The following is a 57,440-nucleotide window of genomic DNA, read 5'->3' as shown; positions in this document are numbered from 1 at the left end:
ACGACTATCTGGATAGCGATGATCTGATCGGCTGGACGCGTGAAGGCGTGGCATCCAAGCCAGGCTCCGGCTTAGCGACGGTAATGACTGATCGTACGGGCGGCTCCAAGACGATGAATGTCGGCACAAGCCATGCCGGCGAGCAATGGAAGGATATAACGGGCAACTTCACGGATAAAGTAACGATCGGCTCCAATGGCAGCGGCACATTCAAGGTTAAGGACGGCTCAGTATCGATCTGGGTTCCTGATGTCCAGACGCCTGTCGATCAGCCGCCGACTGCGCCGACGAATGTACAAGGAACCGCATCTGGAACAACTGCTGTTAACCTCACTTGGAATGCATCCTCAGATGACAAAGGTGTCGTGAAATACGAGATTTACCGTGACGGCACACTTAAAGGCGAGTCAACTACCACCTCCTACACAGACAACTCGATATCAGCCAACCAGACTTACTCCTACACCATTAAAGCAGTAGACACCATCGGACAGAGATCGGGCGCAAGCACGCCGGTCAACGTGCCTGTTGGGGGAACCGGAACGGATCAGCCTCCTACAGCGCCAACGAATCTACAAGGAACCGCTGTGGGCACAACAACTGTCAACCTGACATGGAATGCTTCTACAGATGACAAAGGCGTTGTGAAATATGAGGTGTACCGCGACGGCGCTCTCAAAGGCCAGCCGACAGGAACCTCCTACTCGGATACGACTATAGCGAATAACAATACCTATACCTATACGGTCAGAGCTGTCGATACAATCGGCCAGAAGTCAGGCCCAAGCGCTCCGGCGACGGTCAAGATCGGCAACGGCGGACAGCAGCAAGCAGGAATCCCCTTCAGCTGGGATAATGCAAACGTGTATTTCGTTATGACCGACCGTTTCTTAAACGGCAATACGAGCAATGACGGCGCCTATGGCAGACCGAAGGTCGATGCAGGCGGCAAGAGTATCGCTACCTTCCATGGCGGCGATATTAAAGGATTGACACAGAAGCTCCAGGAAGGCTACTTCACCGACCTTGGAACCAATGCCATCTGGATTACAGCTCCATGGGAGCAAATGCACGGCTGGGTAGGCGGTAAAGAAGGCGACTTCGCCCACTACGGCTACCATGGCTACTATGCGCTTGATTTCACTGCGATGGACAAGAGCATCGGAACCATCGATGAAATGCGCGAGTTCGTTGATCTCGCACATACCAAAGGCATCCGCGTTGTCCTTGACGTTGTTATGAACCATGTGGCGTATCCGACGCTCGTCGACATGGCGGAATACAACTACGGCGACCGCGGCGGACTTGCCGGCAACTGGACGCCTAATCTGAGCGGCGGCCAGAACTGGCACTCGCACAACAACATTATGAATACGCAAAATGCAACCGCTTGGGCAACCTGGTGGGGCAAAGACTGGATTCGCCCGAACGGCATCGCTGGCTATGATCAGTGCAGCGGCGGCGACCTCCCTAATTGCGTCGGGTTCTTGCCTGACATCAAGACCGAGTCGACGACTCCTACAGCATTGCCGCCAATTCTGAAAACGAAATTCGGCAAAGAAACAAGCGGCTTTGACAACTGGATCGTTCCAGCTGCCAAGCAATACCGTAAAGACATGAATGTAGCGCCTAAAGACTACATGATCAAATGGCTGTCCTCATGGGTTGAAGAATTCGGTATCGACGGATTCCGTGCGGATACTGCGAAGCATGTCGAAGCTACGAACTGGGCTGCACTGAAACAGGCAAGTAACAGCGCACTTGCGAAATGGAGACAGAACAACCCTACGAAGCCAGGAGCAGATTGGGACGACAACTTCTGGATGACGGGTGAAGTATTCGGTAAAGGTCTCGGCAGAGACGGCAATTATTTCGATAATGGGTTTGATTCTCTAATCAACTTCGAGTTTCAAGGAAAAGATTACAATAACCTGGAATCGCTGTTCTCGGGTTATGCCACCGAGTTTAACGGCAGCGCAGCGAACTACAACATGCTGAGCTACATCTCTTCACATGATAAGAGACTATACCCGCGTAGTAATCTGATCCAAGCAGGAACAGCGATGCTGCTTCTCCCTGGCGCGGTGCAAACGTTCTACGGTGATGAAACGGCTAGACCAGAGGGCGAGAACGGTTCTGACCCGGATATGGGTTCACGTTCAGACATGAACTGGGGCAGCGTGAATACAGCGGTTCAGAGCCACTGGCAGAAGATTGGCCAATTCAGAAACAATCACATCGCGATTGGCGCAGGTCAACACGCCAAAATCGCAGACACTCCTTATACGTTCTCCCGTACGTATGAGCAAGGCGATATTCTGGATAAGGTTGTTGTGGCCGTAGGCGCTTCGGGCTCTGTCGATGTGAACGTGGGCAACATTTTCCCAGACGGCACGACAGTACGCGATGCTTACACGAAGAATGAAGTCGTAGTCAGCGGCGGCAAAGCGAAATTTACGGCTGGCGCGAATGGCGTTATTCTGATCGAGAATGTGGGCGCGAACAAGAAATTCCCGGTTCTGACGGCATCTCCGGCAGGCGGCAAGTTCAAGACAGAAACAACAACCGTTACCCTTTCGGTGAAAAATGCGGATAGCGGCAAATACACGCTGGATGGCAGCGATCCAGTGAACGGCATTGCATTCACGAACGGCACAACGATCACGATTGGCGCAGGCATGGCTATCGATGAGACGAAAACGTTGAAGATGTATGCGGTCAATGAGAACGGCGAAGGCACAGGGTCGTACACCTTTACGAAGGGCGATCCGAACGCCAAGCTCGATATTTACTTCAAGAAGCCAGCAGGCTGGGGAGCACCGGCGCTGTACTTCTATGAAACAGCGCCTAAGCAAACGAATGAGCCTACATGGGCGACAGCTCCTGCTATGACAGACGCTGGCGACGGCTGGTATGTGTACAGCTTCGACACCGCTGAGAAAGCAACGATGATTTTCAAAGACAACACGGGCAAACAGCTTCCTGGCCAAGGTCAGCCTGGCTTCGCAAGAATAGCAACAGGCTGGTATGACGGAACAACTTGGTATGATACAGATCCACGCAAGCTGGAACCACCAACGAATCTGGCTTCATCGGCTAAAACAGATAAAACGGTAACGCTGACTTGGACAGCATCCGTGAGCACGGGTATTGCGGGATACGATGTGTACCGCAACAATGCGAAGGTTGGAACGACAGCGGCAACGACGTATACCGATATGGGTCTGACGGCAGCAACGGCGTATTCGTACAAAGTGATCGCCAAGAGCCAATCGGGCGCCAGCTCCGATCCGAGCAACGTCATTAGCGTAACGACGAACCCGGCTGGTACGACGAAGCCGACGAAGCCGACGAATCTGGCTTCATCGGCGAAGACAGACAAGACCGTATCCTTGACTTGGGGCGCATCCACAGATGCTTCCGGCATTGCAGGCTACGATGTCTATCGCAATGGCAGCAAGGTTGGCACGGCAACGACAACATCCTTCACGGATACAGGCTTGACAGGTGCAACCGCATACACATACATGGTTATCGCACGCAGTCAGGTTGGAGGGGAATCCGATCCAAGCGATGCAGTGAGCGTAACAACTGATCCTGGAAACACAAGCAACTCGGTTACGGTTTACTACAAAAAAGGCTTTGCAACACCATATATCCACTATCGTCCAGAGGGTGGTACGTGGACCGCTGTACCAGGCGTGAAGATGGTTGAGTCCGAGATTCCGGGCTATGCCAAGTACACGATCGATCTTGGAACGAGCACAGCTACTCGCGTTGAAGCTGCATTCAACAACGGCAGCGGACAATGGGACAGCAATGGCCAGAAGAACTACTTCTTCAACAAAGGCGATAATACGTATAAGGATGGCGTGGTCATCCCGGGTAAACCGGATGCTCCACAGCCAGGCAACAAAGTAACGGTCTATTACAAAGAGGGCTGGACGAATGTCAATATCCACTATCGCGCAGAGGGTGGCACTTGGACAGCTGTTCCAGGCGTGAAGATGGAGAATGATCCGCTCAACCCTGGCTACAAAAAAATGACAATCGACATCGGCACGGCTACCCGTCTGGAAGCTTGCTTCAACAACGGCAGCAACGTATGGGATAGCAATGGCCAGAAGAACTACTTCTTCCCAGTAGGCGACAGCACGTACATTCCTAGCACCAATGGGGGGGCAGGTCAAGTGAAGCCTGGGGAGAAACCGACAGGAGTCGATACAATTGCTCCTTCCACCCCCGCTAATCTGGCTGGCAACCTCAGCACAGGCACTCCGAAGACCGTTACACTGTCTTGGAGCGCTTCGACGGACAACATTGGCGTAACCGGCTATGAAATTACACGTAAGGCAGGCACAAGCACGGAGACATTTACGGTGAATGCAACCACCTACATCGATAGCACAGTAGCGGCTGGTACGACGTACAAATACCAGGTTCGCGCGAAAGATGCAGCGAATAACTTCTCCGGCTACAGCAATGAAGTTACGATTGCAGTACCAAGCGATGTGGATACGCTCAAGCCATCCGCGCCAACGAACGTAACGGGTACAGCGGCAACGACCTCCGTTGCCCTGTCCTGGACCGCTTCGACGGATAACGTAGGTGTAACGGGCTACGACATCTACAATGGCAGCGTACTGGCTGGCAGCGCAGCTGGAACAGCTACCAGCTACAACGTGACGGGCTTGACGCCAAACACGGCGTACAGCTTTACAGTAAAAGCGAAGGATGCAGCGGGCAATGTGTCCGATCCAAGCGCAGCATTCAGCGCAACGACACAGAACGTTGCAAGCAGCAACCTGCTTGTCAATCCAGGCTTTGAAACCTACACGGGAACGACAGGCATAGCGAACAGCTGGGCTAAATCTGTAACTGCAGGCGTTACGTCCACCTTCGACGTGGTAACCACGCCAGTTGCTTCTGGAAGCAAGGCACAGAAGCTGACGGGCTCCGGCATGGCAAGCGGAAGTACATCGAAGCTGTCCCAGTACGTTCCGGTTGAAGGCAACAAGCCGTATACCGCAAGCGGCCAGTTCAATGTTCTCAGCCTGACCAATGCACGCGTTCAGCTGTACGTTGACTTCTACAATGCAAGCAACACAATTGTCGGATATGCGAAGGTTGATCAAAGTACAGTAACGAATGGTTATGTTGCGCTGAACTTGAGTGGCCAAACTCCAGCAGCAGCAACGAGAGCAAGAGTATATGCGATCATTCGCAGCACTGGGGCGAGTGGCGCAGGAGTCTTGATTGTCGATGATATGAAATTCTCGGTTCAAGGGGACGATGATACTCAAGCGCCTACAGCACCGGCGAGCCTTGCATCGACCGGCAAAACCGACAAGACGGTTGCCCTGTCTTGGACAGCCTCAACCGATAATGTAGGCGTAGATGGGTATGAAATTTATCGCAATGGAACCAAAGTCGGCACGTCCGCAACAACGAGCTTCACAGATACAGGACTTACAGCAGCAACTTCATATAAGTACACCGTTAAAGCTTACGACGCTGCTGGCAACCTTTCAGGTGCCAGCAACGAAGTAACGGTGGTCACGAATAATGGTGTCGACACGCAAGCGCCAAGTGTGCCTGCAGGTCTTGCATCCACGGGCAAAACCGATACAACGGTAAGCCTGTCGTGGACAGCTTCCACAGACAATGTGGGCGTAACAGGCTATGACATCCTGCGCAATGGCGTTAAAGTCGGCACGTCCGCAACGACGAGCTTCACAGATACCGGCTTGACGGAAGAAACATCGTACGACTACAGCGTGAAAGCATTCGATGCGGCGAATAACTTCTCCGCAGCAAGCGCAGCTGTTGCCGTTGTGACGTTGAAGGGAACGATCATTATCCCAGGTGGCGACAAGCCGTATTCCACCAACCCATCGTTCGGCAAGCGTGTAGCGACGCCCATTACAATCGATGGCGTGAACGGTGGTCAATGGACCGACGATATGCTGATCGCCATCGATATGGCTGGCGACGATCCGCGTACACTCGGCAGCAACTGGACGCTGCACGAATCACCAATGGATCTGTCCCATCTGTGGGCAGCATGGGACAATGAATACCTGTACCTTGCTTGGCAGTATGTAGATGTAACGGACATTGTGGACCCGGCGAATGCCGGTTCTGCAGGCGGTACGCCAATCCGTTCCATGGATATGCCGCAAACGATCGCCATCGATACGATTGCTGGCGCAGGCGCACCACTGGACATGTGGAAGAAGAACGGTCTCCAGCCAATCTGGGGCGGTGCGAATCTGCCTGATTACCAGTTCAACATCGCATCGAACATGTTCCATTCCGGTTACATCTCCAAAGCAGTCAACGGCGTATTCCCCGTTGACGATGCTGGAGTGAATTACAAAACAGGCACTGCTGCAGGCATTACGGTGAAGTTTGCCAAAGGTGCAGGCTATACGAAGCTCTGGGGAGTGAAGGATGTAGACGATGCAGCGGATGCCAGCAAACTGGTGGACTTCAAGGCACTCGGTCATGATGTGAATCGTGACACGTTCTACGAGGCGAAGATTCCACTGAGCGCAATCGGCAATCCGAACATTGAAGGTTCAGGTATTGGAGTGAAGCTTCACCAAGGCGAGTTCTCGCCGGTAGATACGATTCCGAATGATCCTGCTACAACCGATACACCGGGCGTAAGCGAGTCCAACTCACCTAAAGAGTGGGGCGATGTTGACTTGTTGACAACAGCCTTCGCTCGCATCGGCAAATAAGCAATAAGGGAACAAAGGTGCTGCCCCTGAAGGGCAGCACCGAATGAGTAAGACCATGTACAAACAAAGAATCCTCCAGAACCACTGCGAAGTGGAACTGGAGGATTCTTTCGTACAGAGCTTGCGCACAACCCCCGACATGACGACGTATGTCAGTTGAAGCTGCTCCCGCAGCAATCAGCCTGTGCAGCAAGTCTGCGGGGCACTTCCCCACAGGATGCACTGCTCCAAACTTGCCGCCGTCCCAACAACCCGAAAATCACCTCTCATGCAAAGGAATTTTCGGCAGCGGCAGGTAGACTATGCCGTCTCAAACGGCAGACTTTGCAGTTTCTACGCCCCGCTGCATCTGCAAGACGCTTTTTCACGCTTACGGCGCACCTGGCTTCGTTTTTCCGCGCTGTAAGACGGAATTTCCGCTTCTCAAACGGCAGACTTTGCAGTTTCTACGCCCCGTTGCATCTGTAAGATGCTTTTTCACGCTTACGGCGCATCTGGCTTCGTTTTTCCGCGCTGTAAGACGGGTTTTGAGCCTTACAGCGGCAGATTTGTGTTTGACTCTGTTGTGTTAATTTTGATTCAACAAGCGGCTCATTGCCAAACTCACGATACTTCGATTAATATGCGCACACCTGCCGGGATGTTTAACTCTTCACTAATTTGAGGTATTGGTTTCGATTTGAGGTATTGGTTTCGTTTGCTTCTGAATGTCCCCTACTGTCTGCTCCTTAAATGCTTCACTGTAACGCCGCCTCTTTTCACCCCTAGCGGATACCTCTTCAACCAAACCTTCAGCATTTGCTTTTACTTATCCAGCCCGCTTGCTTGTTCCAACTCGCCGCCTGCCCTTGTAAACCGCGTTTCTATTCGCTTGCTGATCCACAGCGATATGCCGACGAAGAGCAGAACATAGACAAGCTCGATTGGACGATGGATGAATCGGGCAAGATCATGTCCTATGAAGGATACAGACAGAACCATTATCGCCTTGCCGAACAGGATCGCAATCAGAAAGGAACGAATCTGCATCCGTGCGAGTGCGGCAGCCATATTAATGACGACAAATGGACCTACCGGAAATATACTGAGCAGAAACACATAGCTGAACGCATTGCGGCGAACCCATACCATGCTCTTCTGCACCTTGGGCTTCTGTGCCCATCGCTCCAGGAAGGGATGTCCGGATACACGGCGCACAATCAGGAAAGTGACCATGCAGCCGCACACCATGCCGATCCAGGAGTAGAGAAATCCGAGCCATAATCCGTATACAGCTGCATTCACACCTACAATGACAATCGTAGGCAGTGGTGGAACAAACGACTTCATAAAGGTCAGAAGAACACCCGGCAGAGGACCAAAAGAACGATACTGCTCCAACAACTGCTTCAGATTGTCTTCTGTCATATAAGATAATAGATCCGAAATACTCATAGCTGGCATACACCTGTTTCCCGTGTTCTTTACCCTCTATCATATACCATCTCGGCGGCGCTCACCACTTAGCTCTCTCATCCAGCTGACAAGGCCAATCCCGTACTCCGATTGGATATCTTCAACCGCCTCATAGCCACGCACCTCGCCCTCATGAATCAGCATCACTTTATCCAGCAGCGGCTCGATCTCTCCTACCTCATGCGTGCTCATAACCAACGTTTGGCGCTCCATATCCACATTCGCAATCAGGCTCTTGATAATCGACTCACGCACCAGCGGATCAAGACCGGACAGCGGCTCATCCATCACAACCAAGGGTGTCTGTCGAGATAATGCGAGCACGATTTTTAGACGCGCGCGATTTCCCTTGGACAGCTTGGCGATCCTCTGGTCCAGATCCAGCTCGAAGGATTCCGCGATGCTGAGCGCTTTTGCAATGTTGAAGTCCTGGAACATAACCCTGTAGAAATCAAGCGTCCTTCTCACCGTATGCGCCGAATAGAACACATCCTGCTCCGGTAGAAAGGCTACATCTCTGCAGCTTAGGCGATTAGCCGTCTGTCCATTGACGAGCACCCGCCCCCCAGACGGCTTCTGCAGGCCTGCCATCAGCTTCAGAACGGTTGACTTTCCGCTCCCGTTAATTCCAATTACACCGATAATCTGCCCCTTCGGAATTGTGAAGCTCATATTGCTGACCGCTGTACGGCCGATAAATTTCTTTCCCACTCCTTCGAATACAACAACTGCATCCGCGCTATTGGGTTGACCTGTCATTCTATACAGCCTCCTCTGAGCGATCTATTGATCGGGACTCTTCTCCAGATGGGATCGAACACTGGCGACAATCTCCTCATCTGTGAAACCCACATCCCGCATTTCGTCGGCAAATCTTGTGACCAGCTCCTCCTTGAGCTGCTCCCGCATCATAATAAGTCTAGGCTGATCCTCTGTGACGAACATTCCTTGCCCTCTGCGGCTCTCAATAATGCCCATCCGCTCCAGCTCCATATTGACCCGCTGCACCGTATTAGGATTGACCCCGAATTGAACCGCCAAATCCCGGACAGAGGGCAGCTTCTCACCAGGCTGTACTTCATTGCGCACAATCTGCCGACAAACCCGCTGCACTAATTGCATATAAATCGGCTGCGTGCTGGAGAATTGTTCAACCATATGCTACACCTCCACTTTACGATCCAGCAGCCAAGCCGGAATATAGACCAGCACGGCCAGATTCAGCGCACTCCAGAGCAGTTCGCCCGCGTAGATAGGATCCTCACCCGCACCTCCAAGGCTGACCCATTCAACCAGCACGCTATAAACCTCCGTCATCTCAAAGCTAATATGAAGTGCCACATAGGCGCTCACTATTAGAAGCGACAGGAGCCACCCCATCCAACGTCCAACCCTGCTTGACATCACCATCGCGATAAAATAAATATTCACAACCAGAAGAGCAAGCATGGCAGCTATAATTCCGGTTGCTACAATCCACAACCAGCCCTCGCCCTGTAGCAAGCCGTAGAAATATGCTGCTTCTTCAAACGGAAAACCGCTTCCCTTGAGCCAGTCCTCCTGTGATGTCTCAAGCTTATAGACGACCAGAAACATGGAGAGTGCTGCAGCGAATCCAACTATCAGCTCCAGCACAGCAGCTGCATACTTGGCAGACAGCAGCTTCCACCCTGACATCGGCAATTGATACCACAATGGCGAGCGCTCCCGTTCTTTATTCAAGCTTCTCACCATATAGAGCACAGGAGCCAGCACTTGAAAATAAATAATGAACAGCCAAATCTTACTCACCGCGCCCGACTTGAAATAGTAGCCCAGATAGGCGGACAATATCATCAGAATAAATCCTAAGACGACCAATGCCTGCTGAGATCGTACCATCTCCGTTCCGAAGCTGATCTCCCTCTTGAACAAACTCCACCACATCTTCACGTACATTCCCCCTCTTATTTGCACATGCATAGCACTTGTATTTGTGTACTAGTTGAATAGTACACTGTAACAATAATTCTGTCAACTAAAAATTGGCAATAAAAAACCACCCGCAATGATCATATGCGGATGGCAGAATTCTATGGGCAGTGAGTTTCGCGCGGAGGAACCGCGCTTGACCGCTGCTCTTATATTGGAGGCATCGCGCATGAGGAAGCACAACGTCGATGGGGCTGTTCAGCGATCAATAACCGCAGAACAGCCCCATCTCCTATTATTTGAACAGCTTCACGCGGTCTTCAAGCGGCTGGAACGTTTTCTCGCCTGCAGGAGCAGTCGGCTTGCCGAATGGAAGCTGGGCTACGAGCTGCCAGCTTGCTGGCAAGCTCCATTCCGCCCTAACCTTCTCATCGATAAGCGGGTTATAGTGCTGGAGGCTTGCTCCCAAGCCTTCTTGCTCAAGAGCAGTCCAGAGAACGAATTGATGAATGGCGCTCGTATGCTCCGACCATACCGGGAAACGATCCTGATACGTTGGGAAGCCAGCTTGCAACTGCTCCACTACAGATTGGTCTTCGAAGAACAGTACAGTTCCATACCCGTTGCGGAACCCATCCATTCTTTGCTTCGTCGCTTCGAACTGATCGGCTGGCACGATGGCTTTCAGAATATCGGTAGTCAGATCCCACAGCTTATCATGCTGCTCACCTAGAAGAACAACCAATCTTGAGCTCTGCGAGTTGAATGCGGAAGGCGAGTGCTTCACTGTTTCCTGTACGATTTCCAGAATACGCTCGTCTGATATCGTCGATTCTTTGCTGATCGTATAAATGCTGCGTCTTTCGCTAATAGCAGTCAAAAAGTCGTTAGCCATAGGTTTAATCTCCTCCGAATTGTAGAATTAGTGATTCCTTTTCACGTTGTTATTTTAATTCCTATACTTTATACTGTAAAGTACGCAATATTTTTATATGTTGTAAAAAATAATTAACTTGCTTACTATTTGTAACAGGGGTGATTGCAATGGAGGATTTTAAAGAAGGCATTTGTTCCTTGCATGTCATGAAGGTGCTGAATATATTTGGCGGCAAATGGTCTTTTCTCGTTATCACGCAATTATTCACAGGTACGAAACGATATAATGAGCTTCAGCGTCAATTGAATCATGTAAGCTCCAAGGCGTTGTCCGATACACTCAGACATCTGCTGAAGAACGAAATAATCAGCCGCCAGGTGTATCCCACTATTCCTGTAACTGTTGAATATGCCTTGACGCAGAGGGGCATTGATTTCCGCAATGTGATGATCGAGATGAGCACGTGGGGGCAAAAGTGGCTGGACGACCCGCTCGTCCCTTCGAACGATGACCACGTCGATAAACAGCAATAAAGAGGCCTTCTCATCAGTTGAAGGCCTCTTCTCTATGACGGACGGTATCTTTAACCATATCGCTGGTAGCCGATACGGCTGTTCAATATCAATAACCTTATCGCTGACATCAGCTGCGGCTGCTCAGTATCTCTAACCTTATCGCTGGCAGCCGATAAGGCTGTTCAATATCTTACCCGTGCTGGCTGCGGCCGCTTAACCGTCTGTGAATTTATTGCCGTACTTCGATACAGGCGGCATTCTGTCGGATCGCTGCAGCTTAGCCCTTGTTCTCGACTCCGGCTTGGAGGCATCCTCGTTCATTTGCCTCCAGCGGTGCATCGGGATAACACTGACAATGGCATCAGGATCAATCGATTGAATGAGATCCTTGACCGTCCGCTCCTCAAGCCTGTAGATCAGCATCTGCATCGTGTGCTGCATCTCCCCGTCCCCTATGCTTCTGCTCGCTACACGCACCACCTCACGGTTGATCGTCTGTCTTATAGCTTCGTCGATTTCATCAGCATACATGCTGCTGATCTGCATCATTCGTGTCGAGGACGACCGTTTCGCCAGATGGTACGCGGCGACAAAGGCTAATCCGAGCACTATGACATATGTGGCCGCTGACTGCATAATTCCTGCCGCTGCAGTCCCTTTGGGACCGGCAAGCCCTTCTAGACCTGCCGACATCCCAAGCGTGATCAGCAATGCCAATCCGACAGCAGCCGAGCCGCTTCCACTTCGCTGTATCACCATTCCTTTGCTCCATATTGATTCCTGTACATGTCTCATTGTGAATTCCTCCTCACCAGTGGTTTAGAAGCTCCTTCCTATGAATGCAGTAAGGTTCAATGTTTCTGCGCGTTGACTCGCTTATCCTTAAAGCGAAAGATCCAATTCAGCAGCTTATAGATCGATTTGGTTTCCTTCGTTAGCAGCGGCCCCAGAACCGCCAGAATGAGCACATACAAAGCGGCAAAAGGCTGAACGATCGGCAGCAGGCCTCCTGCTTTGGCCAAATTAGCCATAATAATCGAGAATTCACCGCGCGCCACAATGGTAAAGCCGATATTCACGGATGCTTTTGCCGACAAGCCCGCACTATGTCCCGCCCACATGCCTGCAGCGAAGTTTCCGATCAGCGTTAATACCACTGCCCCAATCGATAGCCATACTGCCCCGCCGAGCGTTGTCGGATCAATCGTCAGACCAAAGCTGAAGAAGAAGATCGCTCCGAAGAAGTCGCGAAATGGCAGGATCAAATGCTCAATTCGTTTCATATGCTCGGTTTCGGCAAGCACAAGACCAACAAGCAGCGCTCCTATCGCTTCCGCAACATGAATCGTCTCAGAGAAGCCCGCGATAATAAACAGAATCGCGAAGATAACGAGCAGGAACAGCTCATTGGAACGAATATTCAGCATTCGGTTGAGCAGTGGAACCGCCTTGCGTCCGATAATAAGGACCAGCAGCATGAAGCCAAGCGCAAGCAGCGCGGACATGGCAATGCCGCCAAGCGAGGTGGAGCCGCTGAGGATAAGACCGGATAAAATCGAAATATAGATGGCGAGGAACACATCCTCAAACATAATAATGCCCAGAATCATCTCTGTCTCCGGGTTGGCGGTCCGCTTCAGATCGACAAGGACCTTAGCTGCAATCGCACTGGAGGATATCGTTGTAATACCCGCAATAATTAGCAGCTCCAGCAGCGGGAATCCGGCCACCCAGCCGAAAACCAGACCAAGCGTAAAGTTGATGAGGATGTAGATCGTGCCGCCAACTGCAATGGATTTGCCAGATTTGATCAAGCGGCCTACAGAGAATTCAAGTCCCAGATAGAACAACAGGAACAGAACTCCGATACGGCCGAGAAATTCGATAAACGGCTGACTCTCGATAAATCGCAGATCGATATGCCAGAATTCGAAGGAATGCGGTCCCACCGCCATGCCGACCAATATATAGAAGGGAATAACTGAAAAACGCAGCTTGGCTGACAATAAGCCCGCAAGCGCTATGAGCCCGATTGCAATTCCGATTTCAAATACGATATAGTTCATGCGCTCATTCACATCCGTTCATCATAATGTTTTTGAAAAGCTTCTGCTGCCCCCTCTCGCCTGCAACAATTAGCGTTGCTTCTGCTTTAATGACCACATCCGGCCCCGGATTAATTTGCTTGGATTGCTGCTTCCCGACAATAGCGATAATGGTCGCTCCAGAGATTTGGCGCACGTTCAGCTCGCCGATTGTTTTGCCCACGCATTTGTACTCCGGCTCGACCCGATACCATTCAATAATAAGATCGTCAAGCGCCACCTCGATCGTCTCCAGCGCCCGCGGCTTGTAGGTCATCCCGCCAATAATAGCGGCAACCATCCGCGCTTCATCATCATCCAGTGTAACGATAGAGACCGTATCATCCGGATTCTCAGGATCAAAGTGGTAACATTCCCGTCTGCCATCATCATGGACGACGATGACCAGCTTGTCGCCACCTCTTGTTGTAACTTGAAATTTCTTCCCAATTCCAGGGAGATCAGTTTCACGGATTGTCATCTATATAAACCTCCTGCTTTGTATTCAAATTTGGTTTAGAGACTCAACAGAACGAGTCCCTTCTTATGATTTCCTATTTTGGGCATGAGCAAACAGAACTTCGACTGTCGTTTTTTTCACAAAACGAAACAGAGAACGCTCATTGCTTAGATTGGACTGGACTAGATAGGTAGCACAAAGAAACCGGTGATCGTTAGCCGAAAAAATTGCGATCTATCGAAAAATACCGAAAACAGCCAAGCTTAATGGATCAATGAATGAAGGGACCTCGAACAGCTACACAAATACGGAAGTTTTCTTAATAGGGGAGAGAAGCAGCCGCGTTAATCGGCGGGCAATCTGAGGGTAGAACGTGAGATGAGTCTCCAATAACGAGCCCCACGTAGCTCTGATCATGGCGACCAAGAGGAAAGATAACGCAGAGAAAAGCGCAGCTAATCGAAGCCCTTCCGGCACGATGTGCTTACGTAAGACGACCTTGTTTACTTTATTCTCAATGCCTTGTGTCAGTATTACGCGTGTCGTTTCACTGACATAAGACTCGACTATCGGAGTCGGCATAGCAAAAACCATAAACACAACAATTAAAACAAGAGAAAACGAACGATTAGACGAGATATCACGAGATAACATGCAACTTCACCTCCTTTTCTCACGAATATAACGAAATTATACCATAAATCGACGCTTAACTCAAACATTTGGGGTTGCAAATATTAGGGATATCAATATAAAAACAGGCATACAAGGCGTGTTATTTAGTGGGTAAATACGATATCCGGCGCTTGAATGAGCAGCTATGGGGCGCAGCCTTCCAGTGTCCCCATGCAACGCACACATACAAAAAAGGGAGGGATGCCGAATGTCACCCTCCTTGGTAGTGCTTCCCAATTATTTAAGCCCAGCCTGGAATTTGACGCAGATCGCCGTCCCAGATTTGGAACTTGCTCTCCACCTTCATATTGTCAGGAGAAGAGGCGGTGTGGAGATAGCAGGCGTCGATCCCGATCCTTCTCGCGCCTTCCAAATCTGTTCTCGGATCGTTCCCGATCATAATCGCCGAGGATAGATCTGCCCCGTATGTGCGGGAGAGATATTGATAGAAGAGCGGGTCCGGCTTGCTCAGCTTAGCCTCGGATGAGATCGCAATACCGTGAAACAGCTTGTAGATGCCCAGTCTCTTCAATTCCGCTTCAATGAAGGTTTTCTGTCCGTTGGACAGCAGGTATACCTTCTTGCCCTTCGCTCTCAGGCTCTCCAATATTTCTACAACGCCATCATATAGGGCAATATGGCGCATGGACACAGTACGGAACCATCTGACCGTTTCTTCCAGCCAAGCCTTCGACGGCTTGCCATTCAGCTTGGAGGCAACCTCTGCCAGCACTTCCTCCATTACGAAATCGGGAACCTCGCATTTCTTCCGTTCCTCGGACAATTGACGCTCCACTTCCTCGTCAACAAGCCGCTTCAGCTCGTCTGCGGTAGTCTCCATCCCTTTATAACGGAAATGATGCATCATTGCATCCCATAGGCGCGGACAATTCTCATCCGTCTCAATATCTATTAAAGTTCCGTATAGGTCAAAAATATAAGTTTGGTACACGTCCTTCATCCTCTCAGTCTATTCATGCTCTGCAGTATCGATCACAACCTTCCAACGGCTGCTTCTCTCTGCATAGATAATCTTTCTCTGAATAATATTATCTGCTATCAGCTCCGACATATCAATATCTATCTCTTTCACGACCGGCTTGCCCCTGTACATGTCATAATCTCCGCCCCCGGAAGCCCGATAGCTGTTCATAACGACATCATAGTGCCCATCGGGCTCAATCGGCTGTCCCTTGCTGCCCATCAGCTTAACAACCCGCTCCCCAATTGGTCTGGAAACATCCAGCTCGTACTCGATGCCCGCCCACATATCATAGTTGTAATGCAATAACTTGGGCTCAATATACGAGGGATTCACGCCAAGAGCTCCGCCCGCTTCCACTCTGAAGTAGGCGGCAGTCTGCTCCAGCGCCTCCCGAATGTCGCTGCCGGTCAGCCGCAATACAGTAAGCGTATTGGGGTACATAAAGTTTGTCAGAATATCCCGCATCGTAATAATCGATCCAAACCCTTCCGATTCATGATTGAGCAGAGCTGTATGCGACAGCTCGACTCCGGCTATTTCCATCTGCACCTTGTTAATAAAGGCGATGAACGGATGATCCGCTCTCCGGCATTCCAGCGGACTAGTTATCGTCATATCCCCGACAACTTGGCCAATCTGCTGATCCAGCCACGCTTGCGTCTCTGACTCCATGTCCCGCGTCAGCTCCAGCACCGCTTCATCCGGCGCAATCGTATGATCGACACGAAGAAGCTCCGCCTTCTTCGCGGCAATCGTCCATTGCCCTTCCACATCTGCGAATTCGACACTGACCTTCCCTACTGCTCCTCCATTGCAGCCCGGCTGAATAATCGTTACGCCATTCACTTCAGCCGCAAGCGAGCGATGCTGATGACCGGTAATCAACACATCAATGCCCTCAACCTCCGTACACATCGCATAGGCCTGATTCTCACTTGTCCCCCTGCCCTCCGGCAGCCCCGTAGCGAGATTGCGCTCGAACCCGCCATGATAGGACACAACGAGCAGTTGCGGATTCTCTTCCTCCCGGATGCGAGCCACCCAGGTGCGCGTCGTCTCCAGCGCATCGGCAAAGCTCAGGTCCTCGATATGCAGCGGGTTCTCCCAATTCGGTATAAAATGTGTCGTTATACCAAGAATCGCGACCTTGATTCCATCGCCCACCACCTTCGTTATATATGGCATGCCGAATGCAGGTTCATTGCTCTTGTCATCCGTAATGCCGGCTGACAGCCATGGGAAGCGCGAATCGCGCACAATTGTGCGCAGCGCATCAAGGCCATAATTGAATTCATGATTGCCTAGCACGGCAGCATCATATTGAAGCTCATTCAGCACGACAACCGCAGGATGCGGCCTGTCTCCCTGCTTGCGAGCGTAATAATAAGCTTGCGGCGAGCCTTGAATCAGGTCGCCATTGTCCACGAGCAGCAATTGAGGCGAGACAAGCCGCTCGCGCCGGATAATCGTCGCCGCTTTGGCAAGGCCCATATCCCGAACCTCGCGAGTGCGGTAATCCGTCGGATATATGTGCCCGTGTATATCGCTCGTAACCAGAATATCCACCACATGCGCCGCAGCGCTCCGCTTTTCCATCCTATTGCTCCTTCTCTCCAGCTTCTAGTATCTCTACATTCTAGCAGGTACAGACTTGCATGACAGATCTATATCGGGATTTACAAAACATTATCGGGCATCTTACGGACAGTTAATATTCCATCCTTATAGTTAGAGTAGTAATCCTGCAAGCTCAGCGCTTCGGTGTTGAAGACACGACTGGCGCTCCGACAGACCAACTCGTCGATTTCTACAAATCGATGATTATCGTAAAGAAAGATTCTCCGATTCAAGCTGTAGCCGACCTGAAGGGCAAAAAAAATCGCCTACCAGAATGTCACCTCATCCGCTGGCTTCGTATGGCCTGCTGCGATCATGATGGACAATGCAGTTGATAGCGTGGTCCGCGAAAATTCAGCAGGCATTCATTGATATCGGACTCGACCTGCAGGTCGCGCGATTATTAAAGAAATCTATTCCCATGAAGGCTATGTGAAGTCCGAGGACAGCATCTTCGAGGTTGTTCGCTAATACGGGCAAAAAGTTAAAACCGAGTAGCACCCCTTAGTGCCAACGTTTGCAATTCCCCCGAACAATGGCCTTCCTGCAGCCAGTCGAGTGTTCCCACACTTGTGCTGGCTGTACTTGTTCTATGAAACTCTTACAAAAGGAATGATATACGGCTATGATCGAAATTCGCAACATATCCAAAACCTATCCCAATGGAACCAAGGGTCTGAACAGCATCAATCTATCCATTGCCAGCGGAGAGTTTATCGCGATTGTCGGGCTGTAGGGAGCAGGCAAATCGACGCTGCTGCACGCTATTAATCGGCTTCACGATATTACAGAGGGGGACATTCTAATTGATGGAAACTCAATCACGAGGGCGAGCGGCAAGCAGCTGCGGGCGATCCGCCGCAATATCGGGATGATCTTCCAGAGCTTCTATCTGGTAGCGGTCCTCCGTCCTTCGCAATGTGCTTGCCGGACGCGTCGGCTATCATTCCACACTGCGGACCATCTCGGGTATGTTCCCCGAGAGAGAGCTGGATATCGCCTTTCAGGCGCTGGATCGGGTGAATACCGTGGACAAGTCCTACTCACGGGCAGACGAACTGTCCGGCGGTCAGCAGCAGCGCGTAGCCATTGCCCGCGTGCTGGCACAGGAAGCCAAGATTATACTAGCCGACGAGCCAGCAGCATCGCTTGATCCCCTGACAACGAAACAGGTTATGGACGATCTCAAGAGGATCAATCAAGAGCTGGGCATTGGCCGTCCTATTGGCCATGATGAACAGCTGGGAATTGGGATTGAGTCAGGACTAGAAGCAGGTTTAGGGTTAGGGAGTCTGCGGTATGAACAACAATGCTGCTGCGCGATGGGAGCGTCCGAAACCTCCGGGGAAGCTACAGCATTATTTGACCGCGGGAATCATTGCGCTCATCCTCTGGGGAAGTGCTGTCAATACCGACTCCACCTTCGGTGCTCGCGCTAGGCCTGCATTCCGTAGGGATGCTGGGCAAGCTGTTCGCCGAAGAGGTGGAGAATATAGATCGGGGACCGATAGAGGCGTTGGTGGCTGTCGGAGCCAGCTATTGGCAGGTAATGTGGTTCGCGGTCATTCCACAGGTGCTCCCAGGGTTCCTGTCCTATACGCTCTATCGGTTCGAGATTAATGTCCGCTCCGCAACTATTCTCGGCATAATCGGGGCAGGCGGCATCGGCGCGCCGCTCATCTTCGCGCAGAGCTCGCGGGACTGGGATCGGGTAGGCATCATTTTGCTCAGAATCATTGTGATGATTACTTTGATCGACTTGGTCTCCGGCGCCATTCGGAGGAGGATCACGTAAAGGACCGTTCGATGGCGAGCAAACGAGCCTGATTCAGGCATGATTGAAGGGTAGTCTCAACAGACTGAATTACAGCAAGCCTTTGCGATAGAGTACGGTCAGCAGTCTGTAGAAGTCAAAGCTCCCGTTATCCGTCATATCGATCAGGTTTGCGCCTACTGCAGCGGATACGGCTTTCTCCGCCCAATGGGGAATGGACATGCTATGCTGTTCTTCGAGAGTTTCCAAGCGTTTCCGCAGCGGTTCAAGCACTGCCGCTCTATGGTTGGCGGCCTCTAGTGCCGCTATCCGCTCCTCCAGCGCTTCGAGTTTCTCTTTCGTTACAGTGATGTTCACGGTCACTGGCTTCACAGCTCCTTCTGTCGGTAGTGGCGCTGTCGGCTTGGGCCTCCTGCCGGCAGCGTAATCATTGATCGTAAGGCCAAACGTCATCTGCAAGTGGGGGTAGTCTCGGAAATGCGGCCAATCCCCGCCCCACTCAAAGCCAAGCTTCTTGGCTTCATCGACGACCTCTATCCAATCCTTCTGTTTATTCCCGTTGCCATCCCGCGTCATATCCCAAGAGCAGCTGCGTCCATCGGGCAGCAGCAACGCAAAATCAATCGCCACACCATAGTTATGGAAACTTCGCCCGCCCTTGGCATTCGTGACGATCGGGCCAGGCTTCGTCCGCCCCTGTGCGTAAAGCTCATTCTGATATTCAATTGTGCGGAGCCCTTGGGTAATGATAATGGACACGCCGCGCGCAAAGGCCCTTTCAATCAGCTTGTCCGCTGCTGCCAGTACGACGGGATGAAGACCTGTGAGGCGTTTGGCTGATTTACTTTTTACTTGATCCAGAGTCAGCATCCGTATCCTTTCCTTTCCCATTGAGCTGTGTCAGAAAGTCATGAATTGCACGCGGCAATGGTACGCCAATCGTGCCCAGATTTTCGATAACCGACAGTCCCTCACGCCCAGTGTAGAAATAAATAGCGGCTGTGCGGAAGATCGGCGCCCCCGGTTGAATCCAATTATCAATCATTGCACCTAAGCCAACCACTACCAGAACGACGATCTTGCGGATGCCGCCCCAATACATGATATCGCTGTTGAGGTTCTTGTTTTTAGCGGCTCCAAGAACTCCGGTTGCGTAATCAACTACCATAAGAGCAAGCAATATCCCCAATGCCTGATCCCATCCTCCGAGTAAGCCGCTCAAAAATACGCCAGCAGCCGCAATATAGCCGCCTATCGTCGCCTCCTTGCCTGATGTGCCGATAGCTGCTGTTACAAGGTTAATTCCGTATTTTTTCAAATGATCCACCTTAACCCCTCCCCTCTAATAGAAAAGGCCCCGCTATGCGGAGCCCTCTTGATTTAGTAAAGCTAATACAGCAGCCTTGTCCCGATCCGGCACATCGTCAAGCGTCTTGATACCAAGTTGGATCAATCTAAAGTAAACTGCAGCCACTAGGACGCACCTCCTGATTGCAGCGTTATTAGCTGTTCGTAGATGTCCGCCATAGCAGTCATCAATGAGACGTTGTCAGCCTCCAGTTGTTCAATGCGCTGCTGCTCAGGAGACTTTGGCGCAGGAGGCAACGCCGCCGCCTCGTCGGCAAGCTCCTGCTCTGTCTTGAGCCGGATCGTCTCTTCGTCCAGTTTATACAGGCTAGCAGCGCCGCTGTAGGTTTGCCATTGCTCGACAGTAATCGGAATGGCCTCCTCTGGGATGTTTTCACCGTGGATCTCGTCCACATAAAATCCCGTTATACTCCCTCGCTCGTTAAAATCAACATAATATTTCATGAGTCTACCTCCCTATCGCTAAATATGATAAATTACGCACACCGCCGCCTGTGTGGTGGACGTTAAAGCCGAAGTTTGTAGCGTCAGTGTAATATGCGTATCCATTGGCGTTAAGTGTTATCAGTATTGCTTGCAGTTCATTGAAGACGACTGGGAATGTGACATAGCCTCCGCTGGCACTATTTACGTTAGTGTATTGGAGGATCTTGCCGTCTGGAAATCTTTGATACCAAGTACTCGATGGTGCGTTACCCTCATGCCAAACTTTATGTCCCGCCCCGGTATACATTTCAGAGCCATCGACTGGAATTTTGAGTAAATCGTTATAAAACCCACCTGCAATATTGTTTGTAGGAACATTTTGCAGATTATAAAACCCAGCGTTAACGCTGGATCGTAACGCCACATTATCTAGCGTGTTCCATAGCACCTGTAACGGCAAGCCTGCGCGTACCGCATAGACCATTTCAGCTGTTAACGTTCCCCCCACACTTTGGGATGCACTGAAGTGATTATCAATATTTGTCTTGGCCATGTTTGCATCTTCGGTATCAACATATCCCTTTGTTGCCACATCATCCGCTGCGCTTGGTGCCCCAACTTTAAACCTTCCATTGGCATCGCGCAGCGCAATACGGCCAGCAGTCGCCGCACTCGTTGCACCATGACCGTCTGCCGCCGACACATGCTCATCAAGCTCCGAAAGCTTCTCATCGAGCAGATCCGCGTTGGCATTGAAATTCTCGACTGTCGCGTTGTCATTGGCTTCATATTTCTTCATTCCGCTTGGCAATGTCTCCAACCGTAATCCCTCCCTATTATAGATGTCTCTTCTCCAACTGCTCGAACGTAATGCCTGCGGCTTCAATATCGCCGAAGGTCATACCCGATTCATCGAGCTCGCCGAAGGTGAGATACGTGAAAATAAATTCAACGGCCAGATGCGCCGGCATAATATCCAATATGGCCTTCCTAATATCGGACAAGTTGGCGGGGACGCCCCGGGTGCTTATAAAGGTGACCATCACCTTATAATTTTCCGTATCCTCGCTTACTTCTACTTCACCCTTGTCATAGGCGACCGCCACATTCTCAATCATCGCTCTCGTTACCGTGCCGCTGCCGCGCATCTTGGAGATGACGACCGAACGGCGCTGATCCAGCGGCTTCCCTGCATCCTGCGGAATGCCCAGCTCTCGCTCCCACAAAGGCATAGCCGTCGTAGCTGTCTCTGGATGAAATTGCTGCGGAAGCCTCTCTACCTCAGCGGCTACAGTATCAAGCTCCTCGCCTTCGGCTGCGGTTATCGCCTGCATCTCCATAATTTCGTCGTAATAGGACGGAAGAGAATCTCTAAGCTCCTCTACCTTACTCATTCACGGTCACCGTCCCCAGAATGGCAACAGCCCCCGGATCGATCTCCATATTGCCCGTCCCGCCATTAACCGTCAGATTCGTATAATCGATGATCGGGGGAATGTCCAGAATGACGTTGGCAATGCGTGTATATCGAACGAGCGGATCAGCGAATGCCAATGTTTTCAAGTATTCTCTTAGCCCAAGCTCCAACTGTGCCTTCACCTGGCTTAATACAGCCCCGCTTGCAAGGGTTACATCTACCTCAACATGAATCGGCACCTCAACCGCCCCGACAATAGTCGCGACGGCTCCAATAGGAGCCACACCCTCGCCCATTCCATCCTGCGAAGGATCGATATAGGACTGAACAGCATCAACAACAGCCGAAGGCGGTGCTTGCATATCACTGCCCAATAAGGCTACCTTCACCGTCCCCGGACCGTTCCACAACGGAAAAGCCTTTGCCTTGCTGACACCATTCACCTCGCGCGCCCACTGCTCGTATTGATAGCGATTGCCGCTCGTAATCGGCCGTGAAATCTTGTCCTGGTAACGTTCAAGCAGCTGCTCATCAGACTCTTCATCCTCGCCTGGAAGCAGCAACTGGGACAGCTGCGCATAGGCCATGCCAGCAATATAGTCCAGCGGCAGCAGACTGCCGAACACTTCATTGCCAGCAGCGCCCGCTGTCTCGCACTCCAGCTTGAATTGTCCTTCCGCGAGCTTCTCCGTTACTTTGTAGTTCAAACTCGATATGGAGAATCGGCTGCCAATCGGGACATCGAAAGGAGCATGGCTGTTATCCTCGAAAATCCCCAGAAACTGAGCCTTTGTCGCTGTTTTCCGCTTAATGCCCGACCATGCTACAGCCTTATCCAGGTCCTCGCCGGCAGATTCTGCGGCAAACTTCAATTTTACCTGCCGCTCCAGCTCCCCATACAATAGCGTAAGCTCCCAAGCAGCGGGCGCCAGCGCATCATATATGATGCTGCCCTGCCGTTTGTCGAGTTCAACTGGAATCCGGTCAAGCTGCCGTTCCATGATGGCCTCGAATGATTGTTCCTCATACATTTGCACTCACCCCCTTTGAAGCTTCGAATGTACCGAATGTCGATACCACCGTGAACGTAATTAATGCACTGTCCCCATCGAAGGAAAACACGATGTTGTCTACAGATAGAATGCGGTCATCCTGCAGCAATGCCTCTACGAGCTGGCGGCTCATCTCCACCTGGAATGCAGCGGCATCCAAATAGAGCATAGACTGAAAACCGTAATCATAATTGTAGATGTAGTGATCGCCACGGGTTGTCTGCAATATTTTGAATACCGCTTGCTTGACGGCATCTATGCCATCTATATAACCGACAATTCGCCTATCCTCATAATGAAGCTTGTAGGTTCGGCTAGCCTGCTCCAGCGTTTGAACCACGCCCTCCAGCGGGAATCCACCCTGCGGAATCATTACCCCACCACCCTATCCAGAACAATGAACTGCTGTCCGCCCTGTACTCGCATGAGCAGCACCTTGTCGCCCACGCCCAAACCTTCCCGAATAACCAGCTCTTCTCCGCTGCTCAGCGTGACCTTGTACTCCGTCAATCGCTCTGGCACAACTAAAAAAACCTCCTTCAGTGACAGTCGCTGCTCGACATTCACTTCCAGAGGATGGATTGAAATCACGATTCCTTGCATGACCACTACGGGGTCAGATACGATATGTGTAGTATTGCTGATCTTTCTGATCTGGTCCACGATCGACACGACTATACACCTCCAATTGCAGCTTCATCTTATGCTCATTGCCGTCAAAATCATGCGTGCATTCATTCACAATAAAAAGCTGGCTCATCTCCAGCTCCTCAATGTTAATATGAACATAACAGCCTGCACGAACCGTCAAATCTCCGAACGCGTCAACACTAAGCGTCCTCGTCTCCCTGTTCTTCATCCTCATCACATTGTCAATAAGCTCCTCAATCTGAGCCTTGTTCATCTTCTCATCCACGACCCGGTAAAATTGCAGCTGCCCCCATTTGGCGACATTCCCGCTATCCTTCAGCACATAGACATCGCGTTTCCCTGTCTTCTTGTTGTCCTGCACGAATTTCATGTAATTAAAGGTATCGGAATCAATGGAAATTTTGTGCGAATAGCTCATAAGCTGACTTCCTTCGCCAACGGAATGCGCTACGATCATATCCTTGGCATTGCGCAAGGTCAGGGAGCCGAAATCATCATACAGGATAAAAATTTCCTCCGTGGCTGTCAACGTCTCGTCGAGCGCCTTAATAATCGTATCAATAAGCTGCTTGTTATCCTCCAGCATGCTTGGGATACGATGAACGGTATCCGCCAATTCACCAACCCTAATGTTGAATTTCTCGGCAATCCCCTTGATGATTTCGGTTGCCGTTGCATCCTCGAAGGCGCTGACATCCTTGTTCATGAGATACCGAATCTGATCATAGGCCATGATCTTCACCGTTTCCTTGTCACTGGAATCAATGGCAAAGATATAGCCGTAGAACAGATTGAACCCCTTTACTTTCACCCGCAGAATATTGCCTGGCGTACAGTTGAAATTCCTGTCCTGACCCACGCTTCCTTTAATAAAGGTCATATCCAGACTGCCAGCCTTCCCTTTGCGGCTCGTCTTCCACGATATCTGCGTGACAAGCTGCGAGATGTTCCACAGCTTCCCCCCTCTATCGTCCAATATGATCTCAAGCATCATCCATCAGTCCTTTGGGATCTTAATGACAGATCCAATCTTCAATGTCCGCACCTGCTTGTCCGTTATGCCGTTGAGCTTCTGCAGCTCGCGCCAGCGCTTGTCATCGTTCAGAATGAGCCTGGCGATGCCAATCAACGTATCACCGGCTTTAATGGTATAAGTGGCTGGACGGGCTCTGTCATCCGAACGTTTCGGATCTTCGGTCTTCGCATTCTTTTTGCCGTCCTTACCCGTAATCACCTTAATTTTCTGCGCGGAATGAAACACATATTCTTTCATTGTGATGTTAAAATAAATGTCTCCCGGTTGGCCCGCAACCTCCCAGCGGTCGAACTTCGTAATACTTACAGGCAGGTTGATCGGGAAGTTGGGACCGGTAAAGATGAATCGGCTAGGATAGGGGCTATCCTGCCATCTGGCAATAAAGTTCACAAACTCGATCGCTGGCAGCAGTCGATTCCCACTCTCTGGCTCGGTCGCCTTGCTCCCGCTTTCGGGATAAGTAACAAAGCTGTATGCCTGCGCGGGAAAAAAGCTCTCGAAGCTAATTTCCGCAAGCTCACGATTGCCGATAACATTCACTTCACCAATGCCTACAATATCATGGGTTTTACCGCTGCCCTTCCGATTCAAACCAAGCTTCTCCGGCAGAACAGGGAAAGTGATCGCCTCTTTCTGATTGTTATAGCTAAGCGACATTTGATAGGCCGGTACGATTATTCCCATTAGCCATACGCCCTTTCCGCCGAAGAGGTAATTTCCCTCTCCATCGCCTGTTCGATCTTCACCAGCATGTCGCTAACATCCATTTCCTTCGTAATGGGACCTGTAGTTACCTGTACTGTTGGCGTAAGCGTCACGAAGTTCTGGATGCTGTTCATCTCAGCCAAATCGCGCATCATCTGAAGATCCTCGCTGGATATATCTACCTTCTCGTCAATGCTGCCGACTGAGCCAACCTCGTCTACGCGGGCAATATTGCCGCCACCGCCTGCCATTCCGCCACCGCCAAGGCCGCCACCTGCACCGGCTCCTGCGCCAGCGCCCATGCCAGCACCGGGCCCTGCGCTTGCTTTAGCGCCTGCGTCTGCGGGTCCATTCATTTCGTTATATGCGTCATTAGGGTTCTTTTTCGCTGCACTCTCGGCTTCCTTCGCTGCTTGCTCTGCCTTTCGGTCACTAATCATCTTATTCACTTTCGCGTCGCGTTCCGCAGCATTTTTTGCCGCTGTTTCAAATGCCTCATCTTTTTTGTTTTCGGCGAACTCCAGTACGTCCTTGGCAATGTCCTCCATATTGAATTTCGCCTGAATTTTATAGCTGGATCCCGTAACCAGATTAATGATCGATAATACGGAATTGATGCCGTCAATAATGCTATTAATGACACCATCGTATACTTTTCCAATACTTCCCGCCCACCATACAAAAGGGGTCAGCATCCATACGGCAAGCTGCCAGAAAAAAGGGACCAATAAACCGACGAAGTTCATAATGCCATTCCAAGCACGCATTAATGCAGCCGCGAACTGGTCATTGGTATTCCACAGATTGTACAGCCATATAATCAAGCCGATAATGGCGGCAGCAATGAGAATGAATATATTTTTCCCCATCGCTTGATTGAGCGCCACCCAAGCCGCTCTAAGACCATATGCGGTGAACTGTTGTATAACCATTGCAGCCGTGCTGCTGCCCAATGCGAATGCCTTTATGCCCTCTGCCGCCGCTACATAAAGCGACTGTGCCCGCCAAGCGACCAATGCAATTATAATGCCCCATAGTATAGGCTCCACTAGACCCCATGAAGCAAAGAAGGAATAAATATTATAGGCAACCTCGATCAGCCATGCGCCGAGTCCAATAATGTTATACAGCCCTATACTCAGCACATCGAAGAAAGGCTGGAATTTGCCAGCTTGGAAACCATCGAGCAGCATTGCGATGACTGGAGCCAATGCCTCCATAGCACTGGTGCCGGCATTCGACAGAGCGGTATTGAAATTGTTGCTCAATGCGCTTAGCTGCTGAAGCGGACTTTCCATTACCATCTCATAATTGGCCTGGCCCATATTGCTGCTTTCCATCGCTTTATTAATCGCAGCGATGATTGCTTCAGGGTTGTTCTGCGGCGCCTTCCCAAGTTCATCCAAGGCTGACAGATCGAAGCGCCCCGACAGTGCTCCCATGTCTCCTTTCATCGCCTCCGCAAGCTGGGAGAACGCCTCGGCTTCGCCACCTCCAGCGGGATCAAACGCGGCCAGCCGCTGCGCCATATCGTTGAGCTTAGACAGAAACTCCGCGTCCTTTGTAATCGGAAGAAGCGCCATTATCCCTTTCATCGATTCATTGACATTGCCCCCTGAAGCGACTATTTCTTGCTTAAGCCGTTCATACAAGGCGCTGCCTGCATCCTTGTTTCCGGTTCTGGCAATAAACTTCGCCTTAATCTGATCCTGGCTCATCGCCCCGGCGATCGCTGCTGCTCCCGTTGGTATGATGGCTTGTATGATGGCGCCGACCTTCTTGAACGCGTTAACCATGTCCTCAACTTTATTCGCGCCTTCGTCTACTTTATTATTAAGCTCATCCTGCAACTTCTTGATCTCTTCCTCCAATACGGCGATACGTTGCAACCCTGCCTGCAGCTGCTGGTGCCCTGTTATCCGCTCCATCGCGGCTCCAAGCAGGTTGGCACTTTGAACCGCCCGCTCCAACTGCTGATTCACTTCCGTCAGCACGATAACCAGGCTATTGTATGCCGCGAGGCCCGATAGGATGGAATTCATAATCCCCCTCCTTCCCTATAAAGTAAATGCGCCCCTCGCGGGGCGCAGAATCCATTAAATAAGTATGACCAGCAGCACATTCCTGCCTTAATAAACCGACCTTACAGCGGGCGGGCGAAGTGCCGCAAAATCCACTTTTTCCGCCTCCGTAAGCTTGAAATTCGGTGTTACAGCGCGTAAAAATGGAACGAGGATGGCTGTAAAGCTGAAAAACCACCTTACAGCAGGCGAAGTGCTCTAAAATCCACTTCGTCCGCAGCCGTAAGCCTGAAATTCGGTGTTACAGCGCGTAAAAAGTGGAGCGAGGATGGCTGTAAAGCTGAAAAACCACCTTACAGCGGGCAATGTGCTCTAAAATCCACTTCGTCCGCAGCCGTAAGCCTGAAATTCGGTGTTACAGCGCGTAAAAGTGGGACGAGGATGGCTGTAAAGCTGAAAAACCACCTTACAGCGGACGAAGTGCTCTAAAATCCACTTCGTCCACCTCCGTAAGCTTGAAATTCGGTGTTACAGCGCGTAAAAGTGGGACGAGGATGGCTGTAAAGCTGAAAAACCACCTTACAGCGGACGAAGTGCTCTAAAATCCACTTCATCCGCAGCCGTAAGCCTGAAATTCGGTGTTACAGCGCGTAAAAGTGGAGCGAGGATGGCTGTGCACTTCGTCCACCATCTACTATCCACGCTCCATCAGCTGCTATCCGCGCCTCACCATCTGCTATTCTCGCTTCATTACCTGCGCCTCGGCTTCTTCTGAGCCTTCTTCTCCGCTTCAATCCGAACGTCGATCATTGCGAATATCGCAGCCTTCTCCAGCCGCGACATGCGCACAAGATCATGCGGCAGAATGCCGAGCTCATGGAGGGCGTAGTAGGCATAATTGGCCTCGCCGTCGCCCTCCTTGATTAGTTTTTTACCTCGTCTGTCAGGTCATTCAGGTTCTTGTCGTAGCCGTTCATCTCCTGCACCTTGCCAAGAAGGCTCGCATATTCGCCCGGCAGGAGCATCTTCTTGAGCAGCGTCTCCGAGCCAAGCACGCCGTACGATTGCTGCAGCTCCGCATCCTTCAGATTGGGGAATACGACGCTGGCGGAGACGAGCTTCGCCAAATATTCCTCAGGGTTCGTCTCCGACACCAGCACGCCGCCCTTGCCCTTCACGCGCCTGGTCGCTGACTTGCGGCACTGCTCGTTCTCCTCCTCGGTCATGCTCCGCAGCTTCCAAGGGACCGGGGTTCCGCTCTGATCCTTGAAACGCTCGGACACGATAAACGACTCCGTCGTCTCCGCATTCGCATATTGCGCGAAAAACACACTTAAATCACCCATTCTTCAATTCCTCCATCTCCATTTTTATTGACTTGTCACAGGGTTTCCGAATTTATTGGTCTCCGTCATTTGCACACCTTCGAAGGTAAAGGAAATTTCCTCTTCCAGCGCCTCGCTCTCCGTATCCAGGGACGCCATAATGACACTGTCCAGGTTGACGCCTGTCAGCCTCACCTCTTGCTTGCCAATGCTGGAGCTCTTATCTTCATTGATAACGCGGATATCAAAATAAATATCCTTCCCGTTATTGATGTAATCCAGCATAATTTGGCGGAACTTGCTCGTTACATAATAAATGGTCATCGAGCCTGACCCGCTCCAGCCGATAGCCTTATGCTGCGTGCCGAGCCTGCCCAGCGTTTTGATCTCCGCCTTCTCCTTCTCCACCGTCGCCTCAATCGTCTTCACATAGAACATTTCTTCCTGATTGCCATCAAAAATAGCGTACGCGCGTCCGGCTTGTCCCGAAATCGTATCCTTTGCTTGCAAGAATCCCATCTTACATCACCCGAACTTTCATATAAATTTTCTCAACCGCATCCACCGGCTGAATCGACACTTCAATATATACGCTGTCCGCTTCCTGACCGGCAGTAACAGCAACATCCTTCTGAGCATCAAAATTTTGAATTGCCGAGGCATTCTGCAGCGCTGTCAGATAGGAGACAATCTCTCCTTGCAGCAAGCTGCGGCCGTCCGCATTATTGTCCACCTTGCCGATATAGTAGCGTTCGAAGATGCTCCGAATATCATTGGCAATGCCGTCAAACACGCGAATAACCCGGTTCTTGGCGAATACCCGGCCGTGCTCAGGCGTAAAGCCTGTCAGCGTGTTGATATCCTGCTCCACAACTGCGCGTCCGCCGCTTGGCACAAACACCAGCTCGCCGCTTAGCAGGGCAGTTTCAATCTGCGAATTCGTGTAACGGATTCCAGCATCGACCGAATCATCATAAGCCGTATACGTCAGTGACTCGCTGATCGCCGCAGCGGCTGTCGCTCCAGCCACCCATGCCGTAGCCTCGCTTGCGCTGAGCGTCGTGCCATCGGATAGCTTCACGCCGTTCTTGACGCTGATGACGCCCTCGTAATCGGCAGTCGGATAATTCTCCACAACGACCTGAATTCGCTTGCCCTCCTCTTCGCGAAGCCGGCGTGCAAATGCCGCGTAGAGCGACTTGAGCGCAGCATCTGTGGATACGAGTGCAATCGTATTAAAGTCGAGCAGCTCCACAGCAGCCAAATAATTGCTATGATCGCCATTCGTCACGGTCCCATTGGCTCCACCGGTAAGCGGCACACCCACCGTAGCCGTCAATGCGCCTGTTCCGCCAAAATCAGCCCATGCATTATCCGCAAGCGCCCCGATATTAGCTACTGTCTGCGTGTCCACGGCTGCACCGGCAAAATACGTGACAACATCGAATTTCTCACTGTCATCCACGTTCTCCTGTACGACAATCGTAATGTCATTCCCGCGAACACCGCCGTATTTGGCGCTGATCGTCAGGCTGCCATGCGTTGCCGCTGCTTTCGTACCGGCATTCAAGCGATAGAGCAGCAATGTTTTGGCGCGCTTGAGCGCCTCTCTAATAAGAAGCATTGGCGCTTCTGTCATTCCATAGCCTAGCAAGGACAAGACATCATCCCCGTTGTTGATCGTCAGCATCGTGCCCGATGGACCCCAGTTCAATGGCAAAGCCATCGACGCAATGCCCCGTTCTCCGACCTTGCCCAATGAAGACGGCTCCGTTGCAAAATGAATATACACTCCCGGACGTACCTTGTTCTGCGTTAACCATGCTCCTCCTGCCATAAGTTACCGCACCCCCTTATTAAGAAATAGTTGCAGCGCTCGCTGCGCCTCTTCATGCGTATAGCTCTCGGTATCGCTTAATATAACGATCAAGATATCCCGCTGCCGGGACGTGTACTGCTTCGAGCCCAGAAGCTGCGCCTTGGAGTATCGAATTGCCGAATTCTCTCCCTTAGCGCCCTTTGGCTTCTGCTCAGACTGGTCTTCGCTCTTGCTCTTGCTCATTTAGGACGAACCTCCCTTTCGGCTGCCTGCATTTTCGTCTCTGGCGTCACGACGCTCAGAACGTGGAAATTAAATTGGATGAAGAAATGGAGAATGCCATCGATAATCTCATGCCTCATCCCGCTGCCCCGAATCAGGCCCCCGTCTGCCGTTATGTGCTGGAGCGTACTGTAAAGCTGATCAGCAACATCATGAAGCCCTCTGTAGGTTGGAACAGCTGCAGCATATTGAATGTTGAACTCATGAGAGAACCGATAGCGGCGCCCCATCTCCCGATTGTGCTTCACGGATACAAGCCTGACCGCAAACAGCGGTCGTGGATGCTCTTCCCCGGCATCGCCAGCCACAAGCGTAACGCCCGGGTATTGACTTGCCAGCGCATCCATAACGCCATCAAGCACATCATTCACCGCGATGCTCACCGCCGAACACCTCCTGCCGCGCTCGGGCTCCGACTAACGGTGCCGTCCGCTGCCTGCCTTAATCTTGAACCCATTCACACATCCTCCCTGTCGATTGCCAGAAGCCCTCTCATTCGAGCTGCCTCTCTCGTCTCCGATGTCAACGAATCATCGCCTTTCTGCTTTGAATTGGTGTACCGGTATAAATCAGCAGCAACCGCGTTCCCAAAAATAAGAACATTTGTTCGGCTTCTGTACTCATAGGTGGCAACCGTAAGACAAATAAAGACCACTGATGCAATATCAGCGGTCCTAGTAAAAAATACCTATAAAATGTCGAAAAACCTCGTTAGGTTTTTACACTCTTCAACGTTATATATGATGTAACAAAAGATTGTCAAAAAAAATTTAGGAGGAGTCATTAGAATGAAAAAAAACACTCTTACAGCAGTCCGTATTAGTTTGTTGCTCGTCATCGCATTATTAATTCTGCCCAGTCACATCTTTGCGAACGGCACAACACAGATTGCTGGAGCGAAGACATCACCTCCACCGCTGTTAATCACTCCGTTTACGATTTTTGATCCCTCATTTATTTATTTGGAAAAGGGACAGGGCTATATCTCTTACTCGGGGACTACCGGCAATTATAAAGTGAATATATGGGCCGAGACCTTCGGAGTTATAAGGGTCGACGAGATCGGTGTAGTTCCTACCCTCCAGCGTTGGACAGGATCAGCCTGGATTGATGTGTTCTACGGCTCCAATGCGATAGATTACGATTCTGCCTATACGTATCAATCACACAACAATATCTCTGTTCTGTCCGGCTACTACTATCGCACCAAATCCTATCATTGGGCGAAGGAGGGCACGACGACCGAGTCCGGCTACCGCTATTCCTCGTCCGTTCTAATCCCTTAATAAACGGGTTTATTGACCTAGTCCCAAAGACCTAGCAAATATCCGCCTCAAACAGCCTCCATTCCACTTGACGGTGGTTGGAGGCTTATTCTTTTAAGCAGGCCATCAGCTATCCGTGTTTTCGACATTTTACTACACAACATGCCCTTAATATGACTTAGGATTGATAAAATATTCAGGAATTTTCAGACATAATCAGGAATTTATTTATTAAATAAGGCGTTTAATATTGCTAATTAAGCACTATATATAAATGACAAATTAAGGCATTATAATTCAACTATAGAAAGTAAACTGTTCCAAAAATTAAAAAGCAAATCTCTGCAGCCCTACATGGATAGCCTGCAAGTATGTCTCCCGGAAAACGATTGTGAGTTTTTGTATACCTATACGCAAGGCATTCCCGCCAGTTGAATATACATGCAATTCCGTCAGAATACGAAAAAAAATCGGCCTCTGACGGTTTTTGCAGTTTGCTCAGACACTTTTATCTGGAGGTTGCATTGATTTGGATAAGAATAGACTGGCTTCTATTACAAAAGTAATACTCGCAGTAGCAGCAACTCTTATACTAGCTATATTCACAATCGCACTATTGGTCTACCTCGTCAAAAGCACGGATATGATCAGCATTCGCGTTCATTCAACTGCGTCTATGTTCGGATTTATCGGAATACTGCTCATCATGACAGGCGTTCTGAGCGTATTTGGAACGTTGTTAGAGACGCTTCGCATTCACCTCTTCAAGGAACACTTTCGTTATGCAACAGTAACAATCCAGGAATTGGTGCTAATCATTTTATTCGGTCTTTGCCTGCATGTGGTAGATCTGTGGATCGATGGAGTAGAGATTATGAATGCACAGTCGGAAGTTATTCTGACCCTTGTCATTTACGCATTTTTCTATCTTATCGTGAAATTTTCAGACAAATTAAAAGCACAAGACGCTGCCGCAAAGAAGGAACATCGCTCATGATTGTCAAGAGGATATCCGGGCTTTTACTAATGGTTGCACTCACCTAGTTCCGAGCAAGGGGGAACGGCAACAATAAGTGTACTTGCGAAATACCCTTTGCATCATGGCGCAAAGGGTATTTCGTCTCCATTAAAACCTGCAACAAGCCTGGCTCCTGGCTTACTTCATAGATTCTGCGAATTGAAGAAGCTCGCGTTCTGTCAGCTCGCCGGAAATTGAAATTTTAATATTCTCTTGGTTGAGCCACTCTAGACTGTGCATGCCTTCCGGCAAAATAATGAGCACCGCCGGCTTGTCCAGTACGAAGATATCCTTAATCTCTCCCGCGTCTGTCGCCACCTCTGTCTTCAACGCACCCGACTGATCGCTCACAAGCCGTTGACTCAGCTTAATGATTCTCCCGGCCTCATTCACATACTCCAGATAAACATTCTTGTATTGATTGTCAGATTCGCGGAAAATTCTTACAATATCCAGATTGAAACCTTCGGGTACAATATCAGGCGTCAATATTGGGAAAGCCACCTTGGCCCTTGCTTCTTCCAATGTCGTTATTTCCGGTGCAGTTGGCTCCGTTTCGTATACTTCATCCGGTGGAGGCGGCGTTTTGGCATGTCCAGTATCTTCTTCCTTGTCAGGATCTTGAAAGAAGATCTGAATCACATGCTCCTTCGCTTCCTTGAACAGAGAGGTAAACCCTGCGTAGGTAACCGACATGTTGAGGTTCAAAGCAATATTAATGAACAACGAGACGACCACGATGGCGATGGATACCTTGGCGCGGTTCATCCATTTGATGCGTCTGCGTCTTTTGTGCAATTGCTGCTGCGCCTTCTGCCATGAACCAGCCGCCTCCGGAATCTCCACGTCATTGTATAAATTGCGAACCATCTCCTTGAGGTCTGCAGTTGGTTGCTCCACTTTATCTTGCTGCTCTACTTTATCTTTCATAACGATCAACCCATTTTCTTGAGAAGTATTGGAGCAGCTTTTTGCGTGCTCTGGCCAATCGCTGAGTAACTACCTGCTCCGAAAGCTGAAGCTCCCTGCAAATTTCATTATAGGATTTCTCCTCCACATAATAGAGCAGCAGCAGAATCCGGTAGTCTGGCGCCAGCTCGTTGATCGTTTGATGCAGCAGCTCGTCCCGAAGCCTGTTCTCTACCTCGGCGGCAACCCCCTGCTCATTCAAGCCCAACGTCTTATTCTGCTCTATGATATTCACAATGTCCAGATCTAGATTCTGACGATTCCTCTTATTCTTCCTTAACCAATCCATCGTCGTGTTACGCGTCACCTGCTTGATCCAGCCTTGAAGGTTGGAGGCATGCTTCACTTTAGGACATTGCACAACAACCTTGATAAAGGCTTCATGAATAATATCCTCTGTTGATGGGTGATCTCTAACTAGAAAATAAATATCTTTGTAAACAAATCGCCGGAAGGAGTGATAGATCATTTCTTGGGACTCGTTGTCCAAAGTTTCGATGTTGTTACGCAGCAAGTAAAACCACTGTTCCATATGAGTTGTACCCCAATCTTCTTCAATGATAAAGGGGCAGCGCAGTGGGCCCTATAGAATACATAGTGCTGAATCAACTGGTGTTTGCGGCCCGCCCAACTTTGGCATGAATTAAAAATTTTTAACTTTTTGCGTCAGATTTTTGATGGATGTTGCGTTATTTAAATATACCGCTTTTTCAAGATAAATGCTGCCTGGAATCGAATTCCTTTATATACAAGATTAACATAGGAAAATATTTAATGTCCAAGATTGACCAAATTTAAGATGAATTGCAACTAGAAGCGATAGAGGAACAGAGACCTGCCTTGCGGTTTCTTCCCCGTTCCTTTTCAATCTCACTTGGAAAGGAGCGCTTACGCACAGAGTTAGGCGGGATACAAATAATGACTTCTACCATGATTAAATTTCGAAATGTGTCCAAAACAATAGGAAACAAACAGGTGCTAGTGAGAATCCGGTTAACCGTGTCGCAAGGAAGCGTAGTTGGCATCATCGGCGCCAAAGGAGCCGGTAAAACCACTTTGTTGAGACTTGCTGCGGGTGTACTCTATCCTGATGCAGGCGAGGTATGGGTAACTGGGAAAAAGGTACACCCCGGCCTTCTGGGAGGACTGCCCTCAGGTATAGGCGCACTCATAGAGTCGCTCGCCTTCCTTCCACAGCTGTCAGGCTTGCGCAATTTGGCTATGCTTGCCAGAATCCGAAGAAGAATCAACACCAATTCCATACGGACCTCTATGCTTCGAATCGGATTGAATCCTGATAATCGCAATCCTGTATGGTCTTATTCGTTGGATATGCGTCAGCGATTGGGCATTGCCCAAGCTATTATGGAGGAGCCGAGCGTGCTGCTGCTCGACGAGCCTACCAATGGTCTTGATCAGGAAGGAAGACGCTTATTGGCAGATATTCTAGAAGAACAGACCAGAAGGGGGGCCTCTATTTTGCTCGTATCGGATAGACAGGCGGACATTAATCCGTTCTGCGATAAGCTATATTCGCTCGAAGAAGGCGTTCTGTTGCCGATTCGGCAAAGAAGAGAACACAAGTGGATCATAATGACGAATTCCGCAGAGGATTTAGAGCTGTTGAGCCTGAATATCCCCTCCTTTCAAAAAATCGGTTGGATGAATAACAATCTTGCCGGCACTTGCATGGGAGAGTGGGAAACGGACGAGGAGCTCTTCGCTTTCCTCGCTCTTAAAGGAATCTATTCGACAGCGATCAGAAAGGATCATTAATGCTTTTATTCGAACTTTATTATCGTCGGCAATCACGCTGGCTGGTCGTTTACAGCCTAATAACGATTCACTTTTTATTGATGGGACTCATGAGCAGCGGACTGGCAAGCATATGGCAATTTGTCATTTCAATTTTTACACAGCCGCTGGCAGCGATCGTTATTTTCCCCATTCTATTCATCATTATGTTTGCCGATCTCGTGTCTGCGAATGACAGTGATCGATTCACAGACTACACGTTAACCCGCTTCAAATCCAGGGTTGCATGGTTTCTTTCCAAGATTGGCGTATTGGCTGTATCCGCATTTCTATTTACTGCGATCAGTATAGCGATTGCCCTCCTCCTGGCGATTTGTATCGGATTTCCGATGGAGTCCATTTCGAGTGAGCATTCACTAGTGGGTAAACAGAGCATGCCGCTCTCTGATCTTCTGATGATCATCGTTGTTTATACCTGTACACTTGCAGCCTTCGGCACATTTGTCATCATGATTTCCTTATTTACGCGGTCTGCCAGAGCTGCTGGCTGGATAGGCGCTATTATGAGCCTGATCGGATATGGCTGCTGGATGGAGGAAAGCTTGCGAACCTACCTCAAATGGACGCCGACCAGCCAAATGCTCGTATCCCAATTGGCTGACAGCAACAGGGGAAGCCTGCTCACCATACAATGGTCTTTTACCTATAATTCGTTCCTATTCGTTCTATCTCTGCTCGTTTGTATTTCCATTATCAGGAAGGTTGATTTGTCGAAATCAGTGTGACATGCTTCATCCCATCTCCAGCTTGACCGTAATTTTTCTTTGCGCTCGCAGGACGTAGGTATACACGGATCCCTTGCTGATTCCGATCATCTCCGCGATCTGCGCCAGCGAGAAGCACTCCCCGTGCGCCATCATGTAGCATTCACGCTCGCGCACAGTCAGTCCCGATAACACCTTCCCGATTCGTGTCCGCTGATCCTCCGAGAGATTGGCAGGACTTCCGCCGGTGCTGGACTGTACGAAGGATTGCATCAATATCGGGTCCATCAGCTTCTCGCGCTGGTACGCAGCCCTGCGTTCAATACCGCGCCGATTGCCTGGGCGTCTTCCAGTCTGCATCCACTGCAGCGAATACTCGCAATCGCCGATCATATCGCCGACAATTCGCCGTTCTGCTCCATCTGTTACCAGCGTGCGCAGCGCCCGTAATGTTCGCCTTGTATCCTTGTAACAAACAATCATGTCCTCCATCATTCATCTCCCCCTTTCTCCCGACCGACTTCTTCCGCATCAAACTCGCCATCCCGGATCTCCTGCTGCAAATTCCGCAGCACCTCTGCAATTCGCTGTTCATCCTTGCCCTCCGCCAGCTCAATACAAACATCCAGATGATCACATAGCTTGTCCTTGTCTATTCGCTTCATATATTTGTTTCCTCCTAAAGTTTTGTGCGCTGCTTCTTGAATTTACTTCACCGCAAGCAGAAAACTGCCTCGTAAGCATATGCTTAGTTTTCTGTGGAACTTCTTGAATGAACTACATTGCAAGCAGAAAACTGCTTCGAAAGCATATGCTTAGTTTTCTGTGAAACTTCTTGAATGAACTACATTGCAAGCAGAAAACTGCCTCGTAAGCATATGCTTAGTTTCCTGTAGTTGTGCTAATAATATTTACAATATATAATGGACATAGTAAATATTATTAACATCACGCCTATGAAAAATCGGTTGATCTATACCGTGTACCCCAACAGCTTGAATGTAACATGTAAATAATATTTTCGTCAATAGTAAATAATCTTTACAATCAGAGGAGCGATTACCGTGCACATTGGAGCAAGAATTAAAGAGCTGCGAATGAAGAGAGGGTACACGCAGGATCAAATGGCCGAGCAGCTTGGGATGAACCGGGCTAACTTCTCCAATTACGAGAGAGATGTCGCAACACCGCCTGGAGAGACGTTGACCAAAATCGCCGACATGCTGGACACCTCCACCGATTATCTTCTGGGGCGCAAGGATCATGCCATTCCAGAATGGGCAACGGGCAAGGACAAACGCGACTTCAAGCGCATGCTCGAAGAGGACGGCGAGATTATGTTCGATGGCGTGCCTATGTCCGAGCGGGATCGCGAGCGGGTATTGGATGTATTGACAGGTCTTTTCTGGGACGCCAAGCAAATGAACAAACGCAAGAAAAAAAGCGACAGCATGGACGACTTCAAAAGCAATCAAAATCGATAGGGTGACGCCATGGATAAACTGATCGTAAAGCTGGTCCGCAAATTCCAGACCAATGACCCCTTTGTTATTGCCCAAGGCATCGGCATTCATATTCGGTATGCCGACTTGGGCGAACGAACTAGAGGACTTTATTATAAGAAGCTGCGAAGACGCTTCATCGTGATTCACGATCAGCTCTCTGACGATTGGAGCCGGTTCGTATGCGCGCATGAGCTCGGTCATGACAGGCTCCATCCCGGGTTCAGCCGATTCTGGCTGGACGAGCAATCCTTCTTCAATGTCGGCAAATTCGAGCGTCAAGCCAACAAGTTCGCCGCCCGTCTCCTGACCGCAGGCGACTCGCCCAAGAACGGCGAGGCCATTGCCGATATGCTTAGACGCAATGGCGTTCCAGAGGAAATGCAAACATTTTACTTCTAATTAGCAGGAGCTGAAGGATAATGAAGAACGAGATCATCAAACGTTTCACTGGTTATGTGCAAGTGGATACCCAATCCGATGACAGCAGTGATTCCTGTCCCTCCACACCTGGCCAGCTTACGCTTGGCCGCATGCTTGCAGACGAGCTGAGAGAAATTGGGATGGAAGACGTAACGATGGACGAGAACGGATATGTCATGGCTACTCTCCCCTCCAATACGGACAAGGCGGTTGCAACGATTGGTTTTCTCGCCCATATCGACACTGCGACCGACTTCACAGGAGCCGGCGTTAAGCCGCAGCTGGTAGACAATTATGACGGCAACGATATTATATTGAACGAAGCCGGTCCCATTGTGCTGTCGCCTCGGGAATTTCCTGAGCTTGCTGGCTATAAAGGACATACGCTCATTACAACTGACGGCACTACACTGCTGGGCGCCGACAATAAAGCAGGCATCACCGAGATCATGACCGCAATGGCTTATTTGCTTCAGCATCCGGAGATCAAGCACGGCAGGGTAAGAGTTGCCTTTACACCCGATGAAGAGATCGGAAGAGGACCGCATCGCTTCGATGTGAAGGCCTTCGGCGCTGAATATGCCTACACCATTGACGGAGGACCGCTTGGCGAGCTGCAATACGAGAGCTTCAATGCTGCGGCAGCCCGCATTACATGCCGTGGCACGAACGTCCATCCCGGCACGGCCAAGGGCAAAATGGTTCATTCCTCCAAGATTGCAATGGAATTGCATCGGCGTCTGCCTGCAGAGGAAGCGCCGGAGCTCACAGAGGGCTATGAGGGGTTCTTTCATCTGATTTCCATTCAAGGCCATGTAGAGGAAACGAAGCTTCATTATCTGATCCGGGATTTCGACCGTGAAGCGTTCAATGCCCGCAAAACCATGCTTACCACCATCATTGAAGAGCTGCAAGCCATCTATGGCAAAGATGCGATTGCGATGGAAATCAAGGATCAATATTTCAATATGCGGGAGAAAATTGAGCCGGTCAAAGAGATCGTCGAGATCGCTCACGAGGCGATGGTCAGCCTGGGTATTGAGCCGATTGTTCAGCCGATTCGCGGAGGAACGGACGGCTCTCAGCTCTCCTACATGGGATTGCCTACACCGAATATTTTCACCGGCGGGGAAAATTATCATGGCAAGTATGAGTATGTTTCGGTCGATAATATGATCCGCGCCACTAATGTTATTATTGAGATCGTCAAGCTGTCCGAACAAAGAGGGATCGCCGCCGACTAGTACTGAATAGCTGAAAATCTCCAACAGTTCCCAATCGGTGTGAAATGGGTAAGAAGAAGTAAATACTTCGGACCCTACCGGGAGGGATGCGAGATGATCACTGGACCAAAAAAAAGACCGCTCAACCTGACCGACAAACAGCGTGATGTGCTGGCAAGCCTTGTTAGACGTCGACTGACACCGCAACAAGTGGCGAAACGGGCGCGCGTCATTCTGGAATCTGAGCAAGGAATCAGCAATCTGCAAATCAGCAAACGAATTCCATTTGACCGCCCGCAGGTTGGTGTGTGGCCGCGAACGCTGAATCGACCAAAGCGAGCGTCTGGCGGCGATTGAAGCCGAGCAGCCCCGTGAGCTGGAAAGCGTCATCGTTGAAATACTCAGCGATGGGCCGAGGCCAGTGGTTGTTCAAATCGTCGCCATTGCGTGCGAAGATCCAAAAGAATCCGAGCGCCCGATCTCCCACTGGACACCGCGGTAGGTTCGAGATGAAGCCATCGCGCGGGGCATTGTCAAGACCATATCTGAGCGGCAGGTCGGTCGTTTTTTAAAATCAGGCGGATCTGAAACCGCATCGCACCAAGTCATGGCTGAATGCCTGTCCCCAAGATCCTGAACAATTCGCCGAACAGGTGTGTGTGGTCTGCCGTACCTACCAGTATGCGCCCATTCTACATAACGTCGGCGTACGCGTCGTCTGCATGGATGAAATGAGTGGGATTCAGGCGCTTGAACATCTTCATCCCACGCTGCCGACGAAGCCCGGACTGATCGAACGGCGCGAGTTTGAGTATGTCCGCCATGGCACTCAGTGTCTGATCGCAAATCTGGAGGTGGCCACGGGGCAGATCCTGATGCCGACCGTTGGCGATTCCCGCTCGGAGAAGGACTTTGCCGAGCATATGGAGCGGTTGATTACTCAAGACCCTGACGCCGAATGGGTTTTTGTAACGGACCAGCTCGATATCCATCGTTCCGAAAGTGTCGTCCGTCTCGTCGCTAAGCATTGCGGAATGGACGAGTCTGTGCTCGGCATCAAGCGAAAAGCAGGTGTCCTTAAATCGAAGGCGACCCGTTCTGCGTTTCTTACAGACCGAACCCACCGTATCCGATTCGTCTACACGCCCAAGCATTGCTCCTGGCTCAACCAAATCGAGATATGGTTCAGCATCTTGGTTCGCAGGCTAATCCAGAGAGGAAACTTCACTTCAAAACAGGACTTAAAGGAGCAGGTGCTCGCCTTTATCCGCTACTTCAATCGCACCATGGCCAAGCCGTTTAAGTGGACGTACGCTGGCAAGGTTTTGCAACGCTAATTGTTCGATGATTTACGCATTACAGTACTAGATGAATGGGAGCTCTCTCATAATCAAGTGAGAGCGTATCAGATGCAATACAAGAACAGCTCAAACAATCGGGTTTATTTTACAAATTCTAACAAAGTAACATTAGCTGAATGGCCAGTAACGTGCCGACCCCTGACGGGAAAAAGTATAATTTGGACAAAACATATATCGGCAATGCTGATATTTATGCTTCTTTGAATAAACCTTAAACAATAATCTTATCAGAGACAGCAAAATTAATTTAAGAGAAAGCTAGTTAAAGTTCTAAGTAATTAAGAACTTCAACTAGCTTTTATTTTTTATGATTTTACTAACGTATGGTGTTGGCCATTGAGATCAATTCGATAGTATCCCAACGACTGTAACCGCTCTTCCTGAGTCTCTCCAAGGCGATTCCAGCCATAGGTCGTTATGCCGCTTGAATCAATGGACCATTCGTAGGCCTTGCCATTCATGTCATAGCCGTAATAGAATCCCGGTTCGCCTACATACGTCACAGACCATTTTCCATTGCTCTGCGTTGCTTTTCTTAGGTTGCTTATTCCAGGAGGGTCCATTATGCCGTAATCGTACGTTGCCAAGTAGTAGACATCATCCTGGTAGGTTTTTACGTTCTTAATTTGTGCTTTGTCAATCGCTACCCTTGAGATCTCTTCGCCATTCACCCGATATAACATATATTCCTCTGTGGTGTCCCAAGCATGATTCACATAAAACTGGCTCGTCTCCGTTTTAAACCATATGTCTCCGAGTTTAGTTTCATTTGGTGTTTCAATATATTTTTTGTAGGCAAAAGGAATGAAACTAAGGGCGAATTTAGGTGAAAGGTCACTAATCCATAATTTTCCGTTTTCTTTAATGACGACCATATAACGATCGCTATAGACGACGGCTTTCCCTTGATATAGCAAATCCAAGACACGGGTCAGATTAAGATGTTCAATCGCTGTAGCGTTATGATCCCTTAAAACAATTAAGCTATAGGATTGATATTCTTTCTTTTGGAGATAGACCACTTTCTTGTTCAAAGCCTCGCCAATATCCCTCAGAGGAATGTACGTGACATTGTTTTGAATCCTTGTTACCACGTCCATCCTTTTGGTTTGACCGTTAATGGAAACATTCTTGCTCCCTAACTTTAGAGAAATGGTTTTACCGTTGTGAACAATGGTGATGGATTGATTTTTCGAATTGAAGTCCACCTTTGCCCCAAACCCCTCAGAAATAAAGCGAAGGGGCACCAATGTTCTGCCGTCTTTAAGAATAGGCTGAACGGCAGCTACCTGTTGCCCGTTGACAAACCCCTTAGCGCTTTCAGGTGAGAGAATCATACTGTTTTTCAAGTCGGCTTCAGTAACATCCTCATACGTATTTTGGAGACTTTCCGCATGGACCGCGTAACCAAAAGACAGAAACAATGCAAATGTAAATAAGGCAGTTACTAGTTTTCTCTTCATAACTACACCTCTCTGTATAATTGGATTCAATTACAAAATCGTCTTCTTTTTATTTTGAATATAGCTTCTAGCCTCCAATTTCGTTCGTTACCATCGGAAAGCCTCCAATCACCCGATTTTATTTTACGCTAAAGAAGTTCCTCGCCTTATCCACACGATCAAAAGTGATCTATTCAAATCGGTTTTTACAATCACTACTCCTTCCTGGAAGTGGACATTAGATTCCTATCTATATAGATAGCTCAACTACCCAAAAAGTTTCAAAAATTACATAAATAGATCTAGGCTCCAAGCTAACAGGAGCTTTTTTAATGCCCTAGAGCGCTAATGCTACGGGCTCTAAGGCGGCTGGGAAACGCCGCCGCCCAAGAGCCGGTACGCACCGCTGCGGGGTTACTCCGACCGATAACCAGAGCGCCTAAGCCGGCCAAAAACGGCCCGACCAAGGCGCTCTAGGTTCCTGGCCGTCGTTTAGCCCCCGCACGGAGCCTAAGAGCGGTGGGGGCGTTTCGAGGAAGGCAGGGCGCATCATCCGCGCTTCGCGGTGCTAGAGATCGTCGAGATCGCGCATGAGGCGATGGTCAGCCTCGGTATTGAGCCGATTGTTCAGCCGATTCGCGGAGGAACGGACGGCTCTCAGCTCTCCTACATGGGATTGCCTACACCGAATATTTTCACCGGCGGGGAAAATTATCATGGCAAGTATGAGTATGTTTCGGTCGATAATATGATCCGCGCCACTAATGTTATTATTGAGATCGTCAAGCTGTCCGAACAAAGAGGGGCCCCCGACTAGTTGGCCTTACCGCCGCCATGCAGCATCGCAACTGCCGTCTGCGCGATGTCCGCGGCAAAAGAAACGAACAGTGAAAAAGAGCATCTGACAATACAAATAATGGATAGAGGAGCAGACTACAGCTGCCCTTCTATCCATTACCCCTGTCTATCCATTCCGCATCTCATATTCACTTAGCAGCAATGAGAACACCGCAAGATCAACATACTTGCCCTTCTCAAACTCCAGCTGCCGCAATACGCCTTCCTTATGGAACCCCAACTTATCCATCAAGCGCATGGAAGCTCCATTCTCGGGCTCCACCCTTGCTTCTATACGATTCACCTTCATCAATGAGAAGCCGAAGGAAATGACGCGATCCGCAGCCTCTTTCATCAAACCTTGCCCCCAGAAGTCAGGCGACAGATCATAGCCGATCTCAATTCGATTATGTGTGTGATCAAAATTCAGAAAACCGCATGTTCCGATCACTTTCCCTGATTCCTTCTCTTCTATTAACCACCGCATACCCGTTCCCTCTGCAAAAATTCGCTGATGCCAATTCATCTCATCTATCGCCTCTTGGATATCTGCAAACGGCGCTAGCGGCATGTATGCTACAACAGATTCGCAGGAATACAGCTCAAAAATAGCCTGACAATCCTTCTTCTCCCCTTGCCGTAGAATAAGACGGTCCGTCTGCAGTCGGGGAAATTCCTTCAATGCGAACCTGGACTCCATACTGACAGCGACTCCTTTCTACTGCAAGCTTGAACTCCCTATTATCGTTGACTTCTGCCGACTCTCATCCCACCCGTTAGCTTCCCGTGCTGGAAAAAGCCTTCAGCCCCTTCTTCCAAAGCCAATACGCGATCACTACAGCAATAGTCGCTACCACTGGCGACAGCAGCCCGATCTTCTCAAAGTCCGCATTCTCGACGAACAGGGTCGCGGGATAGAATGCCGTGAAGCCGTATGGAATCAACCAGGTGAGTACGAATCTGACTCCCTTGCTGTAGATCGTCATTGGGTAACGCGTGAAATCGCTTAGCGTGAAGACCGCGCCCATAATCGGTATGCTGTCCACGATCCAGAAGGAAAGACTGGCGAAGAACAAATTAACCGCCATGAAGATCGCACCGCTGGACACGATCAGTAGAGCAAGCAGCAGCAGATCACCCATTCCCCATTCAATCGGCAGATTAACCATCGCCGTTATAAGGACAATTAAGCCGATTATCCCCTGCCCTAGCCCGTCAGCCTGCAATTTGTCAGCAAGAACATGGAATAACGGGTTAATGGGACGGACCAGCATCCGATCAAACTTGCCTGGTCGAATATAGTCCTGGCCCAGCAGCCATAAATTATCGAAGAAAGCGAATTCCAGCGCTCTTCCCGTTTGAGCAATACCGTAGATGAACAGAATTTGATAGAAGGTCCACCCATGAAGCGCTTCAATATGCTGAAATACAATGGCTACAAAAAAGATCGCCGTTCCTTGAATGAGCAGGACAGACAATATCCCGATCAGAAAATCGACGCGATATTCCATTTTGACCTTAACATGCATCTTGAAAAATTCCCAATATAATCTGGCATAACGATTTATCATTGCTCCGTATCTCCCCTTTACCCCCCGAAGATCGTCACTTTTCTTAATGCGAACGACCATAACAACCGTATTATTGTGTAGACCACGACTAGCCACGCCAACTGGAGCAGTATCGAAGTGTACACATCATTCCCTATAATTTGACCCGTATAGATCGCAACAGGAACATAGACAATAGACTGGAAAGGCAAAAATTCACTAACGGTTTGCAGCCACTCAGGAAACATGCTGATAGGGAGCAGCGCACCGGAGAAGAATAAGAAAACCGCATTGCGCAACACTCGCAGCCCCCAAATGTAGAACACCCAGAAAGCCAGAATTCCGATAATCATATCCAGTTGGGCTCCGAGGAATATCCCGATGATCGCACTGAGTATACTAAGCAGTCCCATCAGCCATGTATGCGGCAGGCTAATGCCTAAGAAGAGAAATGCAAGGATAAGGATCGGCAATGTATTGCGAATGGAATTCGTTATCTTCATCCCCAGATCGAGCGCTACAAGCTTATGCATAAGATCATAGGGGCGCATAAGTTCAATGGCAACATTCCCATCTCGCACTTGATTCGCAAGCTCATAGCCTACTCCCGCAGAATAATTGCTGAGCATTGCAGCAAGAATAACGTAGGTAAGCATCATATTCAGCGGCATGTTGGAAACCTCTACCCGATGATCATAGACCGCATTCCAGAAGGAATAGATAACAAACACTCTCAGCATCGTCGCGACAATTCCCGACCAGTACCATATAGAATAGGCAGAATCGAGCTTAATTTGCGATTTCATTAATTCCCAATATTTTCTCATCTGCGCTACACCCCTCGCTCATAGATCTCATGAACGATTGTTTCGATCTTAGGGTCGGCTATCGTTAAGTCCCGCACGCGGTACTCGGCAAGCACTGCAGAAATAACGTCAGCCGCATTCACATCCCCACTGGAGAAGGACAAGCCGATCTTACCCTCCTCTTCGCCCGCGATCACATCGGCTTTGCCCTGCAGAGCGTCGGGGAGGGAAAATTCTCCTTCAAGCTCCAATTCAAAATGAATGACCCGCTTCTGGCCAAACCGCTCTTTAATCGAGGCCAGACTGCCATCGTAGAGCACCTTGCCCTCATCTATAATAATGATGCGATTACAAATCTCTTCGATATCCTGCATATCATGCGTTGTCAGCAGCACGGTTGTTTGATGCAGCTTATTCATTTCCTTGATAAAAGCACGAATTCTCGTCTTAACAGCGACATCCAGCCCAATAGTGGGCTCATCCAGATAGACGATAGAAGGATTATGCAGGAATGCCGCTGCAAGCTCACAGCGCATCTTTTGCCCGAGTGACAGCTGCCTTACCGGCGTACCCAGCAATGGACCGAGATTCAATACCTCGGTGAACATGTCTAGCGTATCCTTATGCTGCTTGTCTGGAATTTGATAGATATGCTTGAGCAAGCTATAGGATTCCCGTACAGCAATATCCCAGAACAGCTGCGTTCGTTGTCCGAAAACAGCACCGATACGTTGGGCATTCTTCTTCCTCTGCTCGTAAGGAATGATGCCGTTTACCTTCACCTCGCCCGCGCTGGGCGTCAGAATCCCTGAAAGCATCTTGATCGTCGTCGATTTGCCGGCTCCGTTAGCGCCTATGTACCCGACTAGCTCGCCTTGGTTAATAGAGAAGTTAATATCATCAACCGCTCGCTTCACCGTGTAATCTCTGACGAAAAGCCCTTTGATTGCCCCTCTCAAGCCTGGACTCTTCTTCACAATCGTATACTCCTTGGTTAAACCACGCACTTCGATCATGCAACATCCCGCCCTTTAAAACTTTTGTATATATCTGTAATATTAATTACCCATTATGGACCTATATTTGCTATTTTTCAACAAATTTTTCTGAGAGAATTTGTTGCATGAATTTGCATACTCGATCCTATACAGCTAGATTTGAGCAGGAGACTAGCCTCAGGTGAATCTTTGGTCAGCTTGTAGGCGCATCAAGACAGGCAATAGGATTCATTGAATCCGAATAGTGCAGGGCATCGAGAAGAAACCCGCCAGCAATTTCTGCTGACGGGTTGTTCTCATTCTAAATATGGACCAGGACAATGTTTACTTACAGCTTTGCTCGTTTGAAGAAAACGACAATCAGACAAGCTATCAGGAGCAGAACCACTGCAATACCGGCAGTAATCGCTTCGCTTACACTGCCTTCGGGCTGCTGCTCACCTTGCCAGCCCGGGCCACCGCCCATGCCCGGACCGCCTCGCATGCCGCCAAATCCACCAGCCTCGCCCGGTCCACCTTGCCCCCCAGGCTGCATCTGCCAGCCTTGGCCCGGCTGCGCTTGCCCGCCCGGCTGCGCCTGCACGCCCGGCTGCGCTTGCACGCCCGGCTGCGCTTGCACGTCTGGCTGCGCCTGCACGCCCGGCTGCGCCTGCACGCCCGGCTGCGCTTGCCCGTCCGGCTGCGCTTGCCCGCCCGGCTGCGCCTGCACGCCCGGCTGCGCTTGCACGCCCGGCTGCGCTTGCACGTCTGGCTGCGCTTGCACGTCTGGCTGCGCCTGCACGCCCGGCTGCGCTTGCACGCCTGGCTGCGCCTGCACGCCCGGCTGCGCTTGCACGTCCGGCTGCGCTTGCTCGCCGTCCGCTGCTGGCGCGGCGTCCGGGCCTCCATCTGCGGCGAACGCGCCCCTAACCGGTCCTGCGTCCGCACCATCCCCAGCACCCGCTGCGGCCTCGGCTCCCTGCCGGCCGCCGAACTGCTGCATGCCTCCGCCACCCATGCCGCCGCCGCTGCCAGAGCCATCTCCAGCCGAAGGCGTCGTGCCATCCAGCTGTTTCCTGAACAGCTCCGCCTGCTGCGACACAAATGTCTTGAGCCCTTCAACGCCTTGCTCATACTGCGCGTAAGTGTAGAACGCTGTCGGGTCCTTTTCTACATAGGAAGAAATCATCGCCGCAATTTCTTGCACACGCGCTCCGAATGCCTCATCCGACAAATAGCCTTGCAGCATCTCCGTCATATACCCGTGATACTTCTCCTTATACGCATCGACTCCGAGCAGCTTCGCAATCAGAGGCCGTTCAGCCAATGCGCCTTGTGTCGGTTCGTCGATCAGAATACCCGTCCCGCCAAGCCCGCCGAACGCCATATTGTAATCCCATGGCAGAACGGAGAATATCCCGTCATCCTCATACAAATAATAATTGTGCTTGTTCTGTCCCAAGTAGCTGTCCATGTTCGCTGAAAGCGTATTAAGCGCAATGAATTTCAACGCTTCCTCCACATCCAGCACGCTCTCATAATCGGAGCCATTGTTCAGCTCGTCCAGCATCCCCAAAATGATATCATCGTTCGAGGAGGCTGATTTCAAATCGAGGCCCGTGTACGCGCTCATTCGCTCCAGCCACGACAGCTCGCTGCCGCTGCCGCCATTGGCTTTATACAGCGCCCCGTTCGAATTGCCAAAATTTCGCTCCAAGTATGCCTCTCCCACCTGCTCCACAGCAAGATAGAATCCCCGCAGCTCATCATTCACATACACATTGACAAAAGAATATTTGGGCGTTGGCAGCCCCATCTCTTCAGCAAGCTCATAAGCCAGAAACTCTCGCATGTAGGACGCATCGCTATAGTTGTTGTTCAGATTGATCTTCGTTATTCCGTTCAAGCTCTGTCCCGCGATATATTCGTCGAACGCCAGCTTAAAGCTGTATCGATCCGAATCGGAATTGATCACACTCCGCAAGCTCAGATTCCCCTTCGTCCTAACCGCAATATTATCAATCTGCTGACCATTGTAATTGACCGACGCTGTCTTATATTCCTCGTTGCCGGCGTTGTCCAGCATATCTTGATAATCAGCCGGATCGACCGTTATTCGTACATCTACAACCTTATCCTTGGGAAAAACCGTCTCATCAACAAGCTGCTCTTGTTCCGTGACTGCGGGCAACGCCACTTCTTCAGACTTTGCGCTGCCCGCTTCCTTGTCCGTCAGCATACAGCCGGTCAATCCCAAGATCAGACAGATGCAGAGAAGAACTAGAACGATAGCTGCTCTCTTTTTCATCCTGGGCCCCCTCCATCTCTAGGATACATAATCGCCGCTGTAGCTGATAAGCACAGCATTCCGAACACCGTCAAGCTCCGAGATTCCGTTCACGAATTGGCCTTCATTGTCGCGCAGCCGAATTTCCAGCGTTGTCTCGATATTGCCTTGGGTGACGGTTTTTTGCTTCACATTGTATCGCTTCACCATTTTGCCAACATGCTGTTGAACGGCCTGCTCGCACTTATCGCTATCGCAATTAATGACAAGCAGGTACGGCGTTTCGAAGGTCGAGCGTTTAATAAAGAAGAACATAATCAGGCCAATTGCAACAGAACCGACCATCGCAAGCGTATAAAAGCCCGCTCCCGCCACAATGCCCGCCGCCGCAGCCCAGAACAGAAAAATCAGATCCGTCGGGTCCTTGATCGGCGTCCTGAACCGGACAATCGAGAGCGCGCCGACCATGCCGAGCGACAGCACAAGATTGGAATTGACCGCAATAATAACCATTGCTGTAACCATCGTCATCCCGATTAGCGAAATATTGAAGCTTCGCGAATAAAGAACACCGCTGAACACCCTTTTGTACAGCACATAAATAAAGTAGCCGATCAGAAAAGCAATCCCGAGTGTAAGCAATATTTTCGTAATATCAATGTCGGATATAAAATTGTTCACCACCGATTTCTTTAATAAGTCGGCAAAATTTGTTGTTTCCGTTGTCGTCGTATCCATAGACTAATGATCCTCCCATGTGTTGAATTTCAGAAATTTGCGGCATATCACATACTTCGATGCAGACTGTCTGGTCAGCCCTTGAAGCTGGAGCGCCGTCTGGATATAGCCCGGCAGGTACTCGTCGTATTTCACCTCAAGAATGATCAGATTCTCATCGATCGCCCGCACCGAGTTCAATTCCTTGTTGAAAATATCTGTTGAATGAAGACCCGTCCGCAACTCCTTATCGAACGTAATTCGCACGTTGCCGTTGCGGCATACGTAAGGCTCGCGAACATAATCAACAATGACTTTGGGACGCAGAAAGTTATGCGTCATTTCATTGTAGAGCTCCATCATAAATGGCTTGTCCGGCTGACGGAGCACCTCATAATTCCCTGCAATAATGGCCTCGTACATATCGCGGGTCAGCGGCTCCTTCACCTTGGCGATGTAATCATTGCGCTTGATCTTCTTTTCGAAGTGAATGACATTGTCCTCCACGTTGTAGATGCGCACCCGATACTTCACACGGTCGCGAACCCCGCCCAATTTCTCATGAAGCGCCTTATTGCTAATGTCGTCGAAGTACAGGCTCCGAATATGGTACTCCCCTTTAGGTCCCGCATGTTTATCCCGACTCATCAGATTCCGCAGCCGATTGCTGATCAGATAGAATTGATGGTAGTTGATCAGAAATTTCAATTCATGACGGTACTTCAAATTGCTGTTCATTTCACACCTCTCTCTCTGTCAAACGGTTCATCCGTGTTCCAACCGCCGGTTATACATCTTATTGTAAAAAGCGTACATGAGCCCATCCTTAGCGATAACTGAATAGCCGCTGAATGTTTTACAATTCCTTAATATGAGGCTTATACTGACTGTACGAGGAAAGGGCCGTCATGCAGCGGAACACCGCGCAGCGCCGGGAGCTGCGCGCGGTGCGAAATTTGGCAGGGCGAGTATTTCAGCAGCTTTATGCAACGAGGAGGATTCTCATTTGAAGCGGAATGCATATAGAGACACCATCCATTTAACAGCGCTGCTCATTATGAGCATGATCGTCATGATCGGCTGCAATGACAGCATGGAGATAGACAACCCCGATTCTCCAGGGGCAGCCACTCAGCCCAAATCCATCGTCACCACAATAACCGGCGATGCGCGCACTAGCCGTTCATTCACCTGGCATACGGGGCCTGCGGCTTCAAGCGCAGTTATCCAGCTCGTAGAGGGAAGCTGGAAGGACGGACTGGACGAGAACAGCATGCTCACCGTGCAGGGCAGCACAACAACAATCGAGACGGCGGACAATGTTCAGCAGGGCGTTCACAAAGTCGAGGTAACAGGTCTGAAAGCCGGAACGGCCTATTCGTACCGAGTAGGCAGCGGAGAGGCGAACAGTTGGAGCGAGCCTGCGCAATTTCTAACCGAGCCTGCTGCGGCGGAGGCGTTCACCTTCCTTAATGTGACGGATTCGCAGGGTATTGTGGAGAGTGATTTCGAGCTGTGGGGACGGACATTGGATAAGGCCTTCGAGCAGCTTCCAGATGCCCGCTTCATTGTACATAACGGGGATTTGACGGAAAATCCTGAGGATGAGCTTGCATGGGATTATTTTTTCGACAAAGGACGGCGGTGGCTGACTCGTGTTCCGCTCATGCCGGTTACTGGCAATCATGAGGAAATCGATCATAAAGCGGATCGCTTCACATCGCACTTTCTAGTGCCTGATAACGGGGCAGACGGCTCTATTAAAGGCACAACCTATTCGTTCGATTACAGCAATGCACATTTCGTCGTATTGAATACAGAATCCAATATTGATGGGCAGACAGAATGGCTGCGGGAGGATCTCGCCGGGACGGATAAGCCGTGGATCATCGTCGCGATGCATCGCGGGGCATATGGCGGCAGCTCGTACAAGAAGATTAAGAAGTGGGTGGAGGTATTCGATGAATTCAAGGTAGACCTTGTGCTGCAAGGGCATAACCATGAATATTCGAGATCATTCCCGCTGCGGAATGGCGAGGTTGTCGGTGACGGAGAACGCGCCGTGACGGGCAAGGAGGGCACGGTGTATGTCGTAACCAATACGTCCGGACAGAAGTTCAATGAGAAGAAGGACGATAAATTCTATCATAAGGTCCATTTCCAGAATGGCCAGCAAATGTTCGCAGGCATTACCATTGACGGCGATTCCCTATTGTACAAAGCCTATAATGTGGCTGGAGAAGAGCTGGATCGCTTCGAGATCAAGCACTAACATGCGAAAGCCGCCCCCCTTGCGCCATCAAAGCAAGACAATCCACGGGGACGCGGGTCTGACGTTACACTCAATTGCATAAAAAACCAAAATTTTGAAACTAATTTCAAGCGCGACCGTATCTTATTGAGCATTAATAAAATAGGGATGGTGCATATGAAAAAAGTTGTTATGATCACAATGCTAGTTTGCTCTCTAACCGTAGGGTGTACGACATCCAATAACCATCAAAATTCGGTACCGAGCTCTGCCGCCCCGATACAGACTCAGCCGCCAGTCAGCTCAGAAGTTGAATCCTTCTCAGACAGAGTAGATGCCCTTCTGCACAAATTCGAATTCAGCGGTTCTGTATTGCTGGCTAAGAAAGGTAATATCTTAGTTCGTAAAGGATATGGGATGGCGAATCTGCAGAAGAAATCACCAAACACCCCAGACACCATTTTCCAAATCGGCTCCATCACCAAACAATTCACTGCGCTTGCCATCATGCAGCTTCAAGAGCAAGGAAAGCTGAATGTGAAAGACCCTATACATGAATATCTGCCTGATTATCCACATGGCGACGTAATCACGATCCACCATTTACTCACCCATACTTCCGGCATCCCGAATTTCACCACCTTTCCGGATTTTCTGGAGAGGATGGGGCAGCAGATGACGGTCGAACAGAGCTTGGACAAATTTAAAGACGAACCGCTGAATTTTGAGCCGGGAAGACATTTATATCATAGCAATTCAGGCTATATCGTACTAGGTGCCATCATTGAACGGGTCAGCAAGCAGACATACGAAAACTATATTCACGAGCATATTTTCAAACCACTTGGGATGAACGATTCAGGTTTACGGGATGGCGGTATAGCGGATAAACAATACGCGGTAGGTTATACCTACGGTCTTGATACGCCTTCCGAGGAGGCGCCGTTCGTCGCTATGAGTTCCTCCGGAGGGATCTATTCGACGATCGATGATCTGTACAAATGGGATCGGTCGCTCTATACGGAACAACTCATCAAGAAAACCTCGGCAGAGGCCATGTTTACACCTTTCAAAGCTAATTATGCCTACGGTTGGAGAGTCGAAGAAAGAAAAATGTATGCTCAGACCCCCGGACGATTTATTAACGGTTTCGTCGGATATCTCATGCATAACGCGCTGGATGACATGACCGTCATTGTGCTGAGCAACAAGGACAGTGTCGAGATTGACAGAATAGGGGATACACTTGGAAAGATGCTTGAGCTTGAGAATCCATGAGGACAGCTTTCGGAGCTTCAGCATCCCCTTACTGAATTCACAAGCGGCTCGAAGCCGCCGCTAATACGGCATTCCACAACATCCCCATCACGAATGATGACTGATCCCGGCGTTCCTGTAAGGATGACATCACCCGGGAGCAGGGTCATCACCTGAGAATGGAAAGCAACGATATACCAGGGCTGATAACGCATATGAGCAATCACATTGCGATGGCAGACTGCGCCATTCAGCACCGTCTCTACCGACAGCGCCAGCACATCCTCGATTTCGTCCGCTGTTATGAAATGCGGGCCGAAGCTAAAAAACGTATCGAAGCTCTTCGCCCTCGTCAGAAACCGCTGATTCTTCGCATGAATATCCGCTGCGGTCATATCCAATGAAGTCGTGAACCCTGCAACGGCATCCCGCGCCTCGGCCTCAGTCACATTCCGGCACTCACGTCCAATAATGATGGCAAGCTCCGCTTCTGCAGTCGGCTCCTGCGACTGACGCGGAAGCTGGATCGCCTCGCCGCTGCCGATAATAGTCGTGTCCGGCTTCATGAAGCTTACCGGCTCAGCATCTGCCGGAATGAACGCCAGCTCTGAAGCGTTCTTCACATAATTCATGCCGATTCCCCATATTTTGCGAGGATGACGATATAACGGCGCATATTGCGCTTCCGCTAGAGGAACGGAGGCCATTCCTGCCAACAGCTCTCGGCCCCCGTTGCGATACCACTCCTTGATCGCATCCAATTGCCCCAGCCGTATCAGCTCAAGCATACTGCTGCTCCACTGCATGTTCATCGCAGCGTTGATCGTGTCGATCAGAATATAGGAGGATGACTCAATAATAGCCGCCAGCTCTGCGCTGCCTTGTCTAATTGTTGCCAGCTTCATAGTAAATGCGCTCCCTACCGACTAACGTTTTCTTAATTCAGAAATTTCAAACCTGCTTAGCTCTACAAAGGCTTTAGCCAAAAAGTCGGTGATCCGCTCTTGAATGAGAACTCCCTTATCGGCTGTAGCCTTCGTTGCATCTCCGGCTACACCGCTTTCCGAGATATCGCTCATCACCCAAGCGAACCGCACTCTCCCCTCCAGCGTTAGCTGTTCATATTGCGAGAGATCCACCATTTCCGATACAGCGAGCTCATCATGCACCCATCCCGGCTTGATTGCCTTCACAATGGATGTTTCGTAGTCCCCGCCGTGAATGCCGTACTCGATTTCCTCAGCGGTCATTAGATCATTAGCCATGTCCAAGCTATGCGGCGCCAAATAAAACACCATCAGCCCCGTAGCAATACGCACCTCGCGCGCAATAACATTGAGCATATCCATATTGCCGCCATGCGTATTGAATAGCAGCAGCCTTCTAAATCCGCTCCGCTGCAAGCTTGCAGCAACATCCATGACGATACTTTGCAAGGTTGCAGCCGATAATGCAATTGTACCTGCAAACCCGAGATGCTCATTGCTTTTGCCATATGCGATGGGAGGCAGCATCCAGATCTGCTCACTGGAATCTATTTTCTCAAACGTCTGCGTCAGGGTCGCCTCCCCGATAAGCGCGTCCGTCATGACGGGCAGATGATAGCCATGCTGCTCCACCGCGCCCAATGACAGGATGCAAAGCGCGTTCTCCTTAGGCAGCTCGCCAATCTGCTTGCTCGTCAGCCTGGGCAGAAATTTATCCTCCCATGCCCTTCCCTCATATCTGCTAAACATAACAGCACCCTCTTCTCCCTAATTCCGCCACACATACCATAGCAGCTATCATTGCCATCGCAGCCGTTCACTCCGCATTACGCCCTTGAACTTTCTCCTGCCGCTTGTCTCTCCGACAGCTCGTACACTAACTCAAGCAGCGGAATATCGCAGCCACGCCCTGCAATAATAGACAGTCCGACCGGCAGGCCATTCACACGGCAAATCGGCAGCGTCACTTGCGGCAGTCCAGCCAGACCTGCAATACAGCATAGTTGCAGCGTTCTCATTCTTGTCTGCTCCAGCTGCTCGGACGGCAAATTCAATAGTGGAGCGGGACCCGGAGCGGTTGGCATCACAAGCAGCGAGCCGTCCCCCAGCAATTGCTGCATATTCCCATGTATCCGTTCACGAGCCTCCTCCAGCACAGCCTCTTGCCCGCTTCCATCCAGTGTCTTCGTCCAAGCAAACCGCTCTGCAATACCGGGACCGAAATTGGGCTTGCACGATTCAATCCATTCCCCATGCGACCGCCATATCTCTAGTCCTTGCAGAACACGGAACGTATTCATCCATTCCGAATATCCGGCCTCCTGCAGCACGAGCCGCTCAACAGGACCGACATACTGCGCTATATTTGCAACTGATCCTTGCAGCGCCTCGCTGCAATCCGGCTCCGCCAAGCTCCATATATCCTCCGCATGCAGGATGCGCTTGAACCGCTTCACAGGCGAATCCGAATCCCCACCGATCAGCACCTTGCCGACAGCCAGCAGGTCCTCTGCTTCCCTGGCCATCCAGCCAACCGTGTCAAAGCTGGGCGCAAGCGGAATCAGTCCCTCCGTATCCACTGCGCCATGCGTCGGACGAAAACCGTAGATGCCGCAATATGAGGACGGGATGCGAACAGAGCCGCCAGTATCTGTACCGATTGCAAAATCCGCTTCGCCCGCTGCAACAGCTGCTGCCGAGCCGCTTGACGAGCCTCCGGGGATGCGTCCCGGCGCATTCGGATTAATCGGCGTGCCATAATGATAGTTCTCGCCGTTCAAGCTGTACATCAGCTCATCGGTATGCGTTGCCCCGCATAGCTTGGCGCCTCCTTGGAGCAGCAGCTCGACAGCCTTCGCTGTAGCAGTTGCAGCTTCATGGGTATTCAGCCAATCGGGATTGCCCGCTGCATTCCGATGCCCTTGCACAGCGAACACATCCTTCATGGCAAAAGCAAGACCGTTCAGAGGACCGCTGCCTAGCGGCCCCATAGTCAGCGACTTATCCATGTAAGCATGGTAACGGTCCTCCATCTCCTCACCCCTTATGCAAGAGAACCTTCAAGTCCTCTTCGTCCAGACTACTCTGCGACCCGGAGAGAATCAGCTTGGAGAACTTCTCGTCCGGGATCATCGTTGTGAATACATACAAGCGGCCCTCGCCAGTATTCTCGATCTTATGCGAATGCTTAGGCGGCACAACCAGATGCGCCCCCGTCTCAATAGGAATCACTTGATCGCCAATCGTCGCAACACCACTTCCCGCAATGACATAGAAATGCTCGAATGCTTCCTCATGCGTGTTGGGCGGCGTCTTGCCGTCAACGTCGAAGATTTCAATACAGTTCATGAAGGGATAAAATTCCCCATTGCTAAGAATGACGAACTTGTTGCTGTCGGCCTCCGATATTTTGTGAACAGGGCAATCCTTCAACATGGCGGCGAATGGTTTGTAAATATCCATATGGTCAGCTTCCTCTCGATGTTAGGTGAAGTACGATAAATCAGCGCGGAAAGGGCTAGGCCGCCACTCTGCCGCTCACTGTGCCAAGCAATAAGACGTTTTTTTCGTCTTACAGCTGGAGAGATTTTAGTTTGCGGCGCTGTAAGCAGGTTTTTCCGTTTTAAAATGGTAAGGTGAGCGGCTAGATTGGTTATGTTGGAGCGATAACACGATTTTTCCTGCTTACAGCTCCCCTTCGTGCTGCTCTTCCTTGCTTTAACACGGAATTTGCAATTAGAATAAAAAGTGGACACCTCGTAACGTTGGACAGATAATAATCCTAATAAAAGGTGAGGTGTTCACAATGGGGAAAACGAGGCAGCATTATAACGACGAGTTTAAATTGC

At 50.2% G+C, this 57,440-nt stretch carries 57 protein-coding genes and 4 pseudogenes (1 of these 61 running past the window's edge); 17 read left to right on the top strand and 44 right to left on the bottom strand.

Annotation, left to right across the window (positions count from 1 at the left end; genetic code table 11):
- On the top strand, positions 1 to 6,746 hold the 3' portion of the coding sequence (locus tag L6H65_RS17390; RefSeq protein WP_290370446.1) for an alpha-amylase. It extends 1,357 nt beyond the left edge of the window; 6,746 of the gene's 8,103 nt are visible here — the last part of the coding sequence; its start codon lies off the left edge, out of view; its stop codon occupies positions 6,744 to 6,746.
- A gap of 804 nt (positions 6,747 to 7,550) precedes the next feature.
- Here L6H65_RS17390 and L6H65_RS17380 read toward each other — a convergent pair.
- The 5 genes from L6H65_RS17380 to L6H65_RS17360 all read right to left on the bottom strand — a co-directional run bounded on the left by L6H65_RS17380 (position 7,551) and on the right by L6H65_RS17360 (position 11,007).
- Complete coding sequence (locus L6H65_RS17380; protein WP_236343906.1) at positions 7,551 to 8,180, bottom strand: TVP38/TMEM64 family protein; 630 nt, start codon at positions 8,178 to 8,180, stop codon at positions 7,551 to 7,553.
- A 39-nt stretch (positions 8,181 to 8,219) separates the two neighbouring features.
- Positions 8,220 to 8,960 (bottom strand): ATP-binding cassette domain-containing protein, encoded by a 741-nt coding sequence (locus tag L6H65_RS17375; protein WP_236343904.1) that lies wholly within the window; start codon positions 8,958 to 8,960, stop codon positions 8,220 to 8,222.
- Between the two features lie 24 nt (positions 8,961 to 8,984).
- Positions 8,985 to 9,359 carry a GntR family transcriptional regulator gene (locus L6H65_RS17370; protein WP_236343902.1) on the bottom strand — a complete coding sequence of 125 codons (375 nt, stop codon included), beginning with the start codon at positions 9,357 to 9,359 and terminating at the stop codon, positions 8,985 to 8,987.
- A 3-nt stretch (positions 9,360 to 9,362) separates the two neighbouring features.
- Entirely contained in the window at positions 9,363 to 10,133 is a 771-nt protein-coding gene (locus tag L6H65_RS17365) for a hypothetical protein (protein ID WP_236343901.1), read from the bottom strand.
- A gap of 274 nt (positions 10,134 to 10,407) precedes the next feature.
- A complete protein-coding gene (locus tag L6H65_RS17360) occupies positions 10,408 to 11,007 on the bottom strand; it encodes a nitroreductase family protein (RefSeq protein ID WP_236343899.1) in 600 nt (199 codons plus the stop codon).
- Positions 11,008 to 11,156: 149 nt separating this feature from the next.
- Between L6H65_RS17360 and L6H65_RS17355 the strand changes: the two genes are divergently transcribed.
- Positions 11,157 to 11,522: a winged helix-turn-helix transcriptional regulator gene (locus L6H65_RS17355; protein ID WP_236343897.1), complete on the top strand. Its 366-nt coding sequence runs from the start codon at positions 11,157 to 11,159 to the stop codon at positions 11,520 to 11,522.
- Between the two features lie 195 nt (positions 11,523 to 11,717).
- Here the strand turns inward: L6H65_RS17355 and L6H65_RS17350 are convergent, their stop codons facing one another.
- The 6 genes from L6H65_RS17350 to L6H65_RS17325 all read right to left on the bottom strand — a co-directional run bounded on the left by L6H65_RS17350 (position 11,718) and on the right by L6H65_RS17325 (position 17,304).
- On the bottom strand, positions 11,718 to 12,299 hold the full coding sequence (locus L6H65_RS17350; protein ID WP_236343895.1) for a YitT family protein: 582 nt from the start codon (positions 12,297 to 12,299) through the stop codon (positions 11,718 to 11,720).
- 56 nt (positions 12,300 to 12,355) lie between these two features.
- Positions 12,356 to 13,570: a cation:proton antiporter gene (locus L6H65_RS17345; protein ID WP_236343893.1), complete on the bottom strand. Its 1,215-nt coding sequence runs from the start codon at positions 13,568 to 13,570 to the stop codon at positions 12,356 to 12,358.
- Positions 13,571 to 13,574: 4 nt separating this feature from the next.
- Positions 13,575 to 14,069 (bottom strand): cation:proton antiporter regulatory subunit, encoded by a 495-nt coding sequence (locus tag L6H65_RS17340; protein WP_236343892.1) that lies wholly within the window; start codon positions 14,067 to 14,069, stop codon positions 13,575 to 13,577.
- Between the two features lie 276 nt (positions 14,070 to 14,345).
- A complete protein-coding gene (locus L6H65_RS17335) occupies positions 14,346 to 14,702 on the bottom strand; it encodes a hypothetical protein (protein WP_236343891.1) in 357 nt (118 codons plus the stop codon).
- Between the two features lie 262 nt (positions 14,703 to 14,964).
- Complete coding sequence (locus L6H65_RS17330) at positions 14,965 to 15,675, bottom strand: HAD family hydrolase (RefSeq protein WP_236343889.1); 711 nt, start codon at positions 15,673 to 15,675, stop codon at positions 14,965 to 14,967.
- 18 nt (positions 15,676 to 15,693) lie between these two features.
- A complete protein-coding gene (locus tag L6H65_RS17325) occupies positions 15,694 to 17,304 on the bottom strand; it encodes a bifunctional metallophosphatase/5'-nucleotidase (RefSeq protein ID WP_236343887.1) in 1,611 nt (536 codons plus the stop codon).
- 140 nt (positions 17,305 to 17,444) lie between these two features.
- On the opposite strand from L6H65_RS17325, the pseudogene L6H65_RS17320 reads away from it, so the two are divergent.
- The 3 pseudogenes from L6H65_RS17320 to L6H65_RS17310 all read left to right on the top strand — a co-directional run.
- Positions 17,445 to 17,796 (top strand): annotated as a pseudogene (locus L6H65_RS17320) (PhnD/SsuA/transferrin family substrate-binding protein); the annotation flags it as partial.
- Between the two features lie 154 nt (positions 17,797 to 17,950).
- A pseudogene (gene phnC, locus L6H65_RS17315) lies at positions 17,951 to 18,539 on the top strand (phosphonate ABC transporter ATP-binding protein); the annotation flags it as partial.
- Positions 18,540 to 18,751: 212 nt separating this feature from the next.
- Positions 18,752 to 19,120: pseudogene (locus L6H65_RS17310) on the top strand (PhnE/PtxC family ABC transporter permease); the annotation flags it as partial.
- Positions 19,121 to 19,189: 69 nt separating this feature from the next.
- On the opposite strand, the gene L6H65_RS17305 reads toward L6H65_RS17310, so the two are convergent.
- The 17 genes from L6H65_RS17305 to L6H65_RS17230 all read right to left on the bottom strand — a co-directional run bounded on the left by L6H65_RS17305 (position 19,190) and on the right by L6H65_RS17230 (position 31,584).
- Positions 19,190 to 19,969 carry a M15 family metallopeptidase gene (locus tag L6H65_RS17305; protein WP_236343886.1) on the bottom strand — a complete coding sequence of 260 codons (780 nt, stop codon included), beginning with the start codon at positions 19,967 to 19,969 and terminating at the stop codon, positions 19,190 to 19,192.
- The gene (locus L6H65_RS17300) at positions 19,941 to 20,426 is read right to left on the bottom strand and encodes a phage holin family protein (RefSeq protein WP_236343885.1); all 486 of its coding nucleotides are present in this window, start codon (positions 20,424 to 20,426) and stop codon (positions 19,941 to 19,943) included. Before L6H65_RS17300 ends, L6H65_RS17305 begins: the two co-directional genes overlap by 29 nt.
- Before the next feature lie 33 nt (positions 20,427 to 20,459).
- The gene (locus tag L6H65_RS26515) at positions 20,460 to 20,573 is read right to left on the bottom strand and encodes a CD1375 family protein (RefSeq protein ID WP_253074660.1); all 114 of its coding nucleotides are present in this window, start codon (positions 20,571 to 20,573) and stop codon (positions 20,460 to 20,462) included.
- Complete coding sequence (locus tag L6H65_RS17295) at positions 20,573 to 20,911, bottom strand: hypothetical protein (protein WP_236343883.1); 339 nt, start codon at positions 20,909 to 20,911, stop codon at positions 20,573 to 20,575. The genes L6H65_RS26515 and L6H65_RS17295 overlap by 1 nt, the downstream gene beginning before the upstream one ends.
- A gap of 4 nt (positions 20,912 to 20,915) precedes the next feature.
- Positions 20,916 to 21,713 (bottom strand): gp53-like domain-containing protein, encoded by a 798-nt coding sequence (locus tag L6H65_RS17290; RefSeq protein ID WP_236343882.1) that lies wholly within the window; start codon positions 21,711 to 21,713, stop codon positions 20,916 to 20,918.
- Between the two features lie 16 nt (positions 21,714 to 21,729).
- Positions 21,730 to 22,287: a YmfQ family protein gene (locus tag L6H65_RS17285; protein ID WP_236343880.1), complete on the bottom strand. Its 558-nt coding sequence runs from the start codon at positions 22,285 to 22,287 to the stop codon at positions 21,730 to 21,732.
- The gene (locus tag L6H65_RS17280) at positions 22,280 to 23,341 is read right to left on the bottom strand and encodes a baseplate J/gp47 family protein (protein WP_236343878.1); all 1,062 of its coding nucleotides are present in this window, start codon (positions 23,339 to 23,341) and stop codon (positions 22,280 to 22,282) included. Before L6H65_RS17280 ends, L6H65_RS17285 begins: the two co-directional genes overlap by 8 nt.
- On the bottom strand, positions 23,334 to 23,735 hold the full coding sequence (locus L6H65_RS17275) for a DUF2634 domain-containing protein (RefSeq protein WP_236343877.1): 402 nt from the start codon (positions 23,733 to 23,735) through the stop codon (positions 23,334 to 23,336). The genes L6H65_RS17280 and L6H65_RS17275 overlap by 8 nt, the downstream gene beginning before the upstream one ends.
- The gene (locus tag L6H65_RS17270; protein ID WP_307728359.1) at positions 23,735 to 24,034 is read right to left on the bottom strand and encodes a DUF2577 domain-containing protein; all 300 of its coding nucleotides are present in this window, start codon (positions 24,032 to 24,034) and stop codon (positions 23,735 to 23,737) included. The genes L6H65_RS17275 and L6H65_RS17270 overlap by 1 nt, the downstream gene beginning before the upstream one ends.
- Entirely contained in the window at positions 23,979 to 25,007 is a 1,029-nt protein-coding gene (locus L6H65_RS17265) for an XkdQ/YqbQ family protein (RefSeq protein ID WP_236343876.1), read from the bottom strand. Before L6H65_RS17265 ends, L6H65_RS17270 begins: the two co-directional genes overlap by 56 nt.
- A gap of 3 nt (positions 25,008 to 25,010) precedes the next feature.
- Entirely contained in the window at positions 25,011 to 25,733 is a 723-nt protein-coding gene (locus tag L6H65_RS17260) for a LysM peptidoglycan-binding domain-containing protein (RefSeq protein WP_236343874.1), read from the bottom strand.
- Positions 25,733 to 27,796 carry a hypothetical protein gene (locus tag L6H65_RS17255; RefSeq protein WP_236343872.1) on the bottom strand — a complete coding sequence of 688 codons (2,064 nt, stop codon included), beginning with the start codon at positions 27,794 to 27,796 and terminating at the stop codon, positions 25,733 to 25,735. Before L6H65_RS17255 ends, L6H65_RS17260 begins: the two co-directional genes overlap by 1 nt.
- A 902-nt stretch (positions 27,797 to 28,698) precedes the next feature.
- Positions 28,699 to 29,121 (bottom strand): phage tail assembly chaperone, encoded by a 423-nt coding sequence (locus tag L6H65_RS17250; protein WP_236343871.1) that lies wholly within the window; start codon positions 29,119 to 29,121, stop codon positions 28,699 to 28,701.
- Positions 29,122 to 29,145: 24 nt separating this feature from the next.
- On the bottom strand, positions 29,146 to 29,619 hold the full coding sequence (locus tag L6H65_RS17245) for a phage tail tube protein (RefSeq protein WP_236343870.1): 474 nt from the start codon (positions 29,617 to 29,619) through the stop codon (positions 29,146 to 29,148).
- A 1-nt stretch (position 29,620) separates the two neighbouring features.
- Positions 29,621 to 30,937, bottom strand: a complete 1,317-nt coding sequence (locus L6H65_RS17240) for a phage tail sheath family protein (RefSeq protein WP_236343869.1) — start codon at positions 30,935 to 30,937, stop codon at positions 29,621 to 29,623.
- Between the two features lie 3 nt (positions 30,938 to 30,940).
- Complete coding sequence (locus L6H65_RS17235; protein WP_236343867.1) at positions 30,941 to 31,162, bottom strand: hypothetical protein; 222 nt, start codon at positions 31,160 to 31,162, stop codon at positions 30,941 to 30,943.
- Entirely contained in the window at positions 31,159 to 31,584 is a 426-nt protein-coding gene (locus L6H65_RS17230; protein ID WP_236343865.1) for a phage tail terminator family protein, read from the bottom strand. The genes L6H65_RS17235 and L6H65_RS17230 overlap by 4 nt, the downstream gene beginning before the upstream one ends.
- Before the next feature lie 405 nt (positions 31,585 to 31,989).
- Between L6H65_RS17230 and L6H65_RS17225 the strand changes: the two genes are divergently transcribed.
- A complete protein-coding gene (locus tag L6H65_RS17225) occupies positions 31,990 to 32,487 on the top strand; it encodes a hypothetical protein (protein ID WP_236343864.1) in 498 nt (165 codons plus the stop codon).
- A gap of 508 nt (positions 32,488 to 32,995) precedes the next feature.
- Complete coding sequence (locus tag L6H65_RS17220) at positions 32,996 to 33,463, top strand: hypothetical protein (protein WP_236343862.1); 468 nt, start codon at positions 32,996 to 32,998, stop codon at positions 33,461 to 33,463.
- A 159-nt stretch (positions 33,464 to 33,622) separates the two neighbouring features.
- Here the strand turns inward: L6H65_RS17220 and L6H65_RS17215 are convergent, their stop codons facing one another.
- Positions 33,623 to 34,414 carry a DUF4367 domain-containing protein gene (locus L6H65_RS17215; RefSeq protein ID WP_236343861.1) on the bottom strand — a complete coding sequence of 264 codons (792 nt, stop codon included), beginning with the start codon at positions 34,412 to 34,414 and terminating at the stop codon, positions 33,623 to 33,625.
- Positions 34,404 to 34,985 (bottom strand): RNA polymerase sigma factor, encoded by a 582-nt coding sequence (locus L6H65_RS17210; protein ID WP_236343859.1) that lies wholly within the window; start codon positions 34,983 to 34,985, stop codon positions 34,404 to 34,406. Before L6H65_RS17210 ends, L6H65_RS17215 begins: the two co-directional genes overlap by 11 nt.
- Positions 34,986 to 35,428: 443 nt before the next feature.
- Here L6H65_RS17210 and L6H65_RS17205 point away from each other — a divergent pair, with 443 nt between their 5' ends.
- Positions 35,429 to 36,229 carry an ATP-binding cassette domain-containing protein gene (locus tag L6H65_RS17205; protein ID WP_236343857.1) on the top strand — a complete coding sequence of 267 codons (801 nt, stop codon included), beginning with the start codon at positions 35,429 to 35,431 and terminating at the stop codon, positions 36,227 to 36,229.
- A complete protein-coding gene (locus tag L6H65_RS17200; protein ID WP_236343856.1) occupies positions 36,229 to 36,993 on the top strand; it encodes a DUF2705 family protein in 765 nt (254 codons plus the stop codon). Before L6H65_RS17205 ends, L6H65_RS17200 begins: the two co-directional genes overlap by 1 nt.
- Before the next feature lie 6 nt (positions 36,994 to 36,999).
- Here L6H65_RS17200 and L6H65_RS17195 read toward each other — a convergent pair whose 3' ends face one another.
- On the bottom strand, positions 37,000 to 37,467 hold the full coding sequence (locus L6H65_RS17195; protein ID WP_236343854.1) for a sigma factor-like helix-turn-helix DNA-binding protein: 468 nt from the start codon (positions 37,465 to 37,467) through the stop codon (positions 37,000 to 37,002).
- On the bottom strand, positions 37,464 to 37,637 hold the full coding sequence (locus L6H65_RS17190; RefSeq protein ID WP_236343853.1) for a hypothetical protein: 174 nt from the start codon (positions 37,635 to 37,637) through the stop codon (positions 37,464 to 37,466). The genes L6H65_RS17195 and L6H65_RS17190 overlap by 4 nt, the downstream gene beginning before the upstream one ends.
- Before the next feature lie 399 nt (positions 37,638 to 38,036).
- Here L6H65_RS17190 and L6H65_RS17185 point away from each other — a divergent pair, with 399 nt between their 5' ends.
- The 5 genes from L6H65_RS17185 to L6H65_RS17165 all read left to right on the top strand — a co-directional run bounded on the left by L6H65_RS17185 (position 38,037) and on the right by L6H65_RS17165 (position 41,457).
- Positions 38,037 to 38,456, top strand: a complete 420-nt coding sequence (locus tag L6H65_RS17185) for a helix-turn-helix domain-containing protein (protein ID WP_236343851.1) — start codon at positions 38,037 to 38,039, stop codon at positions 38,454 to 38,456.
- Positions 38,457 to 38,465: 9 nt separating this feature from the next.
- Positions 38,466 to 38,876 (top strand): ImmA/IrrE family metallo-endopeptidase, encoded by a 411-nt coding sequence (locus tag L6H65_RS17180; RefSeq protein ID WP_236343850.1) that lies wholly within the window; start codon positions 38,466 to 38,468, stop codon positions 38,874 to 38,876.
- 20 nt (positions 38,877 to 38,896) lie between these two features.
- Complete coding sequence (gene pepT / locus L6H65_RS17175; RefSeq protein WP_236343849.1) at positions 38,897 to 40,141, top strand: peptidase T; 1,245 nt, start codon at positions 38,897 to 38,899, stop codon at positions 40,139 to 40,141.
- Between the two features lie 93 nt (positions 40,142 to 40,234).
- The gene (locus L6H65_RS17170) at positions 40,235 to 40,477 is read left to right on the top strand and encodes a hypothetical protein (protein WP_236343847.1); all 243 of its coding nucleotides are present in this window, start codon (positions 40,235 to 40,237) and stop codon (positions 40,475 to 40,477) included.
- Between the two features lie 365 nt (positions 40,478 to 40,842).
- Positions 40,843 to 41,457 (top strand): transposase, encoded by a 615-nt coding sequence (locus tag L6H65_RS17165; protein WP_236343846.1) that lies wholly within the window; start codon positions 40,843 to 40,845, stop codon positions 41,455 to 41,457.
- 329 nt (positions 41,458 to 41,786) lie between these two features.
- On the opposite strand, the gene L6H65_RS17160 is transcribed toward L6H65_RS17165, so the two are convergent.
- Positions 41,787 to 42,944, bottom strand: coding sequence for a copper amine oxidase N-terminal domain-containing protein (locus L6H65_RS17160; RefSeq protein ID WP_236343844.1), 1,158 nt, complete (start codon positions 42,942 to 42,944; stop codon positions 41,787 to 41,789).
- 544 nt (positions 42,945 to 43,488) lie between these two features.
- Between L6H65_RS17160 and L6H65_RS17155 the strand changes: the two are divergent.
- Positions 43,489 to 43,740, top strand: a pseudogene (locus L6H65_RS17155) (M20/M25/M40 family metallo-hydrolase); the annotation flags it as partial.
- 147 nt (positions 43,741 to 43,887) lie between these two features.
- Here the strand turns inward: L6H65_RS17155 and L6H65_RS17150 are convergent.
- From L6H65_RS17150 to L6H65_RS17115, 7 genes are all read right to left on the bottom strand, one after another.
- Positions 43,888 to 44,460, bottom strand: coding sequence for a GNAT family N-acetyltransferase (locus L6H65_RS17150; protein WP_236343843.1), 573 nt, complete (start codon positions 44,458 to 44,460; stop codon positions 43,888 to 43,890).
- Between the two features lie 76 nt (positions 44,461 to 44,536).
- Entirely contained in the window at positions 44,537 to 45,331 is a 795-nt protein-coding gene (locus tag L6H65_RS17145; protein ID WP_236343842.1) for an ABC transporter permease, read from the bottom strand.
- A 17-nt stretch (positions 45,332 to 45,348) separates the two neighbouring features.
- Entirely contained in the window at positions 45,349 to 46,137 is a 789-nt protein-coding gene (locus L6H65_RS17140) for an ABC transporter permease (protein WP_236343840.1), read from the bottom strand.
- 5 nt (positions 46,138 to 46,142) lie between these two features.
- Positions 46,143 to 47,132 carry an ABC transporter ATP-binding protein gene (locus L6H65_RS17135; RefSeq protein WP_236343838.1) on the bottom strand — a complete coding sequence of 330 codons (990 nt, stop codon included), beginning with the start codon at positions 47,130 to 47,132 and terminating at the stop codon, positions 46,143 to 46,145.
- Positions 47,133 to 47,442: 310 nt separating this feature from the next.
- A complete protein-coding gene (locus L6H65_RS26620; RefSeq protein ID WP_290370445.1) occupies positions 47,443 to 49,401 on the bottom strand; it encodes a CotH kinase family protein in 1,959 nt (652 codons plus the stop codon).
- Positions 49,402 to 49,419: 18 nt separating this feature from the next.
- Entirely contained in the window at positions 49,420 to 50,118 is a 699-nt protein-coding gene (locus L6H65_RS17120; RefSeq protein WP_236343837.1) for a DUF4956 domain-containing protein, read from the bottom strand.
- 3 nt (positions 50,119 to 50,121) lie between these two features.
- On the bottom strand, positions 50,122 to 50,835 hold the full coding sequence (locus tag L6H65_RS17115; protein ID WP_236343836.1) for a polyphosphate polymerase domain-containing protein: 714 nt from the start codon (positions 50,833 to 50,835) through the stop codon (positions 50,122 to 50,124).
- Between the two features lie 268 nt (positions 50,836 to 51,103).
- On the opposite strand from L6H65_RS17115, the gene L6H65_RS17110 reads away from it, so the two are divergent.
- Positions 51,104 to 52,369 carry a purple acid phosphatase family protein gene (locus tag L6H65_RS17110; protein ID WP_236343835.1) on the top strand — a complete coding sequence of 422 codons (1,266 nt, stop codon included), beginning with the start codon at positions 51,104 to 51,106 and terminating at the stop codon, positions 52,367 to 52,369.
- 156 nt (positions 52,370 to 52,525) lie between these two features.
- Complete coding sequence (locus L6H65_RS17105) at positions 52,526 to 53,626, top strand: serine hydrolase domain-containing protein (RefSeq protein WP_236343833.1); 1,101 nt, start codon at positions 52,526 to 52,528, stop codon at positions 53,624 to 53,626.
- Positions 53,627 to 53,643: 17 nt separating this feature from the next.
- Here L6H65_RS17105 and L6H65_RS17100 read toward each other — a convergent pair whose 3' ends face one another.
- The 4 genes from L6H65_RS17100 to L6H65_RS17085 form a co-directional block, all read right to left on the bottom strand.
- Positions 53,644 to 54,510: a fumarylacetoacetate hydrolase family protein gene (locus L6H65_RS17100; RefSeq protein ID WP_236343832.1), complete on the bottom strand. Its 867-nt coding sequence runs from the start codon at positions 54,508 to 54,510 to the stop codon at positions 53,644 to 53,646.
- A 21-nt stretch (positions 54,511 to 54,531) separates the two neighbouring features.
- Positions 54,532 to 55,341, bottom strand: a complete 810-nt coding sequence (locus tag L6H65_RS17095; protein ID WP_236343831.1) for a creatininase family protein — start codon at positions 55,339 to 55,341, stop codon at positions 54,532 to 54,534.
- A 77-nt stretch (positions 55,342 to 55,418) separates the two neighbouring features.
- Positions 55,419 to 56,624: an amidase gene (locus tag L6H65_RS17090; RefSeq protein WP_236343829.1), complete on the bottom strand. Its 1,206-nt coding sequence runs from the start codon at positions 56,622 to 56,624 to the stop codon at positions 55,419 to 55,421.
- A 4-nt stretch (positions 56,625 to 56,628) separates the two neighbouring features.
- The gene (locus tag L6H65_RS17085) at positions 56,629 to 57,054 is read right to left on the bottom strand and encodes a cupin domain-containing protein (protein ID WP_236343827.1); all 426 of its coding nucleotides are present in this window, start codon (positions 57,052 to 57,054) and stop codon (positions 56,629 to 56,631) included.
- Positions 57,055 to 57,440: the final 386 nt, after the last annotated feature.

It is taken from the genome of Paenibacillus plantiphilus (assembly GCF_927798095.1).
Taxonomy (GTDB): Bacteria; Bacillota; Bacilli; order Paenibacillales; family Paenibacillaceae; genus Paenibacillus_Z; species Paenibacillus_Z plantiphilus.
Note: the sequence above shows the minus strand (reverse complement) of the source record. Positions and strands in the feature narration are given on the sequence as shown.

What these genes read in the sequence shown, in the direction of transcription:
- L6H65_RS17190 (WP_236343853.1), bottom strand. Translation starts at nt 37,637, where the DNA reads ATGAAGCGAATAGACAAGGACAAGCTATGTGATCATCTGGATGTTTGT.
- L6H65_RS17100 (WP_236343832.1), bottom strand. Translation starts at nt 54,510, where the DNA reads ATGAAGCTGGCAACAATTAGACAAGGCAGCGCAGAGCTGGCGGCTATT.
- L6H65_RS17380 (WP_236343906.1), bottom strand. Translation starts at nt 8,180, where the DNA reads ATGAGTATTTCGGATCTATTATCTTATATGACAGAAGACAATCTGAAG.
- L6H65_RS17260 (WP_236343874.1), bottom strand. Translation starts at nt 25,733, where the DNA reads ATGGGAATAATCGTACCGGCCTATCAAATGTCGCTTAGCTATAACAAT.
- L6H65_RS17235 (WP_236343867.1), bottom strand. Translation starts at nt 31,162, where the DNA reads ATGAGCAAGAGCAAGAGCGAAGACCAGTCTGAGCAGAAGCCAAAGGGC.
- L6H65_RS17305 (WP_236343886.1), bottom strand. Translation starts at nt 19,969, where the DNA reads ATGCTGACTCTGGATCAAGTAAAAAGTAAATCAGCCAAACGCCTCACA.
- L6H65_RS17370 (WP_236343902.1), bottom strand. Translation starts at nt 9,359, where the DNA reads ATGGTTGAACAATTCTCCAGCACGCAGCCGATTTATATGCAATTAGTG.
- L6H65_RS17115 (WP_236343836.1), bottom strand. Translation starts at nt 50,835, where the DNA reads ATGAACAGCAATTTGAAGTACCGTCATGAATTGAAATTTCTGATCAAC.
- L6H65_RS17245 (WP_236343870.1), bottom strand. Translation starts at nt 29,619, where the DNA reads ATGGGATTCTTGCAAGCAAAGGATACGATTTCGGGACAAGCCGGACGC.
- L6H65_RS17360 (WP_236343899.1), bottom strand. Translation starts at nt 11,007, where the DNA reads ATGGCTAACGACTTTTTGACTGCTATTAGCGAAAGACGCAGCATTTAT.
- L6H65_RS17095 (WP_236343831.1), bottom strand. Translation starts at nt 55,341, where the DNA reads ATGTTTAGCAGATATGAGGGAAGGGCATGGGAGGATAAATTTCTGCCC.
- L6H65_RS17335 (WP_236343891.1), bottom strand. Translation starts at nt 14,702, where the DNA reads ATGTTATCTCGTGATATCTCGTCTAATCGTTCGTTTTCTCTTGTTTTA.
- L6H65_RS17085 (WP_236343827.1), bottom strand. Translation starts at nt 57,054, where the DNA reads ATGGATATTTACAAACCATTCGCCGCCATGTTGAAGGATTGCCCTGTT.
- L6H65_RS17090 (WP_236343829.1), bottom strand. Translation starts at nt 56,624, where the DNA reads ATGGAGGACCGTTACCATGCTTACATGGATAAGTCGCTGACTATGGGG.
- L6H65_RS17345 (WP_236343893.1), bottom strand. Translation starts at nt 13,570, where the DNA reads ATGAACTATATCGTATTTGAAATCGGAATTGCAATCGGGCTCATAGCG.
- L6H65_RS17195 (WP_236343854.1), bottom strand. Translation starts at nt 37,467, where the DNA reads ATGATGGAGGACATGATTGTTTGTTACAAGGATACAAGGCGAACATTA.
- L6H65_RS17240 (WP_236343869.1), bottom strand. Translation starts at nt 30,937, where the DNA reads ATGGCAGGAGGAGCATGGTTAACGCAGAACAAGGTACGTCCGGGAGTG.
- pepT (WP_236343849.1), top strand. Translation starts at nt 38,897, where the DNA reads ATGAAGAACGAGATCATCAAACGTTTCACTGGTTATGTGCAAGTGGAT.
- L6H65_RS26620 (WP_290370445.1), bottom strand. Translation starts at nt 49,401, where the DNA reads ATGAAAAAGAGAGCAGCTATCGTTCTAGTTCTTCTCTGCATCTGTCTG.
- L6H65_RS17350 (WP_236343895.1), bottom strand. Translation starts at nt 12,299, where the DNA reads ATGAGACATGTACAGGAATCAATATGGAGCAAAGGAATGGTGATACAG.
- L6H65_RS17120 (WP_236343837.1), bottom strand. Translation starts at nt 50,118, where the DNA reads ATGGATACGACGACAACGGAAACAACAAATTTTGCCGACTTATTAAAG.
- L6H65_RS17295 (WP_236343883.1), bottom strand. Translation starts at nt 20,911, where the DNA reads ATGAAATATTATGTTGATTTTAACGAGCGAGGGAGTATAACGGGATTT.
- L6H65_RS17325 (WP_236343887.1), bottom strand. Translation starts at nt 17,304, where the DNA reads ATGGAAAAGCGGAGCGCTGCGGCGCATGTGGTGGATATTCTGGTTACG.
- L6H65_RS17165 (WP_236343846.1), top strand. Translation starts at nt 40,843, where the DNA reads ATGGATGAAATGAGTGGGATTCAGGCGCTTGAACATCTTCATCCCACG.
- L6H65_RS17135 (WP_236343838.1), bottom strand. Translation starts at nt 47,132, where the DNA reads ATGATCGAAGTGCGTGGTTTAACCAAGGAGTATACGATTGTGAAGAAG.
- L6H65_RS17340 (WP_236343892.1), bottom strand. Translation starts at nt 14,069, where the DNA reads ATGACAATCCGTGAAACTGATCTCCCTGGAATTGGGAAGAAATTTCAA.
- L6H65_RS17145 (WP_236343842.1), bottom strand. Translation starts at nt 45,331, where the DNA reads ATGATAAATCGTTATGCCAGATTATATTGGGAATTTTTCAAGATGCAT.
- L6H65_RS17285 (WP_236343880.1), bottom strand. Translation starts at nt 22,287, where the DNA reads ATGAGTAAGGTAGAGGAGCTTAGAGATTCTCTTCCGTCCTATTACGAC.
- L6H65_RS17375 (WP_236343904.1), bottom strand. Translation starts at nt 8,960, where the DNA reads ATGACAGGTCAACCCAATAGCGCGGATGCAGTTGTTGTATTCGAAGGA.
- L6H65_RS17250 (WP_236343871.1), bottom strand. Translation starts at nt 29,121, where the DNA reads ATGGGTGATTTAAGTGTGTTTTTCGCGCAATATGCGAATGCGGAGACG.
- L6H65_RS17265 (WP_236343876.1), bottom strand. Translation starts at nt 25,007, where the DNA reads ATGATGCTTGAGATCATATTGGACGATAGAGGGGGGAAGCTGTGGAAC.
- L6H65_RS17275 (WP_236343877.1), bottom strand. Translation starts at nt 23,735, where the DNA reads ATGATTCCGCAGGGTGGATTCCCGCTGGAGGGCGTGGTTCAAACGCTG.
- L6H65_RS17160 (WP_236343844.1), bottom strand. Translation starts at nt 42,944, where the DNA reads ATGAAGAGAAAACTAGTAACTGCCTTATTTACATTTGCATTGTTTCTG.
- L6H65_RS17170 (WP_236343847.1), top strand. Translation starts at nt 40,235, where the DNA reads ATGATCACTGGACCAAAAAAAAGACCGCTCAACCTGACCGACAAACAG.
- L6H65_RS17355 (WP_236343897.1), top strand. Translation starts at nt 11,157, where the DNA reads ATGGAGGATTTTAAAGAAGGCATTTGTTCCTTGCATGTCATGAAGGTG.
- L6H65_RS17150 (WP_236343843.1), bottom strand. Translation starts at nt 44,460, where the DNA reads ATGGAGTCCAGGTTCGCATTGAAGGAATTTCCCCGACTGCAGACGGAC.
- L6H65_RS17255 (WP_236343872.1), bottom strand. Translation starts at nt 27,796, where the DNA reads ATGAATTCCATCCTATCGGGCCTCGCGGCATACAATAGCCTGGTTATC.
- L6H65_RS17140 (WP_236343840.1), bottom strand. Translation starts at nt 46,137, where the DNA reads ATGAGAAAATATTGGGAATTAATGAAATCGCAAATTAAGCTCGATTCT.
- L6H65_RS17200 (WP_236343856.1), top strand. Translation starts at nt 36,229, where the DNA reads ATGCTTTTATTCGAACTTTATTATCGTCGGCAATCACGCTGGCTGGTC.
- L6H65_RS17280 (WP_236343878.1), bottom strand. Translation starts at nt 23,341, where the DNA reads ATGTATGAGGAACAATCATTCGAGGCCATCATGGAACGGCAGCTTGAC.
- L6H65_RS17210 (WP_236343859.1), bottom strand. Translation starts at nt 34,985, where the DNA reads ATGGAACAGTGGTTTTACTTGCTGCGTAACAACATCGAAACTTTGGAC.
- L6H65_RS17180 (WP_236343850.1), top strand. Translation starts at nt 38,466, where the DNA reads ATGGATAAACTGATCGTAAAGCTGGTCCGCAAATTCCAGACCAATGAC.
- L6H65_RS17215 (WP_236343861.1), bottom strand. Translation starts at nt 34,414, where the DNA reads ATGAAAGATAAAGTAGAGCAGCAAGATAAAGTGGAGCAACCAACTGCA.
- L6H65_RS17225 (WP_236343864.1), top strand. Translation starts at nt 31,990, where the DNA reads ATGAAAAAAAACACTCTTACAGCAGTCCGTATTAGTTTGTTGCTCGTC.
- L6H65_RS17105 (WP_236343833.1), top strand. Translation starts at nt 52,526, where the DNA reads ATGAAAAAAGTTGTTATGATCACAATGCTAGTTTGCTCTCTAACCGTA.